Below are 56,931 nucleotides of genomic sequence, written 5' to 3' on the forward strand. Positions count from 1 at the left end.
GTCGACGAGGAAACTGCTGGGACAACAGCCCGATGGAGCGCTTCTTTAGAAGCTTAAAAACAGAATGGATACCGATGACCGGCTATCGGGATATCGGTGAGGCTAAGAGTGAAATTTCACGATATGTGACGGGGTATTACAGTCAGCTGAGACCACATCAATATAACGGTGGGCTGACACCCAATGAGTCAGAGCGAAGATACTGGCTTGAATACAAAACCGTGGCCAATTTTAGTTGACCACTACACATCTAAAGCTAACGTCTAGGCGGCGATCAGGTGCTGGCGTCGAGCAGGCGTTGATAGAGGGCATCTTTCAGCTCGGCTCTATCGTGCTTAAGCTGATGCATGGCGCTATCATCGATAGGCGCATCGTTAAGCTCTAAGGTTCGGATCTCTTTATCTAACGCACTGTACTTCTTGTTGTCTTGCGCGAATCCATTGTCGGATTCGGTGAGTTTGAGGATCAGGTCTTGATAATCTGGAAAATCGTTAATGAGCGAGTGGTTTTCACCTAGCATAAGGCCCCCTTTACTTGAGCAGATAAATGGATCAAATTTATGCCTTGTTCATAAATGTAGCACGCCATCATGGCACCGGTCAGCATCCACCTCACAAAATACTGCAAAGAGTTGATAATTTACGTTTTACCACCCGTTTGGTGAGCTTTACACCTCATGTTAACTAGGGCCTGTTGATCTTTTGAGAACAAATTTTGTTCTAATTGAGCACGTTCAAATCACGGCTCGAGGCTTGAAGTATAGTTATTCTATATAAAAGCCGAGTAACAAAGAGTTGAACGTGCTCAAGACGAACCCTGCGGGCAGCGTTTGTATCATTTTTCTACTGCGTTATCGCTCATTGATGTAGTGCACTACATGACAATCGCTCTGCCTTGTATAAAATCGATACAGAATGCTGCAAAAATGAACGCGAAAGATAAACAGGCCCTAGCGAAAATGCTCCATCATACGGTAGTAGAGCATCCCCAGCGCCATGCCCTGATTGCCCAGCCAATCCCCTACCGGCAGCCTGATCTGTTTCATCTGGGCAAAGAGGTCGAACTCCTCGAGTTGCCCCTGCACCGCATGGGCCATTATCTCCCCCATGATGTGGGAGGTTGCCACGCCATGACCCGAGTAACCCTGACAATAGAACACCTGCTTGGACACCTTGCCCAGCTGAGGGATCCGGTTAACCACTATGCCAGCCATGCCTGTCCAGTCGAACTCGATCTCGACCCCCTTGAGACGGGGAAAGGTGCGCTCTATGGCGGGGCGCAGCTCGGCGGCCACATCTTTAGAATCCCGTCCCGAGTAGTTGGTGCCGCCGCCAAACATCAGGCGATTGTCGGCGGTCATGCGGTAATAGTCGAGCACGAAACGGCTATCGTAAACGGCCAGGTCATGGGGGTTCAGCTGTTTAGCGACTTGTGGGTCGAGTCTTACCGTGGCGCAGTTACCTAGCGATGCGGGAAACAGCATGCCTTTTAACTTATTGCGCGCCAATCTATGGTAGGCATTACCCGCCAGCACGGCGCAGTTAGCGGTGATTCGCCCCTTATCTGTGATGACAGCGACTCGCTTATCGTCACGAATATCCAGCACCTTCGAGCCCTCGAAGATCAAGGCGCCGTTGGCCTCGGCCGCCCTCGCCTCACCGATACACAGATTCACCGAATGCAGGTGCATATTGCGCCGATTGAGTAATCCACCGTGATAGAGCGGCGTGTCGAGATAATCGGGAATATCGGCCTTACCCAGCAGGGTTAGCTCATCACCCATGCCCCGTCTTAGCCCCTCTTCGTAGGTGGCCTGCATCTCCCCCATATGGGCGGGCTTATAGGCTGTGTGCAGATGGCCAAATTTAAGGTCGCAATCTATCTCATATTTAGCGACCCGTTTCTTGATGATCTCATGGCCGCGCCAGCGCAGGTTCCAGACAAACTCCTCCGCCTCATGGCCGATGCGGTTGCGTAGCTGTTTTACCATGGCGTTATCGCCCGAGAGGCTGCCGGTCACCTGACCGCCATTGCGGCCAGTCGCCCCCCAACCCACCTTATTTGCCTCCACCACGGCCACCTTCACACCTCGCTCGGCGAGCTCGAGGGCTGTCGCCACCCCGGTAAAACCGGCGCCGATGATCACCACGTCGACATCCAGCTCGCCCTCGAGAGCAGGGTAATGAGTTTCTTGCTTGATAGTGGCATTGTAATAAGAGTGACAGCGAGCGAGTGACATCCGACTTTCCTTAATAATCGTTAGGTTGCGCCGCCATGATGCGGCCTTGTTTTATATTTTTTACAACACGTTTGATATTTGAGTATACCTGGGTGCAGATTCAGGTCAACTAGTTCACAAGCCGCGCAATCGAAACAAAAATGGATAAACCAGGAAGGACAAAAAGAAAACGAGAAACGGATACTAAAAGCCGGCGTTTATGGAATGGTTCTCAATGTATTGGCTATCTATGTAATCGCTATTGATGTAACAGCTATTGATGTAACTGCTATGTATGTAAATAGGAAAGCAGACAAGCGCCGCAATTCGCGGCGCCAGAAAGAGTTTTACGCGCCTGTAGACGGCTGTACAAAGGCTTGAGTGCTCTTAGCGTAAGCCCTTAGCATAAGCCCCTAGCGTATTCTTAAGAGCCCTTACGTATTCACTTTGCGTAGGCTTAAGGGCATTAAATGGGCGAGCTTTATTTTGCTATCCAGCTTCGACTGACGAGCAGTTGTCCCTTTTGATAAAGCGAGAGGGTGAACTGCTCACCCGCGGCGATCTGGCCCACCCCCTTAGGCGTGCCCGTCATCAGTATGTCACCATCATCGAGAGTCATGAAACTCGCGATCTCGACTAACATGGCCTCGGGGCGATTGAGCATCAATGCCACATCCCCCTGCTGACGCACCTCACCATCGACGACCAAATTAAACGACAGCGAATCCAGATCCCCGTCAAAAGGCACAAACTCACTAAAGAGAGCGGCGCCATCGAAGGACTTGGACCGCTCCCAGGGAAGCCCCTTAGCCTTGAGCCGACTCTGTAGCTGGCGCTTGGTGAGATCCAGCCCGACACCAACCGCCTCGAAGCGCCCCGCCTTTACCATGAAACAGAGCTCAGCCTCGTAGTGCAGCGGCTCCTGATGGCTACTGAGTAGCGTCTCTGAAATGGTCGAATTAGACTTAACAAACAGCACCATCTCTTCGGGCACCTCATTATTAAGCTCCTGAATATGCTCGGCATAGTTTCGTCCGACACAGACTATCTTACTCGGTATTACCTGTTGTTCTAGATATTTAACCGACCCCAATCTTCACTCCTTGTTTACGCTTTAAAGGGCTATTTACTTTAAAGGCTATTGTTTTATAAATTCACTATTTTACCAAACTGGATATCAGCGCCCTTAGCGCCGCGGGTTTGACCATCTTGGCCATGTAGTGATAACCGCGCTGCTGCACATCTTCCACCAGATCTTTACGGGTATTGGCGGTGATCAGGATCCCCGGCAGATGGGCGCCATACAGGGCGCGGATCCCATCCATGGCATCGACACCGTTCTGGCCATGATCCAGATGGTAGTCCGCCAGCACGATATCGGGCGCAACCCCTTTTAACCCAAGCTTGATGCGCGCATCGGCCAGGTCGCTGGCGCAGATCACCTCACACTGCCAGCGACTCAGCAGGCTCTCGAGCCCTGCAAGAATCGCCTCTTCGTTATCGATGCAGAGCACCTTTACTCCGGCCAGTGGCTGCATGACAGGGTTGGCCTTCTTAGGCAGCGCCACCTTGGCCTTTTCACCTAATGGCACGGTAATGGAAAACATGGAGCCCATGCCAAGCTTGGAGACCACTCTAATCTCATGATCCAGCACCCTTGCGATACGATCGGCGATGGCAAGCCCCAGCCCTAAGCCACTGACGCTCTTGCTTTCGGGATTCTCCAGACGCTTAAATTCTTTAAAAATTTCCCCTAACTCCTGCTCGTCGATGCCGCAGCCAGTGTCGATCACCTGGATCTCCAGAGCCCCGGCGTGATGACGGCAGCCCAGCAACACACGATTGCCCTTGGCATAACGATAGGCATTGGTCAGAAAATTCTGCAGTACCCGCCTGAGCAGGCTGAGATCTGAGCTGATGATGCTGGAGCTGGCCACCATGGAAAACTTGATGCCATAGTCCTTGGCCATGGCATCGAATTCCACCGCCAGGCCATCCAGTAGCTCGGCCACCGGAAAGTCCCGTCGGTTCACCTCGACCATGCCTGAATCCAGCTTAGAGATATCCAGGAGATCCGTTAATAGCTCGCCGGCGATCTTGAGTGAGCTGTTGACATGAGACAGCGTGGTACGCCCCTCCTGATCCAAATTTGGGTATTGCGCCAGTGACGCGGTAAACAGGCGGGCGGCATTTAGCGGCTGCATCAAGTCGTGACCGACGGCCGCCAGGAAACGGCTCTTAGAGGCATTGGCATTCTCCTCCTGGGCCTTGGCCTCCAGCAGTTGGCTGTTCAGCAGCGCCAGCTCATAGGTACGCTCCTTCACCCTAGCCTCCAGGGTTTCGTTGACCTCCTGCAGCGCCTTGGCCTGCTCGCGATACTGAGTAATGTCGGTAAAGGTCATCACAAAACCGCCGCTGGGCATGGGGTTCCCCTGTATCTTGATCACCTTGCCATCCTGGCGCTCACGCTCAGACACATGGGGCGTGCCATTACGCATATGCTGCACCCGCTTGGCCACCTGCTCCTCCACATCCCCTGGGCCACAATAGCCACGCTCGGCGTTGAAGCGCACCACATCGGCGATGGGCATGCCCGCCTGCAGAAAATCGTCAGGATAGTCATAGAGCTCTACATACTTGTAGTTCCAAGCCACCAGATTCAGCTCTTTATCCACCACGCTCATCCCTTCATAGGCGTGCTCGATCGCCCCCCTGAGCATGTCCTGGCTCAAGATGATCTTAGATGAGGCCTCATCCACCAGGCTAAACACCTCGTCGAGCGCCAAGTCGCGCCCCTGCAGCACAGAGTCCATCACCAGTGAGGCGCTTGAGCCCCCCAGCACCCCGGCAAGCATATGCTCGGTATGAGCGATCAGCTCGGGCGAGGCCACCTTGTGCCAGCTATCGCTGCGCACCGCCTCATCGGAGAAGCGGGAGAAACTCTCATAGGCTCTCGTGGGGCTCACGAAGCGACTGGCCAGGATCAAGAGATCCTGCTGCGAGATGGGCGAAGCCTTACGGTTACTGGTATTTTTCAGCTCGCCCGGCGTCACGAAGGCACTCGCCTGGATCCGCTCGGCGACCCCGGCGCGAAACCAGATAGAGCCCAGTACGTAACACGCCAGGTTGGCGACGAGCGCGGTGAGTATGTCGCGAATATTGGGGTTGATACTATCGAGTAGCGCCAGCTCCCCGCCAAATACCCCCTGGCTGTCGCTCATCCCCTGAAGCAATATGTAACACCAGAGACCGAAGCCGACAATAAGACCCAGATAGACCCCGCCGCGATTACCGTGCTTCCAGTACATGCCCCCCACCAAGGCAGGTGCAAGCTGGGCGAAGGCGCCGAAGGAGAGCATGCCAAGCGCGGAGAGCGAGTCGCTGTTCATGAAAGAGAGGTAACTGAAGTACCCAAGCCCCAGGATCAACACGATGGCGATGCGGCGGGCATTGAGCAGAAACTGCGAAAACTGACTGAAGTTCTTCTGGCGGATCTTGCCCGAGTGCAACATCAAAGGCACCAGCCACTCGTTACTCACCATGACGCTGATGGTGACCACGGCCACGATCACCATGCCGGTGGCCGCCGACAGTGTGCCTAACAGGGCGATCACCGCCAGCATGGGCTGCTCCAGCGCCAGCGGCAGATTAATCACATAGGTATCGGCGGCCACGCTATCCCCCAGCATCAGCTTGCCCGCCAGGGCCAGGGGCGCCACGAACATGCCAAAGAGCAGCAGATAAATCGGAAACAGGTACTTGGCCTTAACTAAGGTGCGCTCGTCCTTACATTCCACCATCATCACGTGGAACTGGCGCGGCATACAGAGAAATGCGGCCATGCCCACCAATAGCTGGGGCATCAGGTTCTCCAGCCGCAGCTCGGGATTATTGATCAACTGACGCTCACTGGCCTGGGCCCAGATATCGCCAAAACCGTCGAAGAAGCCAAAACTGATCACGCAGCCCACCAAGAGGAAGGCGGCCAGCTTCACCAGAGACTCGAAGGCGATCGCCAGCATCATGCCTGGGTTGTGCTCTGTGGCGTCGAGCTTACGGGTACCGAACAAGATGGCAAACATCGCCAGAATGGCGGTGACGATCAGGGAAACCCAGGCGCCGTCATATTGGGCGTCTTCGGGCTGAAACAGGTTGAGGCTAAACACCATGGCCTTAAGCTGCAAGGCGATATAGGGCATGATGCCAAACAGGGCGATCAGGGTGACGATGGCGGCGATGGTCTGCGACTTACCATAACGCGCGGCGATAAAGTCGGCGACCGAGGTGATGTTTTGCGCCTTGGAGACGATCACCATCTTACGCAGTAAACCGAAGCCAAAGGTAAAGATGAGTATGGGACCGACGAAGATGGGCAGGAAAGACCAGAGATCCTGCGCCGACTGACCGACGGTGCCGAGAAAGCTCCAGGAGGAGCAGTAAACCGCTAAACTTAAACCATAAATCCAGGTCTGAATCTTCTTGGTGATCCGCCCAAACCAGCGCTCTGCTCCCCAGGCCAACAGGAAGAGTAGCGACACGTACAACAGGGCGATCACGCCAACAACCAGAGTCAGATTCATAGCAATTCCAATTCTTTTAATTATTCTGCGCTAAATACTAGCTTAAATCTCGTGCAAATATAATCACAACAGACTAAAAATAAAGGATATTTTTTTACTAGACCAAGGTCTAATAGAGGTAAATAGCCTAAGCATTCCATACTTTATCTACGCACAATTAGAAATAAAAGGAAGTCAGATGAGCACCCAGTCTCTCTACAAAGTTCCAAGCGAAATCGCGGCGAATGCCCACATTAATGACGAAAAATATAAGAAGATGTATCAGGAATCTGTGGTTAATCCCGAAGGTTTCTGGAGAGAGCATGGCCAGCGCATCGATTGGATAAAGCCTTTTACTAAGGTGAAGAAAACCTCCTTCGACGATCACAACCTGTCGATCAACTGGTTCTACGACGGTACCCTGAACGCCTCGATTAACTGTCTCGATCGCCATCTCGAACAAAATGCCGATAAGCTGGCTATCATCTGGGAAGGTGACGACGCCGCCGAGCAACGCACCCTCACCTATGGTGAACTCCACAAAGAGGTGTGTAAGTTTGCCAACGCCCTGCGCAGCCAAGGGGTGCGTCGTGGTGATGTGGTCACGGTTTACATGCCAATGGTACCCGAGGCCGCCGTGGTCATGCTGGCCTGTGCCCGCATCGGCGCCATTCACTCAGTGGTCTTCGGTGGCTTCTCCCCTGACTCAATCGCCTCACGCGTGATCGACGGTAAGTCCAAGGTGGTGATCACCGCCGACGAGGGCGTACGCGGTGGCCGCACCATTCCGTTAAAAGCTAACATAGATGCCGCCCTGTCTCACCCAGACGTAAACTGTGTCGAGAAGGTGATTGTGCTTGAGCGTACCGGGAATCCCGTAAACTGGGTAGAGGGACGTGACATCAAATGGGATTCTCTGATGGAGACCGCCTCTGAACACTGCGTAGCCGAAGAGATGGGCGCCGAAGATCCCCTCTTCTTGCTTTATACCTCAGGTTCTACCGGTAATCCGAAGGGTGTGCTACACACCACTGGTGGCTACCTGGTCTATGCCTCGATGACTCACGAATATGTGTTTGATTATAAAGAGGGTGAGATCTACTGGTGTACTGCCGACGTGGGTTGGATCACGGGTCACTCCTACATGGTCTATGGCCCGCTTGCCAACGGCGCGACCATATTGATCCACGAAGGTATCCCTAACTACCCAAGCCCGGCTCGCCTGGGTGAGATGATCGACCGTCATAAGGTCAACATCCTCTACACCGCGCCGACGCTGATCCGCGCCCTGATGGCCGAAGGCAAGGAACAGTTTGATGGTTTCGATGGCAGCTCGCTGCGCATCATGGGCTCTGTGGGTGAACCCATTAACCCTGAGGCCTGGCGCTGGTATCACGAGGTGATTGGCCATGAGAACTGCCCAATTGTCGATACCTGGTGGCAAACCGAAACCGGTGGTATCCTGATCTCGCCACTGCCGGGCGCGACAGACACTAAGCCAGGCTCGGCAACTCGCCCCTTCTTTGGCGTGCAACCTGCGCTGGTAGACAACATGGGTAACATCATTGATGGCGCGACCGAGGGTAACCTGGTCATCCTCGACTCCTGGCCTGGACAGATGCGCACCGTATATGGCGACCATGACAGATTTGCCCTCACCTACTTTAAGACTTTCCGCGGCATGTATTTCACCGGTGACGGTGCCCGCCGCGATGAAGATGGCTACTACTGGATCACCGGCCGTGTCGATGACGTGATTAACGTCTCGGGCCATCGTCTGGGTACCGCCGAAGTCGAGAGCGCGCTGGTGGCTCACGAGCATGTCGCCGAGGCTGCCGTGGTTGGCTACCCTCACGACATCAAGGGCCAGGGCATTTATGCCTATGTCACCCTGACCAAGGGCACCCAGGAAAGCGAAGAACTGCGTCAGGAGCTGCGTCAATGGGTAAGAAAAGAGATTGGCGCCCTGGCGACGCCGGATCTGATCCAATGGGCCGGCGGCCTGCCTAAGACACGTTCGGGTAAGATCATGCGCCGCTTCCTGCGCAAGATCGCCGCCAACGAAGTGACCAACTTAGGCGATGCGTCAACACTCGCCGATCCAGCGGTGATCGATACCCTGATTGAGACACGTCTCAATCGCAGTGAATAACAGCTCGCTGCACTAGATTCTCTCTTCTAGCCCCTCATCGAGGGGCTTTTTTTATGGTCCCCCTAGGGCCTGTTTATCTTTCGCGTTCATTTTTGCAGCATTCTGTATCGCTTTTATACAAGGCAGAGCGATTGTAATGTGGTGTGCTACATCAATGAGCGATAACGCAGTAGAAAAATGATACAGACGCTGCCCGCAGGGTTCGTCTTGAGTACGTTCAACGCTTTGTTACTCGGCTTTTATATAGAATAACTATACTTCAAGCCTCATGCCGCGATTTGAACGTGCTCAATTAGAACAAAAATTGTTCTCAAAAGGTCAACAGGCCCTAGCGAGCCACGTTAGGCACTGATATCCTGATAGCCCCAATCACAGACCAGCATTCGCTTTGCAACTCAGAGATTACCAACGCCAGGCCGTAGACGCGGCTATCAGCCACTTTAAAGGCTGCGACGACTCCGCCGTCCTTGTGCTTCCGACCGGGGCGGGAAAGAGTATTGTTATCGCCGAACTAGCCCGCATCGCCAAGGGACGCACCCTAGTACTCACCCATGTGAAAGAACTTGTCGCCCAAAACGCCGAGAAGGTCGGACTACTCACTGAAGAGGCCAGTATTTTTTCGGCCGGCCTGAAACAGAAATCGACCCGCAACAAGACGGTAGTCGCCAGTATTCAGTCGGCGGTGCGTAATCCCAAGCAGTTTGATGAGCCCTATTCTCTGGTGATCATCGATGAATGCCACCGGGTCTCCAACGAGAAAGAGAGCCAATATCAGCAGCTACTGAGTCATCTGAGAACCAAGAACCCAAAGCTTAGGTTGTTAGGCCTGACGGCCACCCCCTATCGCCTGGGAAGCGGCTGGATCTACCGCTACCACTATCACGGCAAGATAGGCAATACCGAGCAGCCGGTATTCGAGCATTGTATCTTTGAGCTGCCAATGCGCCCCCTGATTAAACAGGGCTTCTTGACGCCCCCCAAGGTACTGGACGGCCTGTCGGCCCAGTATGATTTTAGCGAGCTCTCCCCCAGTGCTAATGGCGAATACAACGAGGCCGAAGTCGACTCCCTCTTACATCATGCCGGTCGTGCCACCAAGGCGATCGTGGAGCAGATAAAACAGCTCACCAACACCCGAGCCGGCACCATCATATTCGCCGCGACAGTGCGTCACGCCGAGGAGATCATGACGCTACTCGCCACAGATAAGGCAGGCCTTATCACGGCAAACACACCAAGCCAAGATCGCGATGCCATCATAGATGCCTTCAAGCAGCGCGAGCTCGATTATCTGGTCAACGTTGCCGTACTGACTACCGGATTCGACGCGCCCCATGTGGATCTTATTGCGATTCTAAGGCCCACGGCCTCGGTGAGCCTGTTTCAGCAGATGGTCGGTCGGGGCTTAAGGACCTGTGAGGGCAAGCCGGACTGTTTGGTGATCGATTACGCCGCCAACGGTTTCGACCTCTTCTTTCCCGAGGTGGGCCGTCCTAAACCCGACAGCAAGAGTGTGCCGGTACAGGTGCCCTGCCCGGTCTGTGGCTTTGCCAACGTCTTCTGGGGGCTAGTGGATAATGATGGCGACATCATAGAACACTTCGGGCGACGCTGTCAGGCCGTGATAGATGATGATAATGGCAAACACCAGTGCGACTTTCGTTTCCGCTCCAAGGCTTGCCCCAATTGCGGCGAAGAAAACGATATTGCCGCCAAGGTGTGCCAGCATTGTCAGTCGACACTGATCGACCCAGACAAGCGCCTTAAAGAGGTGCTGCAACAGAAACATCATCACCTGTTTCGGTGCCAAGAGATGTTTTTCGAGGCGGAAGGTACTCGGCTCAGGGTGCGTTACTTGGATATCGAGGGAAATGACTTCTCCAGCAGCTTTAACTTTGCCACTAAGGCGCAGATCCGTGCCTTCTATGGCGTGTTTGTCCATCAACACACGCGTACACCGGGTCAGAAACAGCCAAGCTTCGATACGCCCGAACAGGTAATTGCCGCACGGGATCATTTTCGTATGCCGGATCTTCTGCTCCTCAAGAAGGGCAAACGCGGCTGGGAATTAGTCGAGCGTTTCTTCGACTATCGAGGCCGATTCGACAGCCGGCATAAGTTTGTATGATCTGAAATATGCAAACCCCGTTAGCCTATGGTATAAAGTCACCAACATTTACTTCTGGAGCGAATATGTTTGTTGTAATCTTCGGCCGTCCAGGCTGCCCATACTGCGTTAGAGCCGTTCAACTATCAGAGCAACTGGTTGAGACTCGCGATGATTTCAAATTTAAGTATGTCGATATTCATGCAGAGGGCATCACCAAGGCCGATCTGGAAAAGACGGTAGGCAAGCCAGTTGAAACCGTGCCGCAGATCTTCATCGATCAAGAGCATATCGGTGGCTGCACCGAGTTTGAACAATATGTTCGCGACAACAATCTGCTGTAACGACAGCAAAGAAAAAGGAGGCTAGGCCTCCTTTTTTATCTTAACACCAGTGACTACAACACATACTTAACCGAGAAGATAACGCGATTTAACTCGCCCTTATCACCATTTTGTTTGGTGTTTTCCGCGTACATATACTCCACACCTACCGTTAAAGGTTTCACCGGAGAATAGAGCAAGTTAACGTAACCAGAATAGGACTCTTCATTCACCGCTCCGCCAGTCAAAGCCACATCGTTATCGGCCTTAAAGCCCGATAAGGTAAAGCTTGAGCGCCACTTATCGTTCCACCAATGACGGTAGGAGGCGAAACCGCCATATGAGCTGATGGTCTCTATGTCGCCATCGGCATCCAATACGCCCGCATTGGCATAGTTAAGCGCCATATAGCGCCCCAAGCCATCACCCGCGGTTGCCGAGAACTTAAGATCATCACTACCAACAGGAATCACTCCGGTAAAGTTCACGCCATAGCCCATGGTCTGAGAATCTATCCCACCCTTCTCAAGGTTGAGCTGGCGCGCAATACCGGCCAGGGTAAACTTTGCACCACCTTGGGTCTTAAAGTTATAACGTGCCACGAAATCAGGCACTACGCCACTACCGCTAGTGATACGCGCTCCACCTGTATTAGGCGTCACTGTGGTTTCTGGGTTTTCCAGAGCAAACTGGAAGCCGCCATTGGTGTATCTAACCTGCGTCTGACGCACAAAAGGCGTACCTTCTGCCGCCCCCACGAAATCGAGGTTTTCAGGCAGAGAGCCTGGATTCATGAAGGTACTCCAGGTCTGACCCACGGTCCAGTTATCGAAGCTGACAAACGCATGACGAATTCGGGGAGAGTAACTGTTAGATACCCTCTCGTTGCCGTCGCTGTGAGTCATGAAGTCCAGCTCGATAAAACTGGTTAGCTTATGGCCGTCGAGATCTGTCACCGTCTTAAAATTAAAGCGAGATTCTCTCGCTTGGAAATCGACAACTTGTTCGCCATTGCCCGGTGTACCATAGATGGTACCTGGAACATAAAACTGGCGAGAAAGATTACCTGAGTCTGGCGCGCCATTGCTGTAGTCACTAAACATGACATCGGCCTTCACATAACCACCAAACTTAAACTCTGTCTCGGCCATAGCAGCACTGGAACCTAGCGCCAGTAAGGTCGCCGCAGCCAGCAAAGACACTTTTGCGTTTTTCATCTGTCCTCTCCCTTTTTCATTATTATCGCAATGAATATGACGGAGTTAACAAACAAGTAACATTAGCAAAACGTCTATAAGACAAAGGTCGAACAGGCAGGGTTAATGTGCGATAAAAGCTAGGGAAGGTGCGAATAAGTCCCGTGCTTGCTCTGCGTGTGCTTAAAGTGGATAGATGCTAGGCACAGTTTGCAGCGAATGGCCCTAGTCCTTCGCAAGAACTGTAACGCAGCAAATACCGCTGTAAGCCTCGCCCTGCGGGGCTTTGATAGCAACACCATTTCGGCGTTATTCAACTTCAGCAGGCCTCGGCATGCCCTCAGTTGAATGCCTTGAACTGTCGCTGCTATCAAAGCCAGAGCTGTGNTGCTTGCTCTGCGTGTGCTTAAAGTGGATAGATGCTAGGCACAGTTTGCAGCGAATGGCCCTAGTCCTTCGCAAGAACTGTAACGCAGCAAATACCGCTGTAAGCCTCGCCCTGCGGGGCTTTGATAGCAACACCATTTCGGCGTTATTCAACTTCAGCAGGCCTCGGCATGCCCTCAGTTGAATGCCTTGAACTGTCGCTGCTATCAAAGCCAGAGCTGTGCGACGACTTGTTCGCACCTTCCCTAGATCTGACACATCTACTTGAAAGGGTGAGAGTTACCCGGTTTGATAAAGGTGTCGAGTCTTTATTAAACAAACCAAAAAGGTAACTCTCATGTTGCATACTAACAATCCGATCATCAAACACAAAGCTGGTTTACTTAATCTGGCCGAAGAACTCGGTAATGTCTCAAAAGCCTGCAAAGTCATGGGCGTATCGCGGAACACGTTTTATCGCTATCAAGAACTGGTAGAAGAAGGTGGTATTGATTCACTAATTAACCAGTCCAGACGAACTCCTAATCTCAAGAATCGCGTTGATGAACAAACTGAGCAAGCTGTTATCAAACATGCAGTGGACTTCCCTGCGCACGGCCAAGCGAGAACCAGCAACGAATTGCGTAAACAAGGCGTCTTTGTGTCAGGTAGTGGTGTTCGCTCTATCTGGCTTCGCCATGATCTGGAGAACTTCAAAAAACGCCTGTCAGCATTGGAAGACAAGGTGCAAAAGCAAGGCATTATCCTGAGCGAGGAGCAAGTCGTTGCGCTGGAAAAGAAAAAACAGGACGATGAAGCCTGCGGTGAAATTGAAACTCATCACCCTGGCTATCTGGGCTCCCAAGACACCTTTTATGTCGGCAATTTAAAAGGTGTTGGCCGTATCTACCAACAAACGTTCGTCGATACCTACAGCAAAGTTGCCTTTGCTAAGCTCTACACCACGAAAACGCCCATCACCTCAGCCGATGTACTCAATGATCACGTATTGCCGTTCTTCGAGGCTCAGGAGCTGCCTATGCTGCGGATTTTAACTGACCGAGGCACAGAATATTGCGGCAAGGTTGAGCAGCACGATNGCTCTACACCACGAAAACGCCCATCACCTCAGCCGATGTACTCAATGATCACGTATTGCCGTTCTTCGAGGCTCAGGAGCTGCCTATGCTGCGGATTTTAACTGACCGAGGCACAGAATATTGCGGCAAGGTTGAGCAGCACGATTACCAGCTTTATCTGGCAATCAACGATATCGACCACACCAAAACCAAAGCGAGGCATCCGCAAACCAATGGTATCTGTGAACGGTTCCACAAGACGATCCTGAACGAGTTTTATCAGGTCACGTTCCGCAAAAAGCTTTACGATTCATTGGAAATGTTGCAGAAAGATCTGGACGACTGGCTGGATTATTACAACAATGAACGATCTCATCAGAGCAAGATGTGCTGTGGTAAAACGCCAATGGAAACATTAACTGATGGGAAACAGATTTGGGCTGAAAAGAATTTAGCTCAAATCTAATCTGACGAAGACACCAGAAAACTGGATAACTGTCAGATCAGGTCTGAGCTAGTACAATTTAAAGCACATCCAACGACTTATTAGATCACTAATATTGGGTCACTGCGATTTGAGCTGTGGCTAGCTAACCGAAATCGACAACAAATAATAGGGAATTCAACAAGAGCAGGGATGATTGGAGAAGTGGTGGGTCGTGAAGGATTCGAACCTTCGACCAATTGGTTAAAAGCCAACTGCTCTACCGACTGAGCTAACGACCCATATTGTTGATACCGATGTAGCTTAACCTTGTATCAGAGGTTAAAAGCCAACTGCCCTTTCTCTAAAAATAGCGACTGAGCTAACGACCCATCTTAGGTGCCTGATTGTTTAACCACTGTCAGAAAAGTGGTGGGTCGTGAAGGATTCGAACCTTCGACCAATGTGGAGTTAAAAAGTAAAGCCAACTGCCTCTTTGCTTTAAAAGCATCGACTGAACTAACAACTTTCTAAATCCTTCTCTTGATTTAACCACCTAGAGAAGTGGTGGGTCGTGAAGGATTCGAACCTTCGACCAATTGGTTAAAAGCCAACTGCTCTACCGACTGAGCTAACGACCCATATTGTTGATACCGATGTAGCTTAACCTTGTATCAGAGGTTAAAAGCCAACTGCCCTTTCTCTAAAAATAGCGACTGAGCTAACGACCCATCTTAGATGCCTGAATGTTTAACCACTGCCAGAAAAGTGGTGGGTCGTGAAGGATTCGAACCTTCGACCAATTGGTTAAAAGCCAACTGCTCTACCGACTGAGCTAACGACCCATATTGTTGATACCGATGTAGCTTAACCTTGTATCAGAGGTTAAAAGCCAACTGCCCTTTCTCTAAAAATAGCGACTGAGCTAACGACCCATCTTGGATGCCTGATTGTTTAACCACTGTCAGAAAAGTGGTGGGTCGTGAAGGATTCGAACCTTCGACCAATTGGTTAAAAGCCAACTGCTCTACCGACTGAGCTAACGACCCGTATTGTTGATACCGATGAAGCTTAACCTTGTATCAGAGGTTAAAAGTCAACTGCCCTTTCTCTAAACTCTTTACAAGAGCATGCGACTGAGCTAACGACCCATCTTGGATGCCTGATTGTTTAACCACTGTCAGAAAAGTGGTGGGTCGTGAAGGATTCGAACCTTCGACCAATTGGTTAAAAGCCAACTGCTCTACCGACTGAGCTAACGACCCATTTTCAACTAAATCTCTTTGATTTAGCGCCCAAACGACTACGTCGCTTCGAGGGCGCCTATAATACCTTTTTCATCTTCTCATGCAAGTGCAAATTCCCCATTTTTTTTTGTTTGCATGAAAAACAGACTAAGAGTATGTTTTTTGGTTAAATAGAGATTAAAGCCCCACCATCTGCTGTTTGGCGATGCGGGCCGCGGCACTATTAGCGTATTCACTAACGACTTGCTGATAGTAACGTTTAGCGGTCGCATTATCGTTACGCTTCTGCGCAATCATGCCAAGCTTAACCAGGCTATCGCCACGCTTATTCGACTCTTTAAACTTATTGACCACAGTATTAAAGGCCTTAGCGGCATCGCCAAGCTCACCCTTGTTATAGAGTAGCTGACCTAACCAGTAGTTAGCATTGGCGGCATAGGTCGAGTTGGGATATTGCGCGATGAACTCACGAAACGCAGGGATCGCCTCATCGTACTGGCGTTCTTTGAGCACCAGATTCACGGCGCGCTCATAGCTAGCGGTTTCCCCTAGTGAAGAGGTTCCTGAGCTTGTCGCCGCACGAGTTGCCGCCACGGGCGTCGCCTTAGCCTTACTCAGATTAGCAATATCATCGTAGAGCTGACGCTGGCGCTGCAGCATCTGATTAATTTGATAGCTTTGCTGCTCAGTCAGGCCACGCAGGTCAAGTACCTCCTGCTGGAGGGTATCCAGACGCTGCTGCATCTCAAATTCGGCCGCCTGTTTGGCCTTTATGATACGCTCAAGACGCGCAACTCTATCTTCGGAGGAACCACCGGCAACATCCTCAACGGGCGCAGGTGCCGCTACAGCGACACCCACACTCATCAGAATTGCCGCGGTAACAACGGCAGTCTTCATAGTTAACCCTATCTAACGCTTAGTAAACCAATACCGCACGACGGTTCTTAGCAAAGCCATCATCGGTGCGAGAGAAATCTTGTGGCTTCTCTTCACCATAGCTCACTATGCTCATCTGGCTCGGCAGTACACCCATGCTTTGCAGGTACTTGGCAACGGCCTTGGCACGACGCTCACCCAGGGCGATGTTGTACTCTGGCGTACCACGCTCATCGGCATGACCTTCGATCATCACACGTACATTAGGATGCTCAAGCAGATATTCACCATGAGCATTAAGCACTTCTGAGAAGTCAGATGATACCGAGCTGCGGTCGAAATCGAAGTAGATGATATGTTCCTTGCGCAGTTCCTGGTACTTAATACGCTGCTGCTCTTCTGGTGTCAGGATAGGTGCTACACCACCCGTCTCAACGCCACCACCGGCATTCATCTCGCTGCTTTCGCTGCCGCTCATTGAGCTGGTCGCATCGGTTTGAGACTCAGAAGTAGAGCTACACGCGCTGATCGCCATAATCGGCAGGGCAACAACCATAGCTTTTAACAGCTTATTCAGATCCATTTTTTAATCCTTAATCTTGTTCTCAGTAGTAAATTTATAAGAAGGGTGACCAAGCAGGAGATTTCACCTCCCCTTGACCCACTGGCAATCTTGCCTTAAATCGTCCATCCATAGAGACAGCAGCCAACACCTGTTGACCCTGATAGGTGGTGCCATAAATCACCATAGTACCGTTAGGCGCTATGCTTGGCGACTCATCCAAACGTGTCGTGGTCAGCACCTGCATAAAACGTGTCTCGAGATCCATACGGGCAATATTGAACTTACCATTTGTACGATTCACAAACACCATGCTGCGACCATCGGGCGAGATAGAGCCACCCAGGTTCCACTCACCTTCGAAGGTCAGGCGCGTGACCTTACCTGAAGCTAAAGTCACCTGATAAATCTGCGGGCGACCACCACGTTCTGAGGTAAAGATCAGTGCCTTACCATCTGGAGTCCAAGAGGCCTCGGTGTCGATGGCGTAATGATTAGTCACACGCTTAATCGCCTTGGTGGCGATATCCACCACATAGACCTCAGGCTGACCATCTTTCGACAAAGTAATCGCTAACTTCCTGCCATCGGGCGAGAATGACGGCGCGCCGTTGATCCCTGGGAAGCTAGTGACCTTAGTGCGTTGCTGAGTATAGATATCCTGAACAAAAACCTCGGCCTTCTTATTTTCAAAACTTACATAGGCCAGGCGGCGACCGTCGGGTGACCAGGCTGGCGACATCAGCGGCTCAGGCGAGCGCAGCAGCATCTGCTCGTTATAGCCATCATAATCGGCAATCATCAACTTGTAAGGCGATTTCGCCTTGTGATCCACCACCACGTATGCGATACGCGTCAGGAAGGCACCGCGAATGCCGGTGAGTTTCTCATAGACGATATCACTGATCCTATGACCATACTGCCTAAACTGGGCGCCGCTGATCACCGTCTCACGACTATCGAGCAGGTAATCACTGGCCGACTGAGGACCACCAGACTGCATCTGGGCTTTGACCAGATCGATAAGCTCAAAATTTACCAGATACTGGTCGGGACCGTAGGGTTTAACCGTCCCCATCACCACGGCTTCGGCGGCCACATTCGACCAGGCCTTAAGATCCATCTGCGCCAATGCCCCTAGGTTGCGCTGTGGCAGCCCGAGTTCATCCATCGGCTTAAAGGTGCCGCTGCGGGTCAGATCCGACATCACCACGTCCGAGATCTGTTGCGGCATAGGCGTACTGCCCTGCCACACAAAAGGCACCACGGCGATTGGACGCGCCGCATCGACCCCTTCGGTGATCACTATATCCAATGCCGCCTTGGCCGGTATGGTTAAAAACGCCAGACCCAAGATGAGCCATCTTCCCAAATTTTTCATGGAACTCCTTTAATTAAACTCAGGTTGTACTGTGAGATTAATCTCTTTTAGCTTGTTATAAACATCGGCTTCTGGCGAGACAGGCAGGCGCCCGGCCTTGTTGATCGCAGCCTTAGTTGCACGGCACACCACAGGATCGCCAGACACTATCTCGTTACCAGTCACAAAGCCATCTTTGGCCAGACGAATAAAGACGCGACAGCTCTTGCCTCGCATCGACTCATCGACCACCAGATGCCGCTGAATCGTGGCGCGGATCATCGAGGTATAACGCTGCACCTCGCTCATCACCTGCTTGTTGCGGGTCTGCGACAGCGCAGCCTGCTCTGCGGCTAATGCCTCTTGCATCATACGCTCCTGCTCGCGGCGTGCGGCCTCTTCGGCCTTACGTTTCGCCTCGGCCTCTGCCTTGCGCTTACGCTCTTCCGCGGCCTTCTTCGCGGCGGCCTCTTCTGCCTTACGCTTGGCTTCGGCTTTTGCAGCGGCTTCTTCGGCGGCCTTGCGCTCAGCCTCTTTCTTCTTACGCTGCGCCTCGGCCTTAGCCGCCTTCTCTTTTTCCTGCTGTTCTTTAAGCTTGGCGGCCTTGGCAGCCTTAGCCGCATTTTGCGTCTCTAGCTCTTTCTGCTTGCGCTCCTGCTCGAGCTTCTTGATGCGCGCCTGCTCTCGTTCACGGGCCTGACGCGCCTCTCTCGCCTTACGGTCGAGCTCCTCTTGACGCGCCTTCTCCTTGCGCTCGGCGGCCAATTTCTCGGCTTTGAGTTTCTCGACCTGCTCGTTGACCCGCTTCTGAGCCACCACCACGGCCTGCACCGCCGGCGCACTGACCTGGGGCATCACCTTAGGCTTCTCACTAAAATCGACACCCATGGCCAAAACAACTATCACGCCAACATGAATGCTGGCTGAAATAATGAGTGGAACGGTAAAATCTGATTTCCCTGCCACCTGTTACTCCTCAGGCGAATCTGTCATCAGGCCTACCGAAGGTACACCTGCTTTTTGTAACGTCACCATCAACTGGATCACCCGCTCATAGGGAATGCTCCTATCGGCCTTGACCACCACGGGGCGCTCTGGCTCTAGCTGAATGATGGCGCTGACTCTAACGGCAATCTCCTCGAGATCCAACACCTCTTTACTGCTGGCACTGCCAATATCCAGGTAATAATCGCCATCGGCATCGATAGAAGCCACCACTGGCGGCTTACTGTCGGCGGGCAGGCTCTCGGCCTCCCCCTGTGGCAAGTCCACCTTCACGCCCTGCGTCACGATAGGCGCAGTCACCATGAAGATGATGAGCAGTACCAACATCACGTCGATATAAGGTACAACGTTGATCTCGGCAACCGGACGACGCCTCTTACGTTGATAACCCTGCTGCATTAACCGGCTTCCTTCTCGCTATAGGCCTGACGATGCAGGATGCTGGAGAACTCTTCCATAAAGTTGGCGTAAGACATCTCGATCTTCTCCACCTGAGTCGAGAAGCGGTTGTAGGCGATAACGGCAGGAATCGCCGCAAACAGACCCATGGCCGTGGCGATAAGTGCCTCGGCGATACCCGGGGCCACCATGGCAAGAGTCGCATTTTCAACGGCGCCCAACGCGATAAAGGAGTTCATGATCCCCCACACGGTACCAAACAGACCGATATAGGGGCTGGTCGAGCCAATCGTTGCCAGCAGTGGCAAATGGGTTTCAAGCTTCTCAAGCTCTCTGGAGAGAGAGACGCGCATGGCACGATAACAACCATCCATCACGGCGGCTGGCACCTTGCCGTTAAGGTTACTCAGGCGGGCATACTCTTTAAAGCCGGCGTAGAACATGGCCTCTAGACCAGTATTGCTCTCCTGTCTGGCAGAGAGTTCCTTGTAAAGCTTATTGAGGTCAACACCGGACCAAAATTTGTCTTCAAACTTGAGCGAACGCTGACGAGCCGAGGTCAGCAGGCGTCTACGCTGAATAATCACCGCCCAGGACACCACGGACAATGTCAGCAGCGTCAACATGACGAATTTAACTAATAGACTGGCCTGTAAAAACAGCCCGATAAAAGAGATATCAGCTTCCACCCTTTAACTCCTGAACAATATGATGGGGAATGGCTTTCGGCCGCATGCGCGATAACACCACACAGGCCACCTGAATGTGCCCTTCACAATAGAGGGTTCCGTCCTGGTCGAGCAGACGCTGTCGAAACACCATAGAGGCCTTCTTCATCTCTATGACCTCAGACTCGACGAAAAGGTCCTGCTCGAAGCGTGCGGTCACCTTAAAATCGATATCGGCATGCTTGACCACGAACGCAATATCGTCGGCCAGTAGCTGCGTCTGTCTCACCCCTATCTGTTTAAACCACTCGGTGCGGGCACGCTCGAAGAAATTAAGGTAGTTAGAGTGATACACCACTCCACCGGCATCGGTATCTTCGTAGTAAACGGATATAGGCCAACGAAACATAGCTACAAACAGCTCAACATTCAGATTAAATAGAGGCCTACTATACCGAGTGCCCAGGCAATTGTGAATGCTTGACGCCCCTGTAGCCGGGACTAACTGCATAAAATTTTGTTAATAAAAAAGGGAAGTTATTCACTTCCCTTTTTAGGTTTGTTTACTTAGCCGCCTATCTTGCTCGGCACTGCAAGACCGAAGCTATGCATTAAGAAACTGTAAATGTCGGCAAATTCATCTATCTTCATCGCAGTCGGCTTACCGGCGCCATGGCCGGCCTTAGACTCGATACGCATGATGATAGGTGCATCTCCCGTCTGTCTGTCTTGCAGCAGGGCACCGAACTTGAAGCTATGTAGCGGTACCACGCGATCGTCATGATCCGCCGTCATCACCATAGTCGCCGGGTAATCACGCTCTGCGATGTTGTGATAAGGCGAATAGGCCAATAGCGCAGGGAACTGCTCGGCATTATCGGCGCTACCGTATTCACTGGTCCAGGCCCAGCCGATGGTGAACTTATGGAAGCGCAGCATATCCAGTACGCCTACCGCAGGCAGAATGGCGGCGAAAAGGTCTGGACGCTGAGTCACGGCCGCGCCCATCAGCAGACCACCGTTACTGCGGCCATAGGCACCGAGCTTGCTGCGATTAGTGTACTTGTTGTCAATTAAATACTCGGCCGCGGCAAAATAGTCATCGAACACGTTCTGCTTCTTATCGAACATACCCGCCTGGTGCCAGCTCTCACCATATTCGGCGCCGCCACGTAGGTTAGGCACGGCATACACGCCGCCCATGTCCATCCAGGCGATATTGGCCGGGCTGAATCTTGGCGTCAGAGAGATAGAGAAACCGCCATAGGCATACAAGAGGGTTGGGTTTTCACCGTTAAGGGTCAATCCCTTCTTGTAAGAGATCATCATAGGTACGCGGGTGCCATCCTTGCTGGTGTAGAACACCTGCTCGGAAACATAGTTATCTGGATTAAAGGCGATCTTTGGCTTAGCGTACAGGCTCGACTGACCCGTCTTAAAGTCAAACTTATAGGTGGTCTGTGGCTGCACATAGCTATTGAAGGTGTAGTAGAAGTAATCCTTGCTGCGCTTACCAAATGGGCCGGCAATCTTGCCCTTGCCCGGTAGGTCAACATCCTGGCGTTTCACGCCGTCCATGCTGAAGATAGTCAGCTTACCCAGCACGTCATGCAGGTAACTCACCACCAGATGATCGTTGATGATGGCCACGCTGGCGATAGGGTCGCTCGACTCGGGGATAACCGTCTTCCAGTATTCCTTGGCTGGACGATTCACATCTACGGCCACGATTTTACCATTAGGGGCATCGAGATCTGTCTTAAAGTAGAAGACAGACTTGTCGTTACCCAGGAAGCTGTATTCCGCCTCCAGCTCGCTTATCAACTCGACCACAGGCGCGTTGGCATCTGTGAGCGACTTATAGAAGAAGCGGTTACGGCTATCTGTACCCTGAGAGATAGAGATCAACAGATAGTCGCCCTCTTCCGATACCTCGGCGCCAAAGCCCCAATCTTTATTCTGTGGGCGCTCGTAGATCAGCTTGTCTTGAGACTGGTCTGTGCCCAGCTGGTGATAATAGACCTTCTGGTTAAAGTTAACGTCGGCCAGCAGATTGCCGCCTTCGGGCGCATCATAACGAGCATAGTAGACACCTTTATTATCTTTGCTCCACTCGGCACGGGAGAACTTAATCCACTTAAGCTCATCACCTAGCTTGGCACCGCTTGCCACATCGACAAACTGCCACTGCTGCCAGTCTGAACCAGATTTAGACACGCCATAGGCGATGATCTTACCGTCGCCGCTGACAGAGACGCCGCTCAGGGCGACTGTGCCGTCGGTAGAGAAGCTATTTGGGTCTAAGGCCACCTTCTCTTCGCCGGCCTTATTCTTCACATAGAGTACAGATTGTGCCTGCAGACCATCGTTACGATAGTAGAAGGTGTTATCGCCACGCTCTGTAGGTGCCGTCACCTTCTCGAAGTTCCACAGCTCTGTGATGCGATCGACGATCGCCTGCTTATTTTCCAGCTGCGCCAGAAAGTCGTGTCCCGCCAGTTGCTGCTGCTTCACCCAGGCATGGGTCGCGTCACTCTCTTCCTCCAGATAACGGTAGGGGTCGGCAACCTCTACACCGTGAATCGTTTCAACCACGCCCTGGGGCTGAACTGCTGCCTGCGCCGCTGCCGTTTCACTGGCATGGTACTGACAACCCATGAGTGTTAAACCTAATCCGGCAAGCAAAAGGGTTTGCTTAGATAAAATCGTCTTAAGAGCCATCTGTAGCCATCCTGGATATCTCGTTATTATTAATGGTAAACCTGTGAGCTAGCGCCCAATAACCTCGTACTATACAAGTAAAAAAAAACCGTGCAATGGCTACAAATAAACGACTCACGCATTTGTCTCCAAGACTTGTTAATAAAAAAACAACATGGATGAATTATATAAATCGTGAAATTATGCAGCAATTATGCTTAATCAAGCGCAAATAGCCTGACAAGGTGAATTCGAGCCATTAGGCACCTCATCCAGACATTAGAAATACTAATCTCAGGCGGGAATTTTTCTAGTTTGTGGGACAAATGGTCTGACCCTATAATGCACCTCGTTTTCCGGAAGTATCTACCCAGCTGGTAGATGTGAAAACAAGAACTCCGAATTCCCGTGCCAGTCACGTGAATTCATCCCTGGTTCTTATGCTTGACTTCCTTCCTTCAATTTGTTGATTGCAATGATTTATTTGCGGCCCACTTAAGATTAAGTGGGCTTTTTTTTGCCTATCATTTACGTCTGCACTTTGATATCCCAGGCCTGATACAAAAAAACCGGCCAATCAGGCCGGTTTCGATAAATAAGATTAATTCAGTTAACCCTTAATTCAGTTAGCCCTGGAACTCAGGTATTAGGTGCACTATCCCGCAGAAGGTGACAACAAACCTATTCAGGCTGAACTAGTCAAGCGGCTTGCTGAGGCGGATCACCACGCGTCTGTTGCGCGCCCGCTCATCTATGGTTTCATTGGACGCCACATGGCGACGCTCACCATGACCTAAGGTATGGATACGCTCGTCGGGAATACCCGCAGACAGGAAGAGCTGCTTAACCGACTTGGCGCGTTTCTCTGACACCTTCTTATTCACCGAGCGGCCACCGAAGCTATCGGTATAGGCGTCGATCAAGACCAGTTCGACCTCAGGATCGTAAGAGAGATACTCCTGCACCTTAGCGATCTGCGCCTTGGAATAACGGGTCAACTCGGAACCACCAAATTCATAGGTCAACACTGTGAAGGCGATATCATCGAAACTATAGGGCAAGAGATTGGCCAGACACGATTTAAACTCGGCGTAACGACGACCAAAATTGGCGGCCGAAAGCCCAACGGCGACTTTGCTGGAGCGGTTGTACCAGTCGGCATAATAGAAAGTCGGCTGCATGCCGCGTTCGAGTTCGTTCAGCATGGACCAGGCCGCCTTCTTAGGCACCTCGCCGCTAAAATACTTCTGATAGGTGAGATCTATGATGGGACGGGACACCACACCTGGACGCCAGGCGGGCGCCATGCTCATCAACTTGGCATTGGTCACCTCGTCGGGCTTCACCCACATATCCAGGCTAAAGTTCAAATCATGATCTTTACCGGCGCGGCTGGTAAACACCGCCTTGCCGTAGGAAGGGATCTCATGTTCAAGACGACAGATAATGGGGGTGTTGTCGCTTAGGCGCCAGGAGGACTGTTCCAGCGAGGCCACATAGTGACGCAACTCGGCCTGCGCCGTCGTCGCCAGACTCAAGCCGATACCGAATGTCATCGCACGTAGCACCCTAACCCACATAGACAGTCACTCTTGTTAATTACGTTACTTATTCCTATCGGCCTAATTTAGCATTCCTTTAGCCCATATTATGACCAATCAAACATGACAAGCTCCCATCGGATACTTCATAATAGCCCCCCACTCTTCACTTTGGACATTTTAATGAGCGATATTTGCGACGCACACAAACTTAAGCATAGATTCCGTGGCTACTTTCCCGTCGTCATAGATGTTGAAACCGCGGGGTTTAATGCTCAGACCGATGCGTTGCTGGAGATCGCCGTCACTCTATTGAAGATGGACGACAATGGTAACTTAGTGCTGGATAAGACGCTGCATTACCATATCGAGCCATTCGAAGGCGCAAACCTCGAACCAGATGCCCTGGCGTTTAATGGCATAGACCCCAGCAACCCGCTGCGCGGCGCCGTGAGTGAGAAAGAAGCCTTCTTAGAGATCTTTAAAGAGGTCAAGAAGCATCAGAAGGCATCGGATTGTCATCGCAGTATCATAGTGGCCCACAACGCCGCCTTCGATCATGGCTTCGTTACTCAGGCGATCGAACGCAACGCCCTGAAACGTACGCCGTTTCACCCGTTTGCCACCTTCGACACCGCCGCCCTCTCGGGTCTGGCGCTTGGACACACGGTATTGGCGAAGGCCTGTGAGATAGCCGGCATCCCCTTCGACAACAAAGAGGCTCACTCGGCGCTTTATGACACCGAGCGCACCGCAGAGCTGTTTTGTCATATCGTCAACAAGTGGAAGGCATTAGGCGGCTGGCCGGTAACTACGCCAAGCGAAGAACCCAGTCCAGAACCTTAACACCCCAGCCCATCGCCTGAACAAGAAACAAGCGACAACGGCTAAGCGGCAACTCCTGAGCTATGACAGCCAAGCTATAACATCTGAGGTAAGACCCAAAGGTGTTAAACAGCCTATGCTAATCAGCTGCTAGGCTAAACAGATACTGGCCGCTCACCTAAGATAAGGTGAGCGGCCAAATAGACGGCTTTAAAGCCCGGTACGACTGTCGAGATTCAGGGCCTTGATCAAATCAAATACCTTATGGAGCTCCTTAAACACCTGCTCTATATCATCGCTAAAATCCAGCGGCTTTAGCAGATCCAGTTGCGGCTCGAAATAGTTATGTTTACAGGCGATCATAATCAGCAATCTTCCCGCTTTAAAGCTGGCTTCGAGCTCTCCACCGTAAAAGCGTGACAGGGAGAGAAAGCGCTCCATGGTCGCCGTGGTTAACATGTATCTCGCCTCGACCTGATCGTCGCTATACACCTCAAACTGACGCTCAAAGGTGGGATCTTCCAGCTTTACCCGTGACAGCTGCTGTTTAAACTGCATAAAACCGTTACCCATGAGGCCTTTATCTTGACGAACCTGGATATTGGCAGAAAACCGCTTTGGCAACTCAAACTCTATGACCAAACCATCAAACAGCGTCTTGTATTGAGGGCGATTGTCTTTAGTCCCCTTGTGCTCGAATAGCGTCAGCTCCCGCAGCAAGAAAGGCACTTTGAGGTACTGGCCTCTTACCGAGTCTTCAAAATATCCCTTGTCGAACTTAGGAAAGAGACCATAGTCCAGATAGGTATCCAAACTAGGTAAGCCAGGAGGATTTAACGCAAACCGCTTACCGAAATACCCCAGCAGCAGCGGATAGACCTCCTCGATAATCTGAGTGCGTAGTTGCCCTATCTCGTTTCCCGCCCAGATGTTTACCGTTGCCACCAAGGCGCCTGAGCCAAACGCGCCGGCAAAGCCGATAAAGAACACGCCATCTTCAAACTCGAGAATCGCTGCGCCGTAGAAAGTTAGCGCAAAAAAGGCCAGAAAGGCGAGTAGACCGATATAAGTGACGGGAGCACTGACTTTTCTACGCGACAGATACTTAGCGGCAGCCGCCTGGCGAACCGACTCATAACGTCGGCACTTAGGGGCTATCTTCTTCGCGTAATATTGACTAAAGGCCTGCTTGTCCTCGGCCGGAATCGCAAACTCCATTGGATTCATACATCTATCCTTGCTTATTTCCATTGGCGACAATTAGCGGCTATCTCGAAGCGCACGTCAAGAGATTATATACCGTTTGATTGAAAAACAATCGGTTATAGGAAGTTAGAGGAAGGTAGAGAAAAATACGCCTAATTGTTCAATCTTGAGGCAACCGATGGACCCGAAGTATATTTGGCCAGTAAGGCATCGATTGTTCCCTGGTCTCTGAGCTGACTAATTGCACCATTGATCTGCTCGAGCAAGGCTTGGTGTTCTCTTCGCAGGCGGATCACCAGCACGCCATCCGAATGCACCGCCGCCAGCGCGATAGGCACCTCCAGCTCCTTGGCCCAATATAGCGCGGTAAGATCCCCTGCAATGGCGGCCTGGATGCGTCCCTTCTGCAAGGCGATGATAAGCTCACGTTCAGACTTAAAATCGACACGGGTGAACTGGCTGTCGTCGTGATAGAGATAACCGCGCACAGTACCTATCTCCTGCCCGCGGATCTTACTAATATCCATCCAGTCGTTCTGTGCCGTCGCCAAGACCACTACATGCTCCTTAATCGCGAAGATGGGGTGTGACTGCACAAAATTTTCGCCCAGGTCGCCCCCCTCAAACCAGCTAGGACTCACAACATCGAAATCCAGTGCCCCGCTCGCCAACGCCTGATTAGTGCGCTTCGGTGGATAATGTTTCGCCTCTAATCGAATCGGGGTCAGCGCAAAGATATCTGGCACCAACTCGGCCAAGATCCCTGGGTCCTTGGCATTAGCATCGATAAAGTAGGGATACCAACTACTGGAACCATTCACATTATAATAAAGCACGGTTTCGGCGCGAACAGGCACCACGAAGAAAAAACAACAGAGAAACGCTATAGAGAGTCGCATTGAGTACCTTAGGGAAGGTGCGAACAAGTCGTCGCACCTTCCCTAATCCCTTATAACCAGTGAACCTCAGCTAGACTGATATAAAGACTAATCATAAAAACCTTTCCATAAAATCTAGCCATAAAAAAAGCCGCCCTAGGGCAGCTTTTTTGACTTTAACATGAATCGCTTATAGTGAATCAGCGTTATCAGTCAGGTAAGAAGCAACGCCTGCTGGGCTCGCGTCCATACCCTTGTCACCTTTTTCCCAGCCTGCTGGGCAAACGTCGCCGTGCTCTTCATGGAATTGAAGTGCATCGATCATACGAATCATCTCGTCAACGTTACGACCTAGTGGCAGATCGTTAACGACTTGGTGACGAACCTGACCTTCTTTGTCGATCAGGAAAGAACCACGGAAAGCCACACCGGCTTCTGGATGCTCAACATCGTAAGCTTTACAGATATCGTGCTTCACGTCAGCAACTAGGGTGTACTGAACCTGGCCGATACCGCCCTTGTCTACTGGGGTGTTACGCCATGCGTTGTGAGTGAACTGAGAATCGATAGAAACACCGATAACTTCAACGCCACGCTTCTTGAACTCTTCCATGCGGTGATCGAAGGCAATCAACTCAGATGGGCATACGAAAGTGAAATCAAGTGGGTAGAAGAATACTACAGCTGGCTTTCCTTTAATCGCTTCGCTCAGGGTAAAGCTATCAACGATTTCGCCATTACCAAGAACTGCTGCAGCTGTAAAATCAGGAGCCGGACGGCCTACTAATACGCTCATTTTTTATCTCCATCTATGGATTGAAAAAGCTTTTAATTATGAAATCAGAAGCATTATAGGCAGTCACCAGCGGGACACAAGTAATTTGGGATCATTGTCACTTTTTTTAATAAATATTCATCGAATTGCCCAAGTTATCACCTTCTTCCGTCCACTCGGTTAGGCTTATTTACACTTACGCAGTAAACTTGAATACAGTTCGGTTACATCTCTTGTCTATTTTTCAGATAAAACGCCTAGACGCTGGACAACACGGGCTATTGCTGGCAAAAATAGCTTCCCATTAAAGATTAAAAAATCAGATTGAATCAATATGAATGCAGTTGTTATTGCCGTTTGCTTGATGTTGGGCCTTAGCCTAGCACGCGTAAACGTCGTTATCGCACTCACTGTGAGTGCATTGGTCGCCGGACTCGTCGGCGGCATGAACCTAGACCAGACGGTTGAGGCCTTCAACACTGGCCTTGGCGGCGGCGCGCAGATCGCCCTGAGTTATGCCCTGCTGGGCGCCTTTGCCGTGGCTCTGTCGCACTCGGGCCTTACCACACTGATCTCTCGCAAGGTGATTGCGCAGCTAGGTCGAGAGGAAAACCCCGGCAACATTAACAAGGTCCGTTGGCTGCTCTTGCTGGCTATCCTGGCCATGGCGGTGTCGTCACAAAACATTCTGCCGATTCATATTGCTTTCATTCCGATTCTGATCCCGCCGCTCTTGCATGTGATGTCTAAGCTCAAACTAGACAGGCGTCTGGTGGCCTGTGTACTCACCTTCGGCCTAGTGACCACCTATATGATCCTGCCGGTGGGTTTTGGCGGCATCTTCCTCAACGACATCTTGCTCTCAAACCTCACCAGCAATAACTTAGATGCGGTGCGCGAGCAGATCCCACCGGCCATGTTGATCCCGGCCCTGGGTATGGTCGCCGGACTATTCATCGCCGTGTTTGTCAGCTATCGCAAGCCAAGAGAATATAAAGAGGAGTTGATCCTGGCCGCCGAGCCGGAAGAAACACTTAATCGCCGCAATATTGTCATCGCCCTGATCGCCATTGTTTCGACCCTGGTGGTGCAGCTCTATACCGGCTCGATGATCTTCGGCGCCCTCATCGGCTTCATCATCTTCAGCTTCTCCGGCGCCCTCAAGCATGTGGCCGATCAGGATATCTTCAACCAAGGGGTGCGTATGATGGCCAATATCGGCTTCATCATGATCTCCGCCGCCGGTTTCGCTGCCGTGGTCAAGGCCACCGGCGATGTAGCCACCTTGGTCGACTCCCTCAGCCATCTCATCGGTGACAACCGAGCCTTAGCCGCCTTTTTGATGTTGGTGGTTGGCCTACTCATCACCATGGGGATAGGCTCATCATTTTCGACCATCCCGATTATTGCCACCATCTATGTGCCGCTGGCCATCAACTTCGGCTTCTCGGTACCGGCGACTATCGCCCTGGTCGGCACGGCGGCGGCGCTGGGGGATGCGGGTTCACCGGCATCGGATTCGACCCTAGGCCCAACGGCCGGTCTCAACGCCGACGGTCAGCATGATCATATTCGTGACAGCGTGATCCCAACCTTTATCCACTACAATATCCCACTGTTGATCTCGGGTTGGATTGCGGCCATGGTGCTCTAACAAAGACATAGCGCTCTAATCGAGTCCAGACACAAGAGTCAGCCAACAAAAAAGGAGCCATAGGCTCCTTTTTTACGACTCACCATATTTAATATGGCTTGCTACTAGATACTAGATCTAACTTAACGTGTTACTTAGTACCGAAGATCTTATCGCCTGCATCACCCAGACCAGGCAGGATGTAACCGTTCTCGTTAAGGCACTTATCGATAGAGGCAGTAAAGAGCTCAATATCCGGATGGGCTTTTTCAAGTGCCGCGATGCCTTCCGGCGCCGCCACTAATACCAAGGCCTTAATAGAGGTGCAGCCACGCTCTTTCAGCAGGTCAATGGTTGAGATCATAGAGCCGCCGGTTGCCAGCATAGGGTCAACCACTAGAGCGATACGCTCATGCATATTGCTAGCAAGCTTCTCAAAATACGGCACAGGCTCCAGCGTCTCCTCATCGCGGTAGATACCTACCACAGAGATACGTGCGCTCGGTACATGCTCAAGCACACCGTCCATCATGCCTAGGCCGGCACGTAGGATAGGTACTACAGTTACCTTCTTACCCTTGATCTGCTCAACTTCAACTGGACCGTTCCATCCTTCGATAGTGACCTTCTCGGTTTCAAAGTCAGCGGTCGCTTCATAGGTCAACAGGCTACCCACTTCAGCCGCTAACTCACGGAAACGCTTAGTACTGATATCTCCTTCACGCATCAAGCCAATCTTATGACGTACTAGAGGATGCTTAACTTCGACCACTTTCATCGTTTTCTCCTGATCTATTCCAGTTTTTCCAGCAAATTGTACCGATTCTAGTAGATTTGTTCACAATCGAAAACATAAAGTTTTACAAACACGGTAAATCGTGACCTAAGTCCGTTTGAATATTCAAAATCATCCCTTTCGAGCGCCTACACAAGCTGATAGAATAGCGCCGCATAAAAATCCAATAACGATGTACCCGAGAGGATCCTCCGTGAGCACTCCTACCCAGCTAAGCTATAAAGATGCAGGTGTTGATATCGACGCAGGCAATGCCCTTGTAGACAATATCAAATCTGCCGTTAAACGTACCCACCGTCCCGAAGTTATGGGTAACCTAGGTGGTTTTGGCGCACTTTGCGAGCTGCCAACTAAGTACAAACATCCAGTTCTTGTGTCTGGCACCGATGGTGTTGGTACCAAGCTTAGACTGGCTATCGATTATCAGAAGCATGACAGCGTCGGCGTCGACCTGGTTGCCATGTGTGTCAACGATCTGATTGTTGCCGGTGCAGAGCCCCTGTTTTTCCTCGACTACTATGCTACTGGCAAGCTAGATGTCGCGACCGCGACCTCGGTCGTTAATGGCATCGCCGAAGGTTGTGCTCAATCAGGTTGCGCCCTGATCGGTGGCGAAACTGCCGAAATGCCTGGCATGTACGAAGGCGAAGACTATGACCTCGCCGGTTTCTGCGTGGGCGTAGTAGAGAAAGAAGATGTGCTCGACGGCTCAAAAGTGGTTGCCGGTGATGCACTGATCGCGCTGGGCTCAAGCGGCCCACACTCAAACGGCTACTCACTTATCCGTAAGGTACTGGAAGTCAGCAAGGCAGATCCTCAGCAAGACCTTGAAGGTAAGCCGCTGATCGACCACCTATTGGAACCGACCAAGATTTATGTCAAGCCGCTACTTAAGCTGCTTGAAAAGCATGACGTACACGCCATGGCCCACATCACGGGTGGCGGCTTCTGGGAAAACATCCCACGCGTCCTACCAGATGATGCCAAGGCCGTCGTAAAAGGCGACTCATGGCAGTGGCCTACCGTATTCAACTGGTTGATGGAAAACGGTAATATCGCCGAATTTGAGATGTACCGTACCTTCAACTGTGGTGTCGGCATGATCATCGCCCTGCCACAGGATCAAGTAGATGCTGCGCTGACCCTACTTAAGGCCGAAGGCGAAAACGCTTGGCTCATCGGTGACATTGCCAGCCGCAATGGCGACGAAGAGCAAGTGGAGATCTGCTAATGCCCAACTGCTGTCGCGTTCTCGTCCTAGTCTCTGGTAATGGCAGCAATCTGCAGGCCATCATCGACAGCTGTGACGATAATCTGGACGCCGAAGTCGTTGGAGTGATCAGCAATAAGCCAGATGCCTATGGTCTGGTGCGCGCCCATCACGGCGAGATCGACACCAGCTGCGTGATCCCCCATCAGGGTGAGGCTCGTGGCGACTATGATCTCCGCCTCAAGGCCGCCATCGACAAGTACCAGCCGGATCTCATCGTGCTGGCAGGCTTCATGCGTATCTTGAGCGATGATTTCGTTAAACAGTTCGAAGGGAAAATGATCAACATTCACCCTTCACTGCTGCCGAAATACACAGGTCTGCATACTCATCAGCGGGCAATCGACGCCGGTGACAGCGAACATGGCGCCAGCGTACACTTTGTGACGCCAGAGCTGGATGCCGGCCCTGTGATCCTGCAGGCGAAGGTACCCGTCTATCCCGAAGACGATGCCAGCACACTGGCACAAAGGGTACATGAGCAGGAACATGCCATCTATCCCCTAGTGGTGAAATGGTTCAGCCAGCAGCGCCTGCGCATGTCTGACGGCAAGGCTTATCTTGACGATCAACCGCTTGGTCCTATGGGCTACGCCGCTGACTAACCCGTTAAGGCATTAGCTTAAAACAGACAAAAAGAGACCCTAGGGTCTCTTTTTTATTGGCGAGCATCTATCTCCGTCACGGCAAAAAAAGGCCGTCGCTGACAGCAGTAAAACCCATAGCTAACAGCAGTTAAGCCCACCCAAGATGGCTAATCGCCGCCAAGCCCCTTTTTATTGCCCACCAGGCTAGGGAAGGTGCGAACAAGTCCCATGTGTGCTCTGCGTCGGCTTTACAGGCCTGGATGCAAGGCGTGGTTAGCGGTAAATGGCCCAAGTCCTTTGCAAGAAGCACAACACGGCAGTTAGGCCTGTGAAGCACGCCCTTCGGGGCTTTCACAGCAACCGGCTCTCGACGTTATCTGACATTGACAGGCCCCGGCATGCCTTCAGTCAGATGCCTTGAACGCCAATTGCTATGTAAGCCAGAGTACTACGAAGACCTATTCGCAACTTCCCTAAATAATTCACCAAATTCCATTGTTTTTAAAACTCAATTGGTTTTAGATGAAGGCAGTTGACTTTCTGCTAGCAAGATGAGACCTAAGATGAAAAATGTAATTTGTGATATTGATGGTGTACTGCTACATGACAATAAGTTGATCCCTGGCAGCGATAAATTTATCCATCGCATTCTCGAGCAGGGAAACCCACTGGTCATTCTGACCAACTACCCGGTTCAGACGGGTAAAGATCTCCAAAATCGCCTCGGCGCCGCCGGGATCCAGGTACCAGAAGAGTGTTTCTATACCTCGGCCATGGCAACGGCAGACTTTCTCAAGCATCAGACGGGTGACAAGGCCTTTGTCATTGGCGAAGGCGCTCTCACCCACGAGCTCTACAAGGCGGGCTTTACCATAACCGACATCAACCCTGATTTCGTCATCGTCGGTGAAACCCGCTCCTACAACTGGGACATGATCCACAAGGCTGCCCAGTTCGTCGCCGCCGGTGCCCGCTTTATCGCCACCAACCCAGACACCCACGGCCCGGCCCACAGCCCTGCCTGTGGGGCATTGTGCGCCCCCATCGAGCGCATCTGTGGTCGCAAACCCTTCTACGTGGGCAAGCCAAGTTCCTGGATCATTCGCAGTGCACTCAACCATATCGGTGGCCACTCGGAAAATACGGTGATCATCGGCGACAACATGCGCACCGACATCCTGGCGGGGTTTCAGGCGGGCCTGGAAACCATTCTGGTCACCAGCGGCGTCAGCCAGGTCAAAGATATCGAGAAAGAGCCCTTCAGACCCAACCATGTGTTTGACTGCGCAGGTGATATCGACGTCATCTAGGCCGATTTGCCAGAGAAATCACTAGCCAAGACGCGCGGCCCAGGCCGCGTGTTTTTTATCCCTAATCAACACAAGATTTATCCCTCCAAACCCTGATGCCATCTGCCTTTCACCAAACATAAAGCGTAACATTTAATCGTCCCACCTCCCTTGATAATAGGCGCCATCTTATTCATCATGTGGGCGCAATCAATAAATAGATAACAAAAACAAATAGGAAGTCCCATGCGTTTTGCCCTACCCACCTGTGCTCTGGTGCTCCTCAGCGCCTGTAGCCAGCATGCTCCCCAGCTCAGTAGCGAGGAGCAAGTTCCTGCATTTAACGAAGCCAGATTCAGGCTGGATATTCAGACCCTCTCCTCAGATAAATTTGAGGGCCGTGCCCCGACAACTCAAGGTGAGAAGCTGACCCTAGATTACCTTAGCAAGGCCTTTGCCGCCGCCGGGCTGGTAGGCGCCAACGATGGCAGCTTCCTGCAACCCGTACCTATGGTGAGCTACACCGCCAGCGAGTCGCAAAACATCACCCTGGGTGACCTACCGATGCACTACCGTCAGGATATCGTGCTGGGCAGTCGCCACGACAATAAGGGCGTCGAGATCAAAGATGCGCCTCTGGTCTTTGTCGGCTATGGCATCAAGGCGCCCGAATACGATTGGGACGACTACCAAGGACTGGACATGAAGGGCAAGATTGCCCTGATCCTGGTTAACGATCCCGGCTTCGCCCTGCCAGAATCGGGCAAGTTTAACGGCAAGGCGATGACCTATTACGGCCGCTGGAGCTATAAGTTTGAGGAAGCCAGCCGTCAGGGTGCCCTCGGCGCCATCATCATCCATGACACTAAGCCGGCTTCATACCCTTGGTCTGTCGTCGAAAACAGCTGGACCGGCGCGCAGCAAGATCTGGTACTGGATAAGGCCACACAGGACAGCCGCGTACAGGTTGAAGGCTGGATCACCAAAGAGAAGGCCAACGAACTGTTCGACAGCGCAGGCTTGTCCCTGGCGACCTTAAGCGATCGCGCCGCCAGCAGTCCGGTGAATGTCGCGCTGCAGAAAAGTGCCAGTATCGCCTTCGCCAACAAGGCGGAATATGCCGATAGCTACAACGTCGTCGCGACCCTGCCAGGCCTGGGCGCCAGTGATGAGCAGATCCTCTTTACTGCCCACTGGGACCACATCGGCCTGGACAGCAGCAAACAGGGCGATCAGATCTATAACGGCGCCCTGGACAACGCCTCTGGCACCGCCGGCATCCTAGAGATCGCCCGCCAGTTCGCCACCCAGGCCAAGCAAGGCAAGCCACTCAAGCGCTCGATCACCTTCGTCGCCACCACTGGCGAGGAGCAGGGATTACTGGGCTCACGTTATTACGCCGCTAATCCCATCTATCCGCTGGAGAAAACCGTGGCGGTCTTTAACCTGGACAGCACCAATATCTATGGTCGTACATCGGATTACACTATCGTGGGTAAAGGCAAGTCGCAGCTGGAAACCTATCTGGTCGAGGCGGCCAGCAGCCAGCAACGTACCGCGGTAAGCGAAACTCGCCCTGAGTCCGGCGGCTTCTTCCGTTCAGACCATTTCAGCTTCGCCAAGTACGGTGTGCCAGCCGTCTTTGCCGGTGGGGGCAATCATCCCATCGATGAGGTCACGGCCAAGTACAAAGCCGAGATGAAAGCGCAGATGAAAGGCTGTTACCACAATGTATGCGATGAGTATCGCGCCGACTGGGACCTCTCGGGTGCCCTGGAAGATCTCGGCGTCTACTATCAGGCCGCTCAGCGCCTGGGTAACAACGGCGACTGGCCCGGCTATTATGCCGGTACCGAATTTCACCAACTTCGCCCGGCCACCACAAAGACCGCAAGTGCCGAATAGGCAGGTTTGGCAAACCACATCACTAGAAAGGCTTCCATCGGAAGCCTTTTTGTTTATTTATCCACCATTAACACGGCTTTTTGCCATCTCGACTAAAATCCAGAGCGAGATTCAGATTGAACAATTCCAGCCACTAATAGAGGACTAAAAATATAGATATCATAATTAAAACCTCAAACAACAGAATAAAACTCAAAAACATCCCGGTAAAAATCAAATAAACAACACCAAAAACAACCTTTTTATGGCGTTTTGATAATTTTATCGCTTGGCAGATGCAGAAAATGCTGTCAAAGTGATTGGCAACTGAGATTTATAGCGTTTTCTGGAGCTTTCATTATGTGTTCAATATTTGCGATTCTCGACATCCAAACCGATGCCACGCCGCTACGCCAGGTTGCCCTGGAAATGTCTAAACTGCTGCGCCATCGCGGCCCAGACTGGTCTGGGATCTACGCCAGCGATAAGGCCATTCTGGCCCATGAGCGCCTGGCTATCGTCGATATCGAGCATGGTGCTCAGCCATTGTTGTCCGAAGATGAAAGCCTGATCCTGGCCGTCAACGGCGAGATCTACAACCACAAGGAACTCAAGGCCGAACTGGGTGACAAGTACAGCTACCAGACCAACTCAGACTGTGAGGTGATCCTCGCCCTCTATCAAGAGTACGGCACCGAATTTTTAGATAAGCTCAACGGTATCTTCGCCTTCGTACTCTACGATAAGCGCAGCGACACCTACCTGATTGGCCGGGATCACATGGGCATCATACCTCTCTACACTGGCCATGACGCCGAGGGCAACTTCTATGTCGCCTCAGAGATGAAAGCCTTGATGCCGGTTTGTAAGACGGTCGAGACCTTCAAGCCTGGTCACTATCTAACAAAGGGTGGTGAGACCCACTACTACCAGCGCGACTGGCAATCTTTCGAGGCGGTGCAGGACAACACTGCCAGCGTGGATGAACTGCGCGATGCCCTAGAAGCCGCGGTTAAGCGTCAGCTGATGTCAGATGTGCCCTACGGCGTGCTGCTCTCTGGTGGACTAGACAGCTCTGTGGTCTCAGCCATCACCCAGACCTACGCCAAGCGCCGTATCGAAGACGATGGTGCCAGCGATGCCTGGTGGCCGCAGCTGCACTCTTTCGCGGTAGGCTTGACCGGCGCACCGGACCTGGCGGCGGCGCAGAAGGTAGCCGATGCCATAGGCACCATACACCATGAGATCACCTTCAGCTTCCAGGAAGGGCTCGACGCGATAAAGGATGTGATCTATCACCTGGAGACTTACGATGTCACCACCATACGTGCGGCAACCCCCATGTATCTGATGGCGCGCAAGATCAAGGCGATGGGGATCAAGATGGTACTGTCTGGCGAAGGCGCCGACGAGCTGTTTGGCGGCTACCTCTATTTCCACAAGGCACCAAACGCCCAAGCCTTCCACGAAGAGTTGGTGCGTAAGTTAGACAAGCTACACCTGTTCGACTGTCTGCGCGCCAACAAGGCGATGGCGGCCTGGGGCCTTGAGGCACGCGTCCCCTTCCTGGATAAAGAGTTTATCGACACGGCGATGCGACTCAACCCTGAGGCCAAGATGTCGAAAGAGGGCCGTATCGAGAAGCATATCCTGCGTCAGGCATTCGAACACAAGCTGCCACAAGAGGTGGCCTGGCGTCAGAAGGAGCAGTTTAGCGATGGTGTCGGCTACTCCTGGATCGATGGCCTAAAAGACCATGCCGCGGCTCAGGTAGACGATCTGCAGCTGGCCAACGCCAAGTTCAGGTTCCCTTACAACACGCCGGAAACCAAGGAAGCCTACTTCTACCGCTGCTTCTTCGAGGAACACTTCCCGCTGCCATCGGCCGCCGAAACCGTACCGGGTGGTAAGTCGGTCGCCTGCTCAACCCCTGAGGCACTGGCCTGGGATGAGAGCCTGCAAGGGATCATCGACCCGTCGGGTCGTGCGGTGCAGTCGGTGCATGAGAGTGCTTACTAGGCTGCTTGCCAATAGAAAATGCGACAGAAAGTCCAATAAAAAAGAGACCTTAAGGTCTCTTTTTTATTGGCACGCTTTCGTTCACTCGTGTTATACCAATCACAGTAAATATGTGATCAGAAATAGCGCAGGAAAAACGCTTGAGAACAAAGCAGGATTTTTAGATAAGTAGTTATTCTACAATTAAAAAGACTAATACAGTTGTCGAGCGTTTTAACAAGCTAGAATGATCAATTGTTTATTACGATTGGTATTATTCATGCTGGTGAATCAATAGTGTTCCAGGTGCTGGGTGGCAAACTGCTCGACCGCCTGCATGAAGCGTCCCTCTTCATAGGCCTGAGTGATGATTTCCTGCATCTTATCCATAGGGATCCCCATTTGGTGCCTTTTGCTCACGCCAAAATAGACCTGGCGATGCTCCTCATGGCTATAGGGATGAACCCTAAGCTTGTCGTCGAAATCGCGAAAACGCGCCCTCAGGCTCGGTAATACCACCTCGGAGACGATCAGCAGCTCGAAGCGTCCCTTGAGTAGCATGTTGGTCGCCGAGATCACATCGTTGGTCTCCACCTTATTCAGACGATCATCCTTGTCGAAACGGTCAAAATATTCTGTCTCTCGTGATACGCCGATGGAGAGCGGCATCAGATCCTCATAGTCGTTCACACTCGCCAGTTCACGCTGACTGATGAAGACAAATCGGCCGTCATCGCGATAGGGCAGAAAATGGCTATAGGCCGCCCGCTCAGGCTTGGCATATATCCCGGCCACCACATCGGCGCTGCCCTGCTCTAGCATATGCAGGCAACGGGCAAAATTGGGGCTGGAGATAAAGGTCAAATGGCGCTGCAACAGATGCGCAAACAGCTCGAGCGCGGCGATATTCTCACCGATAGGCTCATGCTCACCCTCGAGAATTTGAAACGGCGGATAGTGATCGACGCAGACCCGCATCGTCTGCTCGTCTTCGGCGTAAACCGGCGGCGCGGCGAGTATGCCCGCGACCAACATCAAGGCCTTGGTAAGCTGCATTCAAGAATGACTCCTGGGACTCCATCTCCCATTGACCATACTACTCCTGATAAAGGCTAGGCTCTTCAGCCATTTAATCGTTTAATCATTTAGCCGTTTAAAATAGTGCTCACGTTCGATATCCAACACCTCCATGGTGATGCTGGATACAGAGGCGCACAACGAAGCGATCTGGCGATCGACACACTGCATCAAATGCTGCTTCTGTTCACCGGTGCGACCGGGCATGATTTTAAGCGTGATATGAATAAAATCGGCTCCTTCTGCCTCACCGACACGGTAATGCTCGGCACAATAGGCCCGAGACTTAATACTGGCAGGCTCAAACAGCTCACTCTCGATAGCACCACGATGCACCAAGGCCACCAGGGTGTCGATGGCTAATTGCTGCGCCACAGGCGCACTATATTCAAGGATACAATGAGGCATCTGTTACTCTGACCATACCGCAAACTCGTTACCGTTTGGGTCCTTAAAATGAAAACGACGCCCGCCAGGAAACGAGAAGATCTCCTGAGTGATCAAGGCGCCCGCATCGGCAACCGTGGTCAGACACACCTCTAGCGCCTTGGCATAGATGACGATTAACGGCGTGCCGGAGGCGATATCGAAACTTTTATCCGACAGGAAAAATCCACCAGCAATCCCCGCGTTGGTAAAACAGCTGTATTCGGGGCCATAATCTTCAAACTGCCAGCCGAACACCTTGCCAAAGAATGCCTTGGTCACGGCGATATCCTTCACGGGGATCTCGATATAGTTAATGGTCTGGTCTTGATTCATTGCATTTCCTTGCAGTGACTATCGTTGTTAGGTTTAGCCCATCAATGTGAGCCAAGTCTCGCTTTTTAAATCTACCCCCTATCTAAAAGTAAAGCGAGTGTTAAATCTAGAGGGGCAGCGCCATAGCTCAGATTATAGGCAATAAAAAAGGGAGCTAGGCTCCCTTTTTTATTCGTCTTCAACCTAGCCCAGCAAGGCCGCCAGCAGGCCAATGAGACCACCGAAGACACCGCCCCAAACCACCAGCCAGCCTAAGTGCTGTTTGATCATCTGCTGCACTATCTCTTTCACCAGCTGAGGGGTCAGTTCGGCAAGGCGCTGATCCACAATGCTCTTCACCTTGGCCCTAAGATCCGCCAGCACGTCGGGCTGCTCTATCTCATTCTTTAACAGTTCATAGAAATCATCGCTCTGGGTCAGCTCGACCAAGGAGGTCTTCATCTTGTTGATGAAAGGCTCTTTGAGTGGCGCAATCGCCTCCGTGCCGCCAAACATGGTCAGCATGCCGCCGAATGAGGACTGCTCTACCGTGGTCACCAGAGCGTCGAAGGCAGGCGACATATCCACCTTCTCGATGACAGGCTCCAGATTGATATGAGCCACGCTGCCCCCCTGCTGTGACAGGAACTTATCGATATTCTCGTTGGTAAAAAACTGCTCCATCATCAGATGGGCGATACCCGCCTTAAACTCCTCGAAGCGCGCCGGCACCACGCCGCTGCCATAGAGGCCTGGCACCTTCTCGAATAACATATGGATCGCCAGCCAGTTGGTGACCGCCCCCGACAGGGCAAACAGGCCGACGCTAAAGACGATAGCTTGCTGAAAAAGATAGCCGCAGACTACCAACAGGGCAGCCAGTAAATTAGTGATAAGACTCTTATTCACCGATTTATCTCCAAGGATAAGACAAAAAAACGGCGCTATCTTACCACAAGCAAAATCCCTGAAGACAGCCTATTAGTATTGGTTAGCCGCCTGCTCGGCAAACACTGCGCTCGTGTCACACTCATCGATGTAGATGAAGCCGCCGCTGAGGTGTTCGCGGCGCACCGCCATCACGTTGGTCTCATCGGCCAGCTCCTTGGCTTTCTCAACCAGACGGGTGGCGATACCTTGATGGCGAAAGGCCTCCTCGACATAGAGGTCGTCAAAATACCAAACGGGCTTGAGCAGGCGCGAAGAAAAGGAGGGGTAGAGCTGAATAAAACCGACGATCTCAAGGGCTACCTGAGCAATGAAGATCACCGAATCATTCTCATGCAGACGAGCCTGCAGGAACTCGCCACTGTCGGCCAAGGCAGTCGCTTGCCCCAGGCTCTGACGATAACGGTCAAACAGAGGTGTCAGCAGGTTCAAATCATCTTCAATTGCAATTCGTATCAGCATATTCCGTCCTTGAAATCTGTATTCGCCTAGGATGAGGGGCGACAAATACAGTTACATCCTTATGATTTAGTTGATGTTATCATATCAGGATTAAAATAACAGTCCATTGTTACTCCGACCTAAGTCTAGCCTCTGGGACGTTTGCGCAGATCTTTGTACTCGAACGACAGGCTGTGGATACGTTCGATGGGAAATCCATTGAGAAAGGCAATCTCCCGGCTCTCGTTGACCAGGCCCGGCTCGCCGCAAAGAAACAAGTGTTGCTGACGGTCGAATTGGTGACACTTGAGCGCCTCGCTAAAGGGATTGGCATGGATCACCCGCCGCCCCTTGCTCTCACTCTGCCCCGTGATGCAGGCCTGATAGTGAAACTGACGATGTTCCAGCATCATCTTAAGCAGCTTAGGATGCAGATAGAGATCGTTATCATCTCGGGCGCCTACATAGAGGAAGATCTCCCCCTGATGACCCTGAGCCAGCGCCTGCATCAGCATGGCATGGGCCACACCAAGACCACTACCGAAGGCGACGATGATCAGCTTGGCATCGCGATAGGCGCTGCGGTAATAGCGACTCCCCAGCGGTCCCTGCACCAGCAATTTCTCTCCTATACCGGCATGATGATACAGCCAATCGCTGAACTGCCCATTATATTTGCGCCTCACGTGCAGCTCGAGAAAAGGCTCATCCGGCAGACTGGTAGGCGAATAGCTGCGGGTCAGACCGTCGAAACGCCGTAAGTTGATGTACTGCCCCGGGTGATGCTGCAGCGGTTCGTCTAACGCCAGGCGGACGCGCACTACGGCCTCGTTGATAAACTGCTTCTCCTGAATCTTGGCGCCGACAAAAAGATCCTGCGGCAGGATAGACTTGAGACGCAAGGCTGGGGTGGGCTTACACTGACAGGAGCAGAGATAGTGACGCTGCTTGAGCCCAAGCGTCAGACCACGCTGGGCCCCGATCGCCATTTCGCCATCGACATGTTGCAGCAGACAGGTTTTACACACGCCCTTCTTACAGGAATAATTGACCCGCTGACCATGGCGTATCAGGGTGTCTAATACCGACTCACCGGCCTTAGCCTCAAATGCCTGACCGTCGAGGTAAAATGTTGTCATATATGTCGATTTATCTCGTAGAAATTTAAATAAATTTTATGTTTAGCCGTTCATTATCGATAATAAACCTACTAAAATTATAGCGACTGGTTCACAAACGTGCGGATAGGACTCGCCGTCCCCCCTTCTTTGAATCTTTTCAGTTCGTCTACAACGTCATTAAGGTCATTATGTCTTCCGTCCCATCATTTTTTGCTCAACTCGGACAAAAATACAAACAGCTGCCTAAATATCAAAGGTATATTGGTATCTCAATTACCCTGTATTTAACATGGACCCTGTTACTGGGTCTACTGCTTCCTTACCTGTTAACCCAGCAAATTCCTAAGCAGCTGTCGGAACAGATCTTAAGGCCCGTCTCCCTCGGGGAGGTCAAGATAAACCCCTTTACCCTAGAGGTCGAACTCACTGATTTTGCCGTCAAGGAGAAGGACGACCAGGCCTTCGTCGGCTTTAAGCGATTGGGACTCAATATCCAGTTTTGGGACTCGCTATTTCAGCAAGGCCTGAGTCTTAGCGACATCACGCTGGAAAATCCCCATGCCGAGGTTAAGCGTCTAAAGAGCGAGCAGGCGCTGGGGTTTAATTTCACCGATATCCTGGAGACGCTAGCGCAAAATAGCCCTCAAGCCGAACCGGAAGTCGAAGGCAATGGCACTATTCCCCATTTTATCCTCAAGAACCTGGCAATCGTCGATGCCAACCTGCATCTGGCCGATGAGATAACACGAGGAGAGGTGAGTTATCCCAAGGTCAACCTCAAAATTGCCAGCTTCGACTCTCATAATCCCATTGTGGCCACCAGAATTAATGACCAAGACCAAGACAATGAGAATGACAGCAAAGCCGACAAGGCAGGCGCCATCAGCAATGCGGAGACTAAGGCAAACCGCTACCACATGGAGTTCCATAGCGACCGTGGCGGTAAAATTGCCCTCAAGGGACAGGTACAGCTAACCCCATTCGAGCTTGTTGGTGATATCAGCCTGAGTCACATCGATCTGCCCCAGCTTTGGGCCTTTGTTGCCGACGCTTTTCATGTCTCCCTGGACAAGGGCTATGTGGATTTCGCCACTGAGTACCGTGTCGCTCAGGAAGGCGACAAGCTAGAGGCCAGCACCAGCGCCGGCGAGCTCAGCTTTAATCAGCTGCAGATCAGCCACGAGCAGCGCGAACTTATCACCCTTGGGCGTTTTGCCCTCACAGGCATAGAGGCAGATCTGGGCCAACAGCGTGTTGATCTGGCCGCCCTGACCTCGAGCGATCTTACGGTCAACGCCAGGCTAGATGATAAGGGCGTAGATCTCGCCGCCCTGTTACCCCCTAAGGCGAGTACTGTTGAAGCGACGTCCTCTGACACAAACGCTACCGAAACGAGCGCTAACCAAACGAGCTCTAACGAAACTAGCACTCGCGAAACAAGCTCCAGCAAAACCAGTTCCGACGAAACGCTAGCCACCAAGGCCAGCAGTGAACAAGTGGCCGAGGCTGAGATTGAGGCTAATGCTGGTGAGCAGACGGCTGAGCAAGCCGTTGACAGCAATGAGGCGTCAGGCTGGCACGCCAGGCTGGCAAAAATCGAGCTAAGCAACTACCAACTCAACCTCACCGAGCAGCTCTTTAAGGATGAAAACCTGTGGCAGATTGGCGAGCTTGAGCTAACCACAGGCGCGATAGATGAAAGCCTGAGCCAACCCATCGACTATCAACTGGCGTTAGCCATCAACCAAAGTGCCAAGGTGCAAACTCAGGGACAAATCGACGCCCTTTCCAAGCACGTCAAAGCCGATGTGTCGCTCGAGGGACTGGGGCTTGGCTGGTTCCAGACCTACCTCGCGCCTTTTGTTAACATCAAAATTGACGATGGCCGTCTCGCCACCCAGGGACAACTCATCGCGGATGCGCAGGGGCAATTAACCTATAAAGGTACACTCCAGGTAGACGATCTTCAGGTCAAAGACCTCAAGGCCAACAAGACACTGGTAAAGTGGCAACAGCTGGATCTCAACCAACTCAGCTTCGATAAACAGGCCAATCGTCTGGCAATCGACCAAGTCACCCTGAACAAGCCATACGGGCGTATACTGATCAACGAAGATCGCACCACCAACTTCCAGGATCTGCTGGTCGCCCAGGCGGCGCCTGAAGAGGCTATATCTGATCAGGCGAAGCCTGATCAGACTAAGCGAGATAGCGCCAAACCAACGGACGCCAAAGCGGCAAAGGCTGAACAAACGAGTGACAAGACAGGCGATGCAGGCAAGCCGATGGCACTCAGCATCAACAAGATAGTGTTCAAAGATGGCTCAACCTTCTTTGCCGATAATTCGCTCACCCCTAACTTCGCCGCCAGCATAGAGCAGCTCGAAGGCAATATCGCCAACCTCTCCTCGAGCAGTGATAAGGCCGCCAGCGTAGACATCAAGGGCAAGATTGACAGATACGCCCCGGTTGTCTTGAAGGGTGAGATCAATCCCCTGCTTGAGCAGCCTTACCTGGATCCGGACCTTAGCTTTAAGCATGTGGAGCTGACCTCGGTGAACCCCTATTCAGGCACCTACGCAGGTTACTATATAGACAAGGGGTTGATGTCGCTGGACCTTAAATACCAATTGAAAAACAACCAATTGGTGGGTGACAACCATCTGGTGGTGGATCAGCTGCAGCTGGGTAAGAAGAGTAATTCTAGCCTGGCGACCTCGCTGCCTGTCACCCTGGCCATCGCCCTGCTGCAAGACAGACACGGAGTTATCGACCTTGGCCTGCAGGTCTCTGGCGATCTTAACGAGCCTAGCTTTAGCTTCGGCAGCATCATCGCCACCGCCTTTACCAATGTGATCACTAAGGCGGTTACCGCCCCGTTCAGCCTGTTGGCCGGCCTGCTCGGCTCAGACGATGAGCTGGATAAGGTCGCCTTTACGCCAGGCTTGGCGATACTCCCTGACGAGAGTCAGACGCTACTGAACAAGCTGGCCAAGGGACTAGCCGACAGGCCCAAGCTTACCGTCAGCGCCAAGGGCGCCGTGGATCTCATCAACGACAGTCAGGCCTTGATGACCACCAAGCTGCATCAGGCGCTGGTCGTTGAAGCGCAGCTCGATGATGCCAAGTTTACCGAGGCGCAACTGCCACAGGGGCTCACGGCCAGTACCTTCCCCACCACGGGTATATTGTCTGATGCGCTAAAGGCCCTGTACCAGAAGACGCTGCAAAAAGATCCAGACGAAGTACTCAAGGAGATCAAACAGCAAAAGGCCCAGCAGGAAATAAGCCAAGAGGAGTTACAAACCCGCTGGCATATCGCGCTATATAACTACCTAGTCTCGGCGCAGCAGCTTGACGATAACGCCCTGGGTCAGTTGGCGCAGCAGCGAGCGCTGGCGGTTAAACAATATCTGATCGAACAGGCCAACATCGAAGCGGGCCGGGTATTCGTGCTCGACAGTCAGGCGGCCCTCGACACCAGTGCATCTCAGGCACTACTGACCCTGAGCGCCGAATAACCGCGCATAACCCCAAGTCATTTAAGTAAGATAAAAAACGGCTAAGCCCTAGGCTTAGCCGTTTTTTTCTGCGCGCCACTCCTGTAGTTCAAGCTAAAGCCCTAGGGCCGAACCTTGGCTAAATGAGGTAAAAAAAATAAAAGGATAAGGTCTCGGTTTGCGGCAAGGCTTTGATCTCCATCACGCTTGCGTTAGAATCCGCCCCATCAAAATTATCTAGGAGTCGTTAATGTTTATTGTTCGCTGGGTATTAGGCCGCATTATCCTGTTTCTAAATTTTGTTTTTACCCCTAAGAAGCGTCAGCGTCCGCTAGCGGAGCAGGCAAGAGTGGACGAGCAGACACAAGGACTTGCACTATACCAGTACGCGGCCTGTCCCTTCTGTGTAAAGGTACGCCGCGCCATTCGTCGCCAGGGACTGAATATCGTCACTGTCGATGCCAAGCAAGACGAGCATCAACAGACCCTGGTACAACAAGGCGGCCTGGCTAAGGTGCCTTGCCTGCGTATCGAAGAAGCCGGAGAGACTCAGTGGATGTATGAATCCTCGGATATCATAGATTATCTCAATAAGCGTTTCGCCTAAGCTTATGCTTAAGCACCGCGGGCACCCTAGGGTGCCCTTTTTATTGGCTGGCTCAAGGCGCTACAGATGGGGCATCATCCCCTTGAGCACTATGTCGTGATAGGTCACCACCCCTAAGATCTTACCCGCCTCGATCACCGGCGCCTTGTTGATGCCGAAGCGTTCAAACAATCTGGCGGTATAACGAATGTCCATGTCGGCGTGTACCGACAGCACAGGTTTAATCATGATCTCATAGACATTGACCCGCTCTGGCGACTTATCTTTGGCCAACACCTTGCGAGCGATATCGCTCATCAGCACCATGCCGTATTCATCGTGTTCATGACGCTTGTTCACCAGCAACATGCTGACATCGTTGCCCACCGCCAGCTTGATCGCCTCGGCCACGGTATGCAGACCATCGACCATCACATAGCTGTCTTTCATGACGTCGCTGTTCTTAATTAGCCTGCTTGGTTTCATAATTGATCCTCAATCTCTTTGCTGAGTTTTTCCACCTGATGGGCGACACCGACGGCGTCCTCCACATCTATCTGTATGGCAATCCCCTGCCCCGGATTCGTCTCAAACTCCCCTACCCGGCAAATGGTTTCCAAGATGCTGCGGCTCATGTGCTCCTCCACCAACCAGAGGATCACATCCCGCTGGATATCCAGACCCAGGCCCATGAAGGTCTTCTTCTTCTCCAGCCCTTCACCGCGGGCATGATTAATGACTGTCGCTCCCGTGGCGCCCGCCTCTCTCGCCGCATCGAGCACGGTATCGGTACAGGTTTCATCGACGAAGGCGACGATAAGTTTAAAGCGCATGGTCTCGCTCCTTAGCGGATTTTCGCTGACTTAAGAATTCGACTAACTGGGCGTAGCCCATCACAGTGATCATAGGAAACAGGCTGGCAAAGGCAATCAGGCCGAAGCCATCGATGAGCGGGTCGCGCCCCGCCACATTGGTGGCCAGCCCCAGGCCAAGCGCCGCCACCAGCGGCACGGTCACGGTCGAGGTCGTCACCCCGCCCGAATCGTAGGCCAGAGGCACTATCATCTTAGGGGCATAATAGGTCTGGATCACCACCAGCACATAGCCGGCCATGATGTAATAATGAATAGGGTCACCCACCACGATACGAAAACAGCCAAGCGCAATCCCCATGGCCACCCCGATCGCCACCGAGATCCTCAGCCCCTGTATGCCGATGGCGCCACCCGAGACCTCGTTGGCCTTAATCGCCACGGCGATAAGTGAGGGCTCGGCAATCGTAGTGCTAAAACCAATAGCCGCGGCAAACAGGTAGACCCAGAGATAATCTTGCCAGATAAAAGGCGTATCCCCGCCCTCAGGGTGGAGAAAATCGGGCGAGGTCAGCTGGCTGGCCATGCTTTGCCCTATGGGGAACAGCGCCAGCTCGAGCCCCACCAAGAACAGGCTGAGCCCTATGATCACATAGACAAATCCCAGCAGCACCCGGCGCCAATTGGCCACTGCTCGCTTGAGTACCCCAAGCTGAAAGCCGAACAAGATGACGGCTATCGGCACCACATCCCGAGCCGTCAACATCAGGGTATCTAACATCCCACTCAGATAAGTCATCACAACACCCACATGCCGTAGAGTAAAACGAAGATCATCGGCGTCAGGCTGGCAAAGGCGATTAGCCCAAAGCCATCCAACATGGGATTACGCCCCTTGATCACACTGGCCAAGCCTACCCCCAGGGCAGTCACCAAGGGGACGGTAATGGTCGAGGTGGTCACGCCGCCAGAATCATAGGCGATACCTATGATGTTCTCTGGCGCAAAGGCGGTTAACACCATGACACACACATAGCCACCTATGATTAAATAATGAATAGGCCAGCCCTTGAGAATACGGATCACCCCGAGCAGAATCGCCAGCCCCACCGAGATGGCCACCGTCAGCCTGAGCCCCATGGCGTAGCGCTCCATGGCATCACTGCTCGACGCTATGGCGCCGGCATTAGCCGCCACCTCGGCGGCCTCATTCGCTACTGCCGTCAAGGCGGGCTCCGCCAGTGTGGTACCGAAACCCAGGGAGAAGGAGAAAACAACTAACCAGAAAACGCTGCCCTTACGCGCCAGCGCCTGAGCCAGAGACTCACCAATGGGAAACAGGCCCATCTCGAGCCCAAAGACGAAGAAGGTCAAACCGAAGACGATAAATACCAGCCCGAGGAGGATCTCGGCCAGATTAGCCGGAGCCTGATGCAGCACGAAGATCTCGAAGAAGGCCACCACACAGATGATGGGCACCAGATCCCGAAAACTACCGAGTAATGAACGAAACAGGCTGATCAAGGCCGACATGCAAACTCCTTAGCGCAGGGGATCTCCTAACACATTTCCCCTTACCTTGAGTGTGCCAAGACGCTAACAAATAACAACAATTTTCTCACATCTCACCCTATTTACGTGAGCCAGTTCAAGTTACTCAGCCAAAGTCAATTTAGGTAAAGTCATGTAACCTAGGGTGATCTCCCCTGGCAATTGGGTTATGCTCGGCCTGTCACAAATGTTAACCTTCGACGAAAATAAAGATAATAATAAGATGCCGATGCCTTCCCCACTGCTTACCACCACTGTGCTTCTCACCGCTATGCTTAGCCTTGTCGGCTGCGCCAGCAAACGCGATGTCGATGATTTTAAAGTTCGTGTAGAAGATACCTTCCAGACCTCAATCAAGGGCGACGGCATCAAGCTGTTTACCTACAAGGTGAAGTACGCCGAGCTGCCCCCCCTGAAACAGCCCCACATGCAGCGAGTGCGTCAGATAGAGAAGATGAAACGCTCGGGGAGCAAGAAACGCTCCATCTATGAGCCAGACCTGAGGCGTTGGACCGAGCAGATAGAACTTGGCCTGGAGAAGACCATCACCATGACAGGCTACTGCCGCGAAGGCTATCTGGAACTGAGCCGTATCATAGAGGTGGGACGCGGAGAGATCCGCGGCGAGTGCAACGATGGCGCCACCGACGCCGATATCAGCAAATTCGCCGACAAGGGCTAAAAATCTGGCAGAAAAGGGTCAGAGTTCATCCGCAGGCGCTCAAGGCTTAAAGCATCCGTGAGCCAAGAAATGCGCCGTCTGGGCAATCACCCTGGCGTTATTCATCATGAAGGGATGAGTTACCGCCAGGCTGATATGATCCCTCATCCCCTCGAGCCGAGTGCGCGCCACGGTGACCTTGCCATCGTTGGGGCCAGGCAATAGGGTCGAGAGCAGCAGGTTAACGCTGCGATTGCCAGCAATCACCCCAAGGTCAAAATCAGCCTTACCGAGACGATTCGGCACGCTACTCGCCTCTGTGCCCAGCTGCATGCCCGCAGGGCCATTAACCAGCATAAATCCAGGCATATTCCTCAGGCGATCCACCACCTCACTGCCGCCATTCGGTGGGCCAAGCATCACCACCCGGCCAAGGGCGGGCAAGGCATGTTGACTCAGGTACTGGCGCACCAGAATGCCGCCCATAGAGTGAGTGACAAAGTGAATTTTCTCTCCACGGCACGCAGACAATGCCTTGTCGATATGCTCACTGGCCAGCGTCTCGATATCAAACTGAGTCGAGGGATAGCCCAGGTTCACACATTGGTAACCCTTGGCCGACAGAGCATTCGCCATCTTCTCCATCGAGGCCCTGCTGCGCGCCAGGCCATGCAATAAGATCACTGATTCAGAGTTGCTTATCATCGTATTATCTGCCGCTCACGCTTAATTAACTTAGTTCATCTTCGACTCAGACGAGTTAAGCCTTTGCCAGCCAACACTTTGCCAACGACCACGATTCTGAATTCCTTTTAACCATTTGTAATTACTTGTATTTAAGAGGATTACTTGGGATATCAGGCACCATAAACTAGGATAGTATTGGATCTAGTTTACATTCATTGACCACAGACTCAGCGTAGGCAGCCCATTTGAATTCACAGCTAACACTTAGTGAGATCTATTTGTCACTTTCCAAGGAGAGTTTAGGATCCGGCTTGCATATATAAAGCACATTTTTAACTAATTATACTTGATATACCCTCACAGAGATTCAAAGCAAATTGATTCAACCCACCATCTTTAGATATGCAACGTACCTCAACTTGAACACCAATAACTTCAATATCATCGATTTTTATCGTCTCAAAAACGGTGCATCGCCCTGTAATTATTTGTTCTTCACATGGAGTAGCTGGATAAATCAACACCACTTTGCAACATTTAGAAGCACGAGAAAAAGCCATAGCTTCATAGATATCACTTTCGTCAATTCGAAGTCGCCTCTTCTCAATATGTCCTTTATATTTAGCATCCACTATAACTCTAGGGCGTCTTCCATCAGATTCAATTATACAGTCAGGATAAACAGATATTTTAGTTTTCGAGTAACGATCTGGCCTTTCCCTGCTTCCTAATATGAATTGCTTCTGAGATGAAACAAAATGAGCACCAAAACCTAACCTCACTGCAATAGTGACTAAATCTTCCCAAACCCTCCAAGTAGATATAACATAACCTGGGGCGCTAGCTAATCCTTGATTATAATGCAAGCCAAGTCCATTAAGGATATCGATCGAAAGAGTATGAATAGAGTTCCAAGAACGATGTCTCGATGGTACTTTTTTCCTACTAACACGACTTAAATTTCTTTGTGGAGATAAATCACTTCTTAAACGCAACAACTTCCCCATAACACCGGGATCTTGCACTTGAGGGAGTAGAACATTAGTAGCAGCTAATATATTCGAATTCCATTCATTCACTCTATCGAACCTAATAACTTCTTGCTTGAAACCCTCAGTGGATGGAAAAATTAAATCAAGGGGTTCTACTTCTCCATCCAGAAAAAAATCTTCCGAATAAACTTTGCGATAAGTTCTTAGAGGCCTGCGTTTCGCCTCGTCATACATACATACCAATGCATGCGCTACAAGAGTTGGCAACCCCCTAGAAAACCCACCAGAAGAAGACAGCTTTTCAAAAGCTAACAATTGACCATGTGAAGAAAGAAAGGATAGATAAAAAAAGTCTTCCCTCCAGGTCGAATCCGTTTCATCAAGACCAAGAAACTTTGGAGCAACTTCAAGCTCTAAAGAAGGGGATAACCTAACTAACCCGGCAAATTTAATTGCTCTATAACCGTTGTTCCCATTTATTATTGGATTTTCAGATAGGTTTAAAAGTGAAGCAATTCTCTTTCCCGCATTATTTAATAGCAAGTCTACGTTTGATTTATCAACTCCCAGCCTATTCGAAACCTCTTTGGTTAGATTTTTTGAAGTTCCATATTCAACTAAAGATACTCTTTCGCGAAAGCTACCCATCTACTCATCTCTAGAAAAAGCTCGCAGAGCATCGTAAATCATACTGGCATCAAATCTACTAGGCCCGTTAAGCTTAAACCTAATCTCACTCGCAAAAGTGGTTTCTATCAATTCAAAAGGGTTATACTCGGGACCATCGATTGCATTAAGAGTTGAGGCTAAAGCTCTTATATCTCCGAAAAAAACCTCTTCAACATGTGCAAATATCTTTGTCCAGCCAACACATATAAATTCCAACGCTTCAAAGACACCCAAGTCATCGGGAAGTTCGTGAGTCATCAATATACCGTGACCGATTCTAAATTCAGAACCACGCCCAAGTGAAACTTGTTCATTAATAGAGGCCCAAGCAAGAACCGAAGCTTCAAAGACATCAGATATTGAGCAAGGCTCCGCTGGTAATACATATGAATCATCACGTTCTATGTTATAAAAATCCCTTAAGACTCTTCCATTAGGCTCCAATTTAAGAGGTTCCCAACGTCTTAAGAAAGCGACATCTAGAGGTTCTACTGAAGCATCAGCTTGGTTCATTGCGGCCAATATATACAGGTCACTCGGTAAAGCGTACTCAATAAACTCACCTGAAAGTGGATCTAGTAACTCAAAATACTGAGTTCCGACTAATTTACTTCCATCAGGAGCTAAACGTTTATCTGACTCAATCGCAACCAAGGAGCCACCAAAAACCTGAACTGCCGGTCCACGATTTATTTCATCAATAATAAGAAGTGAAGCGCTATTAGAGGAGTTCGCATACTCACTTGCTCTGTACAACACTCCTTTAACAATATAGAAACCTGAACCCGATTCGACATTGTTAACACAAGGTAAAACACCAGAAACAAAATCACGATACTTGGAGTTTTGGTGAAACACCGTTCGAAAAACCATACGGTTTGTTTTACATGGAGCGGGAATCCCCTCCATCACCTTACCTGGAGAAGGAGGAATTGGAATTGGATTGGAGCGATCTAACGCTGGAGTGCCGTGAGAAAAAGAAACGCCAAACCCAGTTTCAAAGGCCAATGCTACTTCGGCAAGCAGGCGAGATTTTCCAGTACCAGGAGCACCAGATACTAGCACGTTTTTCGAACGTGCCAGTATTTTAAGGGTTTCTAAACATTCGTCTGAGAAATCACTTACCATTACAGTAGCAATCTCCTGTAATGAAATCTTTAAAGCCAATCGCAGCATAACCTACTGGACGCTGAGCATCCAGACAAGCTAACAATACATTTGCGACTAAAGGGTCCCAGTAACCAGCAGCACGAAGGGTTCTTTCCTCGGCGTAATAAGGCCAAACCGAATTATCACTTAACTGAATGAGTAGTAAAAGAACCCGATTTCCAACACCACCATGAGGCATAAGGCTGGTATCAAAACATCCATACTCATGAACCCTAACTATACGTCCCTCGGAAGGACGAGCATCTGTCGGTGGTTCGAAAAAGGATTCTTTAGTCTGAACATTACCGTAAGAATCATTCCAGCAAAAATGTCCTTTGAATACGTCAATAACCTCTCTACGACCACCGCGTCTCCGTTCTTCTTGTACAAGAAATGGAAACATTTTGGTAATGGCAGGTTGAAGAAGTGAAAAAGATCCGAAACGAAAATCTCGAGCACCTCCTCCAGAAGGAGTATCATTCGACTGTGCATGAATTTTGCGTAAGTCACCAGGAACAATCTCTTTAAACAGAATACGCGCAACTTGGTTGTTAGATGAAGTAGTCACAGCTTTTCAATCCTCATTACAAAACAAAAGCATTACTAGCAGTCAACCGCTAGACTACATAGGAACAACTTTCTATTGATCTTAGGCAAATAGCTAAAGTAGTAACGCAGAGTCATTAAAAAGCGCTTAGCTTTTTTACAAGCTCATCATTCCCGTTGCAATACGACCCCACTATAGAGCAAGTGTTTCAACACTATAGACCAAAGAAAGATTCTATCTAAATAATCCTGTCATATCATGAACATAAAGTCCACTAAGATTCAGAAGGATAGCAGCATTAGACAGGTTGACCTCTAACTGAAGTTTGTGAAGGAATAAAAGGAATCGCACCTCTAGCTAAAGCATTGTCCAATCGACATTTATACTTATTTCGAACATCTTCAGACAAACCATATGTTTCACACCACCGAAGCAGAATAAAGTCCCTAGTCACCGTGGAACGAGTTTCGCCTTTCAAGCAAGGTTGACTACGATCTAAAAGCGGAAAATCGTGAAAGATCAGCTCTACATCATCAAAGGATAATTTATAGGCAGAAAAACATAGCAACTCTATAGAAGTTCGGATTTCAGCCATTTTCATAGCATTATCGCATCCAGAGCCATTGTGATCTAAATCAATTAATGTTCTGACTGAATTAATGATTTTCTGGCCCATGTCACTGCTAACTTCAATTGGAGCCAAAGGAATACTACGTAAAAGAAAGTAGTTAACCGTGGTTGTCAACACACGTCTCAAAAGCCAATCGAAAGCAAAGCTGTTAACAATTCCCAACCACAACAGAGTTTTTTCGTTAGCATCATCCCCAAAGAAGCTAACTGTAGGTACTTTATTCCCACATACAACACCAGAAGGAATCAGAGTTGCCATCATCGCCCGTTCATTAGTTTGACCAGCAATATCACAAAATCCAGCTCGAGCAACTCTCACTCTTTCTTCTAGTTTACTAGGTAACTCATCTGGAAGAATACTAAACTGTGGTTGAATTGAAGACTCTCCAATTTGAATAGTTTCCCAGACAGCCTTTCGACCAGTTCCTGACCGATAAGCTTTAGCTCCAAGCCGAAACTGATGTACCATTCTCCCTTCAACTAGTGGTATTCGACTTTTATCAAAAGGTTTAAACAACCCTTTGTCTCGAGTCATATCAACTTCTCGATAGAACTTTGCATTCCACTTATCCTGCCATTCCTCACCATTTTCATACATCTTTTTGAATACATTGTACTCTTCTTGATTTCTAAGCTCAGGTAACGACAAGTCTGGACGATATTGTTTTAAAACCTCATAGTCAAATACCACACCAAAATCCGTAGATACCCTTCCATCTAAAGACTTGGCATGTTTTAGAATAATTCCTTCTGTTTTATTCCCCCCCCCTCCATGAACAACCATGTTTACAAATTTCACACGACTATCTATTGCAAAATATTTAGGCTTATTATCAAAAACAGTAAAACTGATAAAGTCTGATGACTCTAAAACTTTACGTCGTAAATTTAACGTTCCTTCCGATCTAATAACTCCACCAGGAATAAGAATGGAAGCAGTTCCATTAGAAGAAATCAACCTAAGTATTAACGCCGTAAAGGCCATATATAAATCCATTTCACCACTATCAGCTTCAGGATATAAAGTCGCTAATTTTTCAGCATAGGCTTTAGTTTTCAATCGCATCCTTTGATAACTTTCTTCATCTATATTAGAGATTTCTCTTCCATAATGACCAAGGTTACCAATGCTATTTAAGTATTCATGCTTTATGGTTTTTACTTTTTCCCATGGCGGATTAGCAATCACCAACCCAAACCCTTCAGTAGCAACTTCATTCCATTTGTCATAGAACAATGAATCACCACAAATCCAATTTTTTCTCATTGCTAACAAGGCGTTTAAATCATCGGTTAACGAAGCCAATGACAGCAGCGCTCCTCTCAAAGCATTATGAGACATATCAGCGGCAACGATATAGTCTTTCATAAATTCTGCTGACTTATTTTTATCATCTCCACAGTTAATGTATGTTATCGCTACCAGTAATATTCCAGTACCACATGCAGGATCGATTATAGGTCTTAACTTATCCCAACGTTTACCCCCCTCTTCTGCAATGTGGAGAGCTAACCGATGATCTGTATAGTAAGCACCTGATAACTTCCTTTCGTGTGCTTGTAAAGGCTGCGTTGCCAAGGACGACAATACTAACGCTGTAGGTACCGGTATATTTTTTATGAGCTTTACAAGCTCACAAGCACCATCAAGAAGAGCCTCATAACTTAAAATACTGTCTATTCCAAATATATTATGGAATTCTTGAATATCAAAACCACCAAATATAGATGAAACGCACTCCAAATAAAGTAACCTAGCCTCAAACCTATCATCTTCCTTTATACTAGAAGTCAGTTCATCTAGGTGAGCGTTAATGCCTTTATAAAGCTTATCTTCTAAAGTTACATATTTAGACATATTTAAAACCCAGAAGCCCCAATATATTCAACCAAATATTCGGTAACTGTATCACCATTGGAGCTTGCTACTTTATTAGGACGATACCTTCCAATTGATGTAAGAGGAAACAAATTAACACTTCCGGTCAACTCCAGCTCAGTAACTAACTCACTTAAGTCAACATGACCTTCACAACTATAGGACAGTATAACTTTTTTACTTTTAAGCTTTGTTATCAACTCAACCAAAGCTCTTAAGGCTTTTCGTTTATAACAGAACACAGACGCTTTATGTTTCCACGGCCGCAGTCCACTAACACCCTCAACAGTAGGATTATCATAAATTGTTATAGTCTCAAGGATGTGATAGTAAGAGGCATATTGTCTTTTTGTGTATGGAGGGTCTAAATACACAACGTCATTTTCTGTGACTTCCAATTCAAATGCATCTAGATTTGTCACTTCGACAAGACTTTCAGAATCATTAAAATCTCGACCTTTCATTTTTATTTCTGACAATGCTTGTTTCTGCCACTTAGATAAGAAACAGCCATATGTTCCAGCAATATTTGCCACTCGATTAACGGCACTAAGAAGGTCAGCTATTAAAATATCTTTTTCTAGTCTGTCAATTTTCCCTGATGAATACCATTCAGAGATGACTTTTCTTATTCCATCTATTTTCTTAGCATTATCCTCAGTAAAGTACTTTCTCTCAATTCCACACAATTTAAGAGATGCAGGACTATATTCTCTCCAAATAATACCATTAATTCCTGGAACATTATTTAAGGTCTCGATTGCTGAAGAGTACCCACCAACATTCAAAAATTGTGCGTGATTAAGACTCACCATACGAGCAGAAGCCATTGTAACTGCTGAGATCAAATGATCGTTGATCCAAACATTCCATCCAAGCTTATGTGCTTCTTCTGCAACAGCCCCAGTACCACAAAACACGTCTACAAACCGACCACCATCGCTTGTCGGTTTTCCAACATGCTTCACAATATCTTCTGTAAAACGAGCTTTAGAGCCAATATATCTAAAAGTC

48 protein-coding genes, 5 tRNA genes and 2 pseudogenes are annotated in these 56,931 nt (G+C 50.6%); 16 read left to right on the plus strand and 39 right to left on the minus strand.

Features of this window, described 5'->3' with window-relative positions:
* Nucleotides 1-239 (plus strand): integrase core domain-containing protein (locus L1D47_RS09125; RefSeq protein WP_239884257.1); only part of this gene is annotated, 239 nt, incomplete at its 5' end.
* A gap of 35 nt (nt 240-274) precedes the next feature.
* On the opposite strand, the gene L1D47_RS09130 is transcribed toward L1D47_RS09125, so the two are convergent.
* From L1D47_RS09130 to L1D47_RS09145, 4 genes are all read right to left on the minus strand, one after another.
* Nucleotides 275-520 (minus strand): YdcH family protein, encoded by a 246-nt coding sequence (locus L1D47_RS09130; protein WP_239884259.1) that lies wholly within the window; start codon nt 518-520, stop codon nt 275-277.
* Nucleotides 521-949: 429 nt separating this feature from the next.
* On the minus strand, nt 950-2,239 hold the full coding sequence (locus L1D47_RS09135; protein ID WP_239884261.1) for an FAD-binding oxidoreductase: 1,290 nt from the start codon (nt 2,237-2,239) through the stop codon (nt 950-952).
* Nucleotides 2,240-2,699: 460 nt separating this feature from the next.
* Nucleotides 2,700-3,311, minus strand: a complete 612-nt coding sequence (locus L1D47_RS09140; RefSeq protein ID WP_239884263.1) for a fumarylacetoacetate hydrolase family protein — start codon at nt 3,309-3,311, stop codon at nt 2,700-2,702.
* A gap of 64 nt (nt 3,312-3,375) precedes the next feature.
* Entirely contained in the window at nt 3,376-6,798 is a 3,423-nt protein-coding gene (locus tag L1D47_RS09145) for a PAS domain-containing hybrid sensor histidine kinase/response regulator (protein WP_239884265.1), read from the minus strand.
* Nucleotides 6,799-6,976: 178 nt separating this feature from the next.
* Here L1D47_RS09145 and acs point away from each other — a divergent pair, with 178 nt between their 5' ends.
* The 3 genes from acs to L1D47_RS09160 all read left to right on the plus strand — a co-directional run bounded on the left by acs (nt 6,977) and on the right by L1D47_RS09160 (nt 11,380).
* Nucleotides 6,977-8,929: an acetate--CoA ligase gene (gene acs, locus L1D47_RS09150; RefSeq protein WP_239884266.1), complete on the plus strand. Its 1,953-nt coding sequence runs from the start codon at nt 6,977-6,979 to the stop codon at nt 8,927-8,929.
* A 388-nt stretch (nt 8,930-9,317) separates the two neighbouring features.
* Nucleotides 9,318-11,057 carry a DEAD/DEAH box helicase gene (locus L1D47_RS09155; protein ID WP_239884268.1) on the plus strand — a complete coding sequence of 580 codons (1,740 nt, stop codon included), beginning with the start codon at nt 9,318-9,320 and terminating at the stop codon, nt 11,055-11,057.
* 65 nt (nt 11,058-11,122) lie between these two features.
* Nucleotides 11,123-11,380, plus strand: coding sequence for a GrxA family glutaredoxin (locus L1D47_RS09160; protein ID WP_041511673.1), 258 nt, complete (start codon nt 11,123-11,125; stop codon nt 11,378-11,380).
* A 53-nt stretch (nt 11,381-11,433) separates the two neighbouring features.
* Here L1D47_RS09160 and L1D47_RS09165 read toward each other — a convergent pair whose 3' ends face one another.
* A complete protein-coding gene (locus tag L1D47_RS09165) occupies nt 11,434-12,576 on the minus strand; it encodes a DcaP family trimeric outer membrane transporter (RefSeq protein WP_239884271.1) in 1,143 nt (380 codons plus the stop codon).
* 703 nt (nt 12,577-13,279) lie between these two features.
* Between L1D47_RS09165 and L1D47_RS09170 the strand changes: the two are divergent.
* Both L1D47_RS09170 and L1D47_RS09175 read left to right on the plus strand, forming a co-directional pair.
* Nucleotides 13,280-14,020, plus strand: a pseudogene (locus tag L1D47_RS09170) (IS481 family transposase); the annotation flags it as partial.
* Nucleotides 14,021-14,022: 2 nt separating this feature from the next.
* Nucleotides 14,023-14,466 (plus strand): annotated as a pseudogene (locus L1D47_RS09175) (integrase core domain-containing protein); the annotation flags it as partial.
* A 184-nt stretch (nt 14,467-14,650) separates the two neighbouring features.
* Here L1D47_RS09175 and L1D47_RS09180 read toward each other — a convergent pair.
* The 14 genes from L1D47_RS09180 to L1D47_RS09245 all read right to left on the minus strand — a co-directional run bounded on the left by L1D47_RS09180 (nt 14,651) and on the right by L1D47_RS09245 (nt 24,800).
* Nucleotides 14,651-14,726 (minus strand) — tRNA-Lys (locus tag L1D47_RS09180).
* A gap of 263 nt (nt 14,727-14,989) precedes the next feature.
* Nucleotides 14,990-15,065 (minus strand) — tRNA-Lys (locus L1D47_RS09185).
* 128 nt (nt 15,066-15,193) lie between these two features.
* Nucleotides 15,194-15,269: transfer RNA gene (locus tag L1D47_RS09190), tRNA-Lys, on the minus strand.
* Between the two features lie 128 nt (nt 15,270-15,397).
* Nucleotides 15,398-15,473: transfer RNA gene (locus L1D47_RS09195), tRNA-Lys, on the minus strand.
* 140 nt (nt 15,474-15,613) lie between these two features.
* Nucleotides 15,614-15,689 (minus strand) — tRNA-Lys (locus L1D47_RS09200).
* A 159-nt stretch (nt 15,690-15,848) separates the two neighbouring features.
* Nucleotides 15,849-16,571, minus strand: coding sequence for a tol-pal system protein YbgF (ybgF, locus tag L1D47_RS09205; RefSeq protein WP_239884275.1), 723 nt, complete (start codon nt 16,569-16,571; stop codon nt 15,849-15,851).
* Nucleotides 16,572-16,590: 19 nt separating this feature from the next.
* Nucleotides 16,591-17,133 (minus strand): peptidoglycan-associated lipoprotein Pal, encoded by a 543-nt coding sequence (pal, locus tag L1D47_RS09210; protein ID WP_041511679.1) that lies wholly within the window; start codon nt 17,131-17,133, stop codon nt 16,591-16,593.
* A gap of 34 nt (nt 17,134-17,167) precedes the next feature.
* A complete protein-coding gene (gene tolB, locus L1D47_RS09215; RefSeq protein ID WP_239884276.1) occupies nt 17,168-18,493 on the minus strand; it encodes a Tol-Pal system beta propeller repeat protein TolB in 1,326 nt (441 codons plus the stop codon).
* A 9-nt stretch (nt 18,494-18,502) separates the two neighbouring features.
* On the minus strand, nt 18,503-19,438 hold the full coding sequence (tolA, locus tag L1D47_RS09220; protein WP_239884284.1) for a cell envelope integrity protein TolA: 936 nt from the start codon (nt 19,436-19,438) through the stop codon (nt 18,503-18,505).
* Nucleotides 19,439-19,441: 3 nt separating this feature from the next.
* Complete coding sequence (tolR, locus tag L1D47_RS09225) at nt 19,442-19,876, minus strand: protein TolR (RefSeq protein WP_041511682.1); 435 nt, start codon at nt 19,874-19,876, stop codon at nt 19,442-19,444.
* A complete protein-coding gene (gene tolQ, locus L1D47_RS09230) occupies nt 19,876-20,565 on the minus strand; it encodes a protein TolQ (protein WP_041511683.1) in 690 nt (229 codons plus the stop codon). Before tolQ ends, tolR begins: the two co-directional genes overlap by 1 nt.
* Nucleotides 20,555-20,953 carry a tol-pal system-associated acyl-CoA thioesterase gene (gene ybgC, locus L1D47_RS09235; RefSeq protein WP_239884287.1) on the minus strand — a complete coding sequence of 133 codons (399 nt, stop codon included), beginning with the start codon at nt 20,951-20,953 and terminating at the stop codon, nt 20,555-20,557. Before ybgC ends, tolQ begins: the two co-directional genes overlap by 11 nt.
* Nucleotides 20,954-21,111: 158 nt before the next feature.
* Nucleotides 21,112-23,265: a prolyl oligopeptidase family serine peptidase gene (locus L1D47_RS09240; RefSeq protein ID WP_239884288.1), complete on the minus strand. Its 2,154-nt coding sequence runs from the start codon at nt 23,263-23,265 to the stop codon at nt 21,112-21,114.
* Between the two features lie 674 nt (nt 23,266-23,939).
* Nucleotides 23,940-24,800, minus strand: a complete 861-nt coding sequence (locus L1D47_RS09245; protein WP_239884296.1) for an OmpA family protein — start codon at nt 24,798-24,800, stop codon at nt 23,940-23,942.
* Nucleotides 24,801-24,968: 168 nt separating this feature from the next.
* Between L1D47_RS09245 and rnt the strand changes: the two genes are divergently transcribed.
* The gene (gene rnt / locus L1D47_RS09250; RefSeq protein ID WP_239884304.1) at nt 24,969-25,631 is read left to right on the plus strand and encodes a ribonuclease T; all 663 of its coding nucleotides are present in this window, start codon (nt 24,969-24,971) and stop codon (nt 25,629-25,631) included.
* Between the two features lie 189 nt (nt 25,632-25,820).
* Here rnt and L1D47_RS09255 read toward each other — a convergent pair whose 3' ends face one another.
* The 3 genes from L1D47_RS09255 to L1D47_RS09265 all read right to left on the minus strand — a co-directional run bounded on the left by L1D47_RS09255 (nt 25,821) and on the right by L1D47_RS09265 (nt 28,490).
* Nucleotides 25,821-26,837: a DUF3137 domain-containing protein gene (locus L1D47_RS09255; RefSeq protein WP_239884306.1), complete on the minus strand. Its 1,017-nt coding sequence runs from the start codon at nt 26,835-26,837 to the stop codon at nt 25,821-25,823.
* 131 nt (nt 26,838-26,968) lie between these two features.
* Entirely contained in the window at nt 26,969-27,715 is a 747-nt protein-coding gene (locus tag L1D47_RS09260) for a transporter substrate-binding domain-containing protein (protein ID WP_239884308.1), read from the minus strand.
* 169 nt (nt 27,716-27,884) lie between these two features.
* Nucleotides 27,885-28,490: a peroxiredoxin C gene (locus L1D47_RS09265; protein ID WP_041511691.1), complete on the minus strand. Its 606-nt coding sequence runs from the start codon at nt 28,488-28,490 to the stop codon at nt 27,885-27,887.
* Between the two features lie 313 nt (nt 28,491-28,803).
* Here L1D47_RS09265 and L1D47_RS09270 point away from each other — a divergent pair, with 313 nt between their 5' ends.
* Nucleotides 28,804-30,123 (plus strand): Na+/H+ antiporter family protein, encoded by a 1,320-nt coding sequence (locus L1D47_RS09270; RefSeq protein ID WP_239884310.1) that lies wholly within the window; start codon nt 28,804-28,806, stop codon nt 30,121-30,123.
* Nucleotides 30,124-30,253: 130 nt separating this feature from the next.
* Here the strand turns inward: L1D47_RS09270 and upp are convergent, their stop codons facing one another.
* Nucleotides 30,254-30,880, minus strand: a complete 627-nt coding sequence (gene upp / locus L1D47_RS09275) for a uracil phosphoribosyltransferase (protein ID WP_041511693.1) — start codon at nt 30,878-30,880, stop codon at nt 30,254-30,256.
* Between the two features lie 211 nt (nt 30,881-31,091).
* Between upp and purM the strand changes: the two genes are divergently transcribed.
* The 5 genes from purM (at nt 31,092) to asnB (ending at nt 37,947) form a co-directional block, all read left to right on the plus strand.
* Complete coding sequence (purM, locus tag L1D47_RS09280) at nt 31,092-32,129, plus strand: phosphoribosylformylglycinamidine cyclo-ligase (RefSeq protein WP_041511694.1); 1,038 nt, start codon at nt 31,092-31,094, stop codon at nt 32,127-32,129.
* Nucleotides 32,129-32,773: a phosphoribosylglycinamide formyltransferase gene (purN, locus tag L1D47_RS09285; RefSeq protein WP_239884315.1), complete on the plus strand. Its 645-nt coding sequence runs from the start codon at nt 32,129-32,131 to the stop codon at nt 32,771-32,773. Before purM ends, purN begins: the two co-directional genes overlap by 1 nt.
* Before the next feature lie 545 nt (nt 32,774-33,318).
* Nucleotides 33,319-34,065, plus strand: coding sequence for an HAD-IIA family hydrolase (locus L1D47_RS09290; protein WP_041511696.1), 747 nt, complete (start codon nt 33,319-33,321; stop codon nt 34,063-34,065).
* 225 nt (nt 34,066-34,290) lie between these two features.
* Nucleotides 34,291-35,949 (plus strand): M28 family metallopeptidase, encoded by a 1,659-nt coding sequence (locus tag L1D47_RS09295; RefSeq protein ID WP_239884316.1) that lies wholly within the window; start codon nt 34,291-34,293, stop codon nt 35,947-35,949.
* A gap of 339 nt (nt 35,950-36,288) precedes the next feature.
* The gene (gene asnB, locus L1D47_RS09300; protein ID WP_239884317.1) at nt 36,289-37,947 is read left to right on the plus strand and encodes an asparagine synthase B; all 1,659 of its coding nucleotides are present in this window, start codon (nt 36,289-36,291) and stop codon (nt 37,945-37,947) included.
* A 270-nt stretch (nt 37,948-38,217) separates the two neighbouring features.
* On the opposite strand, the gene L1D47_RS09305 is transcribed toward asnB, so the two are convergent.
* The 6 genes from L1D47_RS09305 to L1D47_RS09330 form a co-directional block, all read right to left on the minus strand.
* A complete protein-coding gene (locus tag L1D47_RS09305) occupies nt 38,218-38,982 on the minus strand; it encodes a transporter substrate-binding domain-containing protein (protein ID WP_239884318.1) in 765 nt (254 codons plus the stop codon).
* Nucleotides 38,983-39,063: 81 nt separating this feature from the next.
* On the minus strand, nt 39,064-39,411 hold the full coding sequence (locus L1D47_RS09310) for a 5-carboxymethyl-2-hydroxymuconate Delta-isomerase (RefSeq protein ID WP_041511700.1): 348 nt from the start codon (nt 39,409-39,411) through the stop codon (nt 39,064-39,066).
* A 3-nt stretch (nt 39,412-39,414) separates the two neighbouring features.
* The gene (locus L1D47_RS09315; RefSeq protein WP_041511701.1) at nt 39,415-39,765 is read right to left on the minus strand and encodes a VOC family protein; all 351 of its coding nucleotides are present in this window, start codon (nt 39,763-39,765) and stop codon (nt 39,415-39,417) included.
* A 183-nt stretch (nt 39,766-39,948) separates the two neighbouring features.
* Entirely contained in the window at nt 39,949-40,653 is a 705-nt protein-coding gene (locus L1D47_RS09320; RefSeq protein ID WP_239884320.1) for a DUF445 domain-containing protein, read from the minus strand.
* A gap of 72 nt (nt 40,654-40,725) precedes the next feature.
* Complete coding sequence (locus L1D47_RS09325; RefSeq protein ID WP_239884321.1) at nt 40,726-41,154, minus strand: GNAT family N-acetyltransferase; 429 nt, start codon at nt 41,152-41,154, stop codon at nt 40,726-40,728.
* Between the two features lie 125 nt (nt 41,155-41,279).
* On the minus strand, nt 41,280-42,272 hold the full coding sequence (locus tag L1D47_RS09330; RefSeq protein ID WP_239850181.1) for an FAD-binding oxidoreductase: 993 nt from the start codon (nt 42,270-42,272) through the stop codon (nt 41,280-41,282).
* Between the two features lie 170 nt (nt 42,273-42,442).
* Between L1D47_RS09330 and L1D47_RS09335 the strand changes: the two genes are divergently transcribed.
* Together L1D47_RS09335 and L1D47_RS09340 are read left to right on the plus strand one after the other, a co-directional pair.
* Complete coding sequence (locus L1D47_RS09335; protein WP_239884323.1) at nt 42,443-45,775, plus strand: DUF748 domain-containing protein; 3,333 nt, start codon at nt 42,443-42,445, stop codon at nt 45,773-45,775.
* A gap of 229 nt (nt 45,776-46,004) precedes the next feature.
* The gene (locus L1D47_RS09340; RefSeq protein WP_041511706.1) at nt 46,005-46,361 is read left to right on the plus strand and encodes a glutathione S-transferase N-terminal domain-containing protein; all 357 of its coding nucleotides are present in this window, start codon (nt 46,005-46,007) and stop codon (nt 46,359-46,361) included.
* Nucleotides 46,362-46,421: 60 nt separating this feature from the next.
* Here the strand turns inward: L1D47_RS09340 and L1D47_RS09345 are convergent, their stop codons facing one another.
* From L1D47_RS09345 to L1D47_RS09360, 4 genes are read right to left on the minus strand one after another with little or no spacing between them, the layout of a single operon-like run.
* The gene (locus L1D47_RS09345) at nt 46,422-46,826 is read right to left on the minus strand and encodes a CBS domain-containing protein (protein ID WP_011865299.1); all 405 of its coding nucleotides are present in this window, start codon (nt 46,824-46,826) and stop codon (nt 46,422-46,424) included.
* Complete coding sequence (locus L1D47_RS09350; protein ID WP_041511708.1) at nt 46,823-47,173, minus strand: P-II family nitrogen regulator; 351 nt, start codon at nt 47,171-47,173, stop codon at nt 46,823-46,825. Before L1D47_RS09350 ends, L1D47_RS09345 begins: the two co-directional genes overlap by 4 nt.
* Complete coding sequence (locus L1D47_RS09355; RefSeq protein ID WP_239884326.1) at nt 47,163-47,951, minus strand: DUF1538 domain-containing protein; 789 nt, start codon at nt 47,949-47,951, stop codon at nt 47,163-47,165. Before L1D47_RS09355 ends, L1D47_RS09350 begins: the two co-directional genes overlap by 11 nt.
* On the minus strand, nt 47,951-48,685 hold the full coding sequence (locus L1D47_RS09360; protein ID WP_041511709.1) for a DUF1538 domain-containing protein: 735 nt from the start codon (nt 48,683-48,685) through the stop codon (nt 47,951-47,953). Before L1D47_RS09360 ends, L1D47_RS09355 begins: the two co-directional genes overlap by 1 nt.
* A 241-nt stretch (nt 48,686-48,926) precedes the next feature.
* On the opposite strand from L1D47_RS09360, the gene L1D47_RS09365 reads away from it, so the two are divergent.
* Complete coding sequence (locus L1D47_RS09365) at nt 48,927-49,385, plus strand: hypothetical protein (protein ID WP_239884327.1); 459 nt, start codon at nt 48,927-48,929, stop codon at nt 49,383-49,385.
* Between the two features lie 39 nt (nt 49,386-49,424).
* Here L1D47_RS09365 and L1D47_RS09370 read toward each other — a convergent pair whose 3' ends face one another.
* The 6 genes from L1D47_RS09370 to L1D47_RS09395 form a co-directional block, all read right to left on the minus strand.
* Nucleotides 49,425-50,069, minus strand: coding sequence for an alpha/beta fold hydrolase (locus L1D47_RS09370; protein WP_239884329.1), 645 nt, complete (start codon nt 50,067-50,069; stop codon nt 49,425-49,427).
* Between the two features lie 314 nt (nt 50,070-50,383).
* Nucleotides 50,384-51,691, minus strand: coding sequence for an McrC family protein (locus L1D47_RS09375; RefSeq protein WP_239884331.1), 1,308 nt, complete (start codon nt 51,689-51,691; stop codon nt 50,384-50,386).
* Nucleotides 51,692-52,879: an AAA family ATPase gene (locus L1D47_RS09380; protein ID WP_239884339.1), complete on the minus strand. Its 1,188-nt coding sequence runs from the start codon at nt 52,877-52,879 to the stop codon at nt 51,692-51,694.
* Nucleotides 52,830-53,429: a hypothetical protein gene (locus tag L1D47_RS09385; RefSeq protein ID WP_140278203.1), complete on the minus strand. Its 600-nt coding sequence runs from the start codon at nt 53,427-53,429 to the stop codon at nt 52,830-52,832. Before L1D47_RS09385 ends, L1D47_RS09380 begins: the two co-directional genes overlap by 50 nt.
* 277 nt (nt 53,430-53,706) lie before the next feature.
* Nucleotides 53,707-55,896: an N-6 DNA methylase gene (locus L1D47_RS09390; protein WP_239884341.1), complete on the minus strand. Its 2,190-nt coding sequence runs from the start codon at nt 55,894-55,896 to the stop codon at nt 53,707-53,709.
* Nucleotides 55,897-55,898: 2 nt separating this feature from the next.
* Nucleotides 55,899-56,931: DNA adenine methylase (locus tag L1D47_RS09395; protein ID WP_239884344.1), on the minus strand; the 1,033-nt coding region annotated here is incomplete at its 5' end.

This window comes from Shewanella sp. Isolate7, assembly GCF_022398425.1.
Classification (GTDB): domain Bacteria; phylum Pseudomonadota; class Gammaproteobacteria; order Enterobacterales; family Shewanellaceae; genus Shewanella.

Bases quoted from the DNA above. Each gene is read 5' to 3' on its own strand.
- L1D47_RS09130 (WP_239884259.1), bottom strand. From the start codon at position 520: ATGCTAGGTGAAAACCACTCGCTCATTAACGATTTTCCAGATTATCAA.
- L1D47_RS09135 (WP_239884261.1), bottom strand. From the start codon at position 2,239: ATGTCACTCGCTCGCTGTCACTCTTATTACAATGCCACTATCAAGCAA.
- L1D47_RS09145 (WP_239884265.1), bottom strand. From the start codon at position 6,798: ATGAATCTGACTCTGGTTGTTGGCGTGATCGCCCTGTTGTACGTGTCG.
- acs (WP_239884266.1), top strand. From the start codon at position 6,977: ATGAGCACCCAGTCTCTCTACAAAGTTCCAAGCGAAATCGCGGCGAAT.
- L1D47_RS09160 (WP_041511673.1), top strand. From the start codon at position 11,123: ATGTTTGTTGTAATCTTCGGCCGTCCAGGCTGCCCATACTGCGTTAGA.
- L1D47_RS09165 (WP_239884271.1), bottom strand. From the start codon at position 12,576: ATGAAAAACGCAAAAGTGTCTTTGCTGGCTGCGGCGACCTTACTGGCG.
- ybgF (WP_239884275.1), bottom strand. From the start codon at position 16,571: ATGAAGACTGCCGTTGTTACCGCGGCAATTCTGATGAGTGTGGGTGTC.
- pal (WP_041511679.1), bottom strand. From the start codon at position 17,133: ATGGATCTGAATAAGCTGTTAAAAGCTATGGTTGTTGCCCTGCCGATT.
- tolB (WP_239884276.1), bottom strand. From the start codon at position 18,493: ATGAAAAATTTGGGAAGATGGCTCATCTTGGGTCTGGCGTTTTTAACC.
- tolR (WP_041511682.1), bottom strand. From the start codon at position 19,876: ATGCAGCAGGGTTATCAACGTAAGAGGCGTCGTCCGGTTGCCGAGATC.
- ybgC (WP_239884287.1), bottom strand. From the start codon at position 20,953: ATGTTTCGTTGGCCTATATCCGTTTACTACGAAGATACCGATGCCGGT.
- L1D47_RS09240 (WP_239884288.1), bottom strand. From the start codon at position 23,265: ATGGCTCTTAAGACGATTTTATCTAAGCAAACCCTTTTGCTTGCCGGA.
- L1D47_RS09245 (WP_239884296.1), bottom strand. From the start codon at position 24,800: ATGACATTCGGTATCGGCTTGAGTCTGGCGACGACGGCGCAGGCCGAG.
- rnt (WP_239884304.1), top strand. From the start codon at position 24,969: ATGAGCGATATTTGCGACGCACACAAACTTAAGCATAGATTCCGTGGC.
- L1D47_RS09255 (WP_239884306.1), bottom strand. From the start codon at position 26,837: ATGAATCCAATGGAGTTTGCGATTCCGGCCGAGGACAAGCAGGCCTTT.
- L1D47_RS09260 (WP_239884308.1), bottom strand. From the start codon at position 27,715: ATGCGACTCTCTATAGCGTTTCTCTGTTGTTTTTTCTTCGTGGTGCCT.
- L1D47_RS09265 (WP_041511691.1), bottom strand. From the start codon at position 28,490: ATGAGCGTATTAGTAGGCCGTCCGGCTCCTGATTTTACAGCTGCAGCA.
- L1D47_RS09270 (WP_239884310.1), top strand. From the start codon at position 28,804: ATGAATGCAGTTGTTATTGCCGTTTGCTTGATGTTGGGCCTTAGCCTA.
- upp (WP_041511693.1), bottom strand. From the start codon at position 30,880: ATGAAAGTGGTCGAAGTTAAGCATCCTCTAGTACGTCATAAGATTGGC.
- purN (WP_239884315.1), top strand. From the start codon at position 32,129: ATGCCCAACTGCTGTCGCGTTCTCGTCCTAGTCTCTGGTAATGGCAGC.
- L1D47_RS09290 (WP_041511696.1), top strand. From the start codon at position 33,319: ATGAAAAATGTAATTTGTGATATTGATGGTGTACTGCTACATGACAAT.
- L1D47_RS09295 (WP_239884316.1), top strand. From the start codon at position 34,291: ATGCGTTTTGCCCTACCCACCTGTGCTCTGGTGCTCCTCAGCGCCTGT.
- asnB (WP_239884317.1), top strand. From the start codon at position 36,289: ATGTGTTCAATATTTGCGATTCTCGACATCCAAACCGATGCCACGCCG.
- L1D47_RS09305 (WP_239884318.1), bottom strand. From the start codon at position 38,982: ATGCAGCTTACCAAGGCCTTGATGTTGGTCGCGGGCATACTCGCCGCG.
- L1D47_RS09310 (WP_041511700.1), bottom strand. From the start codon at position 39,411: ATGCCTCATTGTATCCTTGAATATAGTGCGCCTGTGGCGCAGCAATTA.
- L1D47_RS09315 (WP_041511701.1), bottom strand. From the start codon at position 39,765: ATGAATCAAGACCAGACCATTAACTATATCGAGATCCCCGTGAAGGAT.
- L1D47_RS09325 (WP_239884321.1), bottom strand. From the start codon at position 41,154: ATGCTGATACGAATTGCAATTGAAGATGATTTGAACCTGCTGACACCT.
- L1D47_RS09330 (WP_239850181.1), bottom strand. From the start codon at position 42,272: ATGACAACATTTTACCTCGACGGTCAGGCATTTGAGGCTAAGGCCGGT.
- L1D47_RS09335 (WP_239884323.1), top strand. From the start codon at position 42,443: ATGTCTTCCGTCCCATCATTTTTTGCTCAACTCGGACAAAAATACAAA.
- L1D47_RS09340 (WP_041511706.1), top strand. From the start codon at position 46,005: ATGTTTATTGTTCGCTGGGTATTAGGCCGCATTATCCTGTTTCTAAAT.
- L1D47_RS09345 (WP_011865299.1), bottom strand. From the start codon at position 46,826: ATGAAACCAAGCAGGCTAATTAAGAACAGCGACGTCATGAAAGACAGC.
- L1D47_RS09350 (WP_041511708.1), bottom strand. From the start codon at position 47,173: ATGCGCTTTAAACTTATCGTCGCCTTCGTCGATGAAACCTGTACCGAT.
- L1D47_RS09355 (WP_239884326.1), bottom strand. From the start codon at position 47,951: ATGACTTATCTGAGTGGGATGTTAGATACCCTGATGTTGACGGCTCGG.
- L1D47_RS09360 (WP_041511709.1), bottom strand. From the start codon at position 48,685: ATGTCGGCCTTGATCAGCCTGTTTCGTTCATTACTCGGTAGTTTTCGG.
- L1D47_RS09365 (WP_239884327.1), top strand. From the start codon at position 48,927: ATGCCGATGCCTTCCCCACTGCTTACCACCACTGTGCTTCTCACCGCT.
- L1D47_RS09370 (WP_239884329.1), bottom strand. From the start codon at position 50,069: ATGATAAGCAACTCTGAATCAGTGATCTTATTGCATGGCCTGGCGCGC.
- L1D47_RS09375 (WP_239884331.1), bottom strand. From the start codon at position 51,691: ATGGGTAGCTTTCGCGAAAGAGTATCTTTAGTTGAATATGGAACTTCA.
- L1D47_RS09390 (WP_239884341.1), bottom strand. From the start codon at position 55,896: ATGTCTAAATATGTAACTTTAGAAGATAAGCTTTATAAAGGCATTAAC.